Origin of the sequence: Yunchengibacter salinarum (assembly GCF_037658235.1) — a bacterium.
Lineage (GTDB): Bacteria > Pseudomonadota > Alphaproteobacteria > Sphingomonadales > Kordiimonadaceae > Yunchengibacter > Yunchengibacter salinarum.
Genome location: NZ_JBBJLN010000003.1, coordinates 1 through 57,671, shown reverse-complemented (window position 1 = coordinate 57,671; position 57,671 = coordinate 1). Strand labels below are relative to the sequence as shown.

The window sequence follows — 57,671 nt, the reverse complement described above, 5'->3', positions numbered from 1 at the left end:
GCCGATCTGCTTCTTGATGGATTGCGGCGTGATGCCGTGTTCGGCATTGTATTCAAGCTGCTTGTTGCGGCGGCGCTCGGTTTCGTCCAGGGCCGCTTTCAGCGCACCGGTCACCTGATCCGCATACAGGATCACCCGCCCGTCCACATTGCGGGCGGCGCGGCCAATGGTCTGGATCAGGGAGCGGGCGGAGCGCAGGAAGCCTTCCTTGTCCGCGTCCAGAATGGCCACAAGGCCGCATTCGGGAATATCCAGCCCTTCGCGCAGCAGGTTGATGCCCACCAGCACGTCAAAGGCGCCAAGGCGCAGGTCCCGGATGATTTCGGTGCGTTCCAGCGTGTCGATGTCCGAGTGCATGTAGCGCACCTTCACGCCGTTCTCGAACAGATATTCGCTCAGGTCCTCCGCCATGCGCTTGGTGAGCGTGGTCACCAGCACGCGCAGGCCCTGTTCCGCCATTTTCTTCGCCTCGTGCATCAGGTCGTCCACCTGATGTTCCACCGGGCGCACTTCCGTGATGGGGTCCACAAGGCCGGTGGGGCGGATCACCTGCTCGGTGAACACGCCGCCTGTGCGCTCCAGCTCCCAATCCCCCGGCGTGGCGGAAACAAAGACCGACTGGGGCCGCATGGCGTCCCATTCCTCGAACTTCAGGGGGCGGTTGTCCTTGCAGCTTGGCAGGCGGAAGCCATAATCCGCCAGTGTCTGCTTGCGCTTGGCGTCCCCCCGGCTCATGCCGCCCACCTGGGATACGCTCACATGGCTTTCATCCACGAACAGCAGGGCATTCTCCGGCAGATATTCAAAGACGGTGGGCGGCGGCTCCCCCGGATTGCGGCCCGTCAGATAGCGGCTGTAATTCTCGATCCCCGCACAGGTGCCGGTGGCCTCCATCATTTCCAGATCGAAGGTGGTGCGCTGTTCCAGCCGCTGGGCTTCCAGCAGCTTGTTTTCGGCTTCCAGTTCCTTCAGGCGCTGCTTCAGCTCCGTCTTGATCTGGGTGCGGGCCTGATCCAGCGTGGGGCGCGGGGTCACATAGTGGCTGTTGGCGTATATCTTCACCTGATCCAGCGTGCGCAAGGTTTCGCCGGTCAGCGGGTCGAACTCAACGATTTCCTCCACCTCGTCGCCGAACATCATCAGCCGCCAGGCCCGGTCCTCATAGTGGCTGGGGAAGATGTCCATGGTGTCGCCGCGCATCCGAAAGGTGCCGCGCTGAAAGGCGGCGTCGTTGCGCTTGTACTGCATGGCGGTCAGGCTGCGGGCCAGGTCGGTGGTGTCGATCTCGTCCCCCGCCGACAGGGTTTTGGTCATGGCGGTATAGGTTTCCACCGAGCCAATGCCGTAAATGCAGGAAACCGAGGCCACGATGATCACATCGTCCCGCTCAAGAATGGCGCGGGTGGCGGAATGGCGCATCCGGTCGATCTGCTCATTGATGGAGGCTTCCTTCTCCACATAGGTATCGGTGCGCGGCACATAGGCTTCCGGCTGGTAATAATCGTAATAGGATACGAAATATTCCACCGCGTTTTCGGGGAAAAACTGCTTGAACTCGGTGAAAAGCTGGGCCGCCAGCGTCTTGTTGGGCGCCAGAATCAGCGCCGGGCGCTGCGCCGCCTCGATCACCTTGGCCATGGTGTATGTTTTGCCGGAGCCGGTGACACCCAGCAACACCTGATCCTGCTCCCCGTCCCGCACGCCGGCCACAAGCTCCTTGATGGCGGCGGGCTGATCGCCGGCGGGCTCATAGTCGCTCACCACCTTGAAGCGCCTGCCGCCCTCGGACTTTTCCGGGCGATCCGGGCGATGGGGGGTGAAGCTGGCGGGGCTGTCGTCCGGCATCGGGGTACCTTTCAGCTTATGGCGCGCGCCTGCATGAGTGTGGCCGACCTTTGCATGAGTGTGGCCGACAGGGCGCGCTTTTCAAGGGGCCTGATATGCGCGGGCCGTCGGGCGGCTCAGAACAGCCGTTGCAACAGGGCGATCAACCAGATCACCACCAGCGTCAACCCGCCCAGCGCCAGGCCCCACATCAGGGCCAGACCCAGCGAGGAATAGCGGCTGCGCTTTTCCTGAAACAAGCTGTCACATTGCAGGCAGTGGAACCACAGGTCCTGCGGGCGGGCCTGCGCCTTGACAAAGGGAATGCCCGTGGGCACCGCCCCGCGCCACGCCCGCACCCGGCTGGAGCCGCAATGGGCGCAGGCGCGCTCCTCCCCGTCCGTGTCAAACAGCCGGTCTTCCGGGCGATGCGGCAGGGCCACCACCTTGGACAGCACCTCATCGGCGTAGGCACGGTCGCTGGCGCGGATCATCAGGTCGATCGCCACACCATAGCCCATGGTGCCCATATTCTCATTGGCCAGGAACACCTGAATGCCATTGCCTTCAAGGATGGACCGCAGCGATTGCGCATCCCCCGCGTTCAGGCCCCGGCGCAGCGGCACAAGCCGGTCCTGCTCTGAAAAGCGCGTGTCAGTCATTCAGCCCCGTATCCAGACCGTCTATGCTCAGGCGGTTCTTCTTCTGTTGATAGGTCTCGATCCCGTCCGCCCCCTTTTTCTCGGCAAAGCGGGCCAGCGTGTCCCGCGCCTGCATGTCCGCCATTTCCGGCACGCCATACCCGCAGCTTGTCTGCACGCTTTCCACATCCATCAGAACAAGCTGACGGGCGCCGGGCATGTCCGGGAACTGGTCGTGGAAACGGTCATGCTCCGCCTGGCCGGGGCGCAGCGTCCACCCCCGGCCATACAGCCGCAGAATCAGAGGATTGCGGGTGAAGCTGTTGAACATGATGGTGATGCGCCCGTCCGCCTTCAGGTGGGCGGCGGTCTCGTTGCCGCTGCCGGTCAGGTCCAGATAGCCCACCAGATTGGGGTTCAGCACGCGGAAGGTGTCCAGCCCCTTGGGGCTCAGATTGATGCGCCCGTCCGGCGGGGCGGTGGCCGTGAAAAACATGGGCTGGGCCTTGATGAAGGCCATGTGCTTGTCCGTCAGATGGTCAAAGAAATCGGCCATGGGGCATCTCCGTCACGCGGGGGCTCGCCCCCTTTCTAGCCCACGGCGGATCGCGGTGCCAGCATGGATCAAACAGCCGGTGCGGATGCCATCACCGGGCCGCGCGGGCCGCCGCTTCCCCGGCGGGTGCGTCCGGCGCGGCCACATCCACGCCCAGCGCCTCGAACAGGGCGGCGATGCGGGTGGCGTAATTGGTGCGCTCGCGGGCCAGCGACTGATCGGCACTGGCCAGTACGCGCTGGGCGTCCACCACGTCCAGAAAGCTGATCAGGCCCTGCTGATACAGGGTCTCCGCCTGATAGAAACTGCGGCGGCTGGCCCTGACGCTCTTTTCCAGCGACCGCTGCCGCGCGCGGGACGCCTTGAGCGCGGTGAGCACCGCCTCCACATCCTCCACGGCCAGCCTGAGCGTCTGCTCGAAATCCGCCAGCGCCTCGTCGGCGCGGGCTTCCGCCGCGGCCAGGTCGGCATCCCGCGCGCCGCCATTGGTGATCACCTGATCGATCAGCCCGCCAAGGGACGCCACCAGCATTCCCGCCCCCGGCGCCACCACGCCATCCGTGGCGCTTACGCCCACTTCGCCATTGAGCCGGAACCCCGGATAATACGCGGCCTCCGCCACACCGATGGCGGCGATGCGGGCCGCCAGATCGGCTTCCGCCCCGCGCACATCGGGCCGGGCCATCAGGGCATCCAGCGGCAGCCGGGCGGGGATGGCGCGATCATAAGCGGGAATGTCCGCCTGCGCGGACAGCAGGTCTTCATAGGCACCGGCATAGCGCCCGGTCAGCGTGGCCAGCCGATTGCGCGCTTCTTGCAGGCTCTGTTCCAGCGGCGGTATGTTGGCGCGCAGATTTTCCACCGAGGTAATGGCCCGCTGCATATCCAGTTCCGGCGACAGCCCGCTTTCAAAGCGGGAGCGCACGATGGACAGCGTTTTTTCCTGAAGAACGACGGATTCCCGCAGCAGTTCAAGCTGCCGCTGATCGCCGCGCAGGCGCAGATAGGTGCGGGCGATTTCCGCGCTGGTGGCCAGCACCTGCTGGCTAAGCGCGGCGCGCGCGGCTTCCCGCTGCGCCAGCGCCCGCTGCACGCCGCGGCGGATGCCGCCGAACACATCCAGCGGCAGCCCGCCCGCCAGTGTCAGGGCACCGCGACCGCTTTCCCCGCTGGCGCTGTCGCTGTCCAGGCCGTCCTGAGCCGTCACCTGGCCGTCCAGCGTGGCGGTGATCACCCGTTCGTCCCCCGCCCGCGCCCGCCTGAGCGTGGCATTCGCGGCGCGCAATCGGGCCGCGCTGGCGCGAATGTCGAAATTGGCGGCGAGCCCGTCACGCACCAGCCGGTCCAGCACCGGATCGTCAAAGCCGGTCCACCAGCGGGCGGCGGCATCGGCCTGTTCGCGGCCTTCATTCAGCGCATCCAGCACGTCCTGCGCCACGAAGCGCGCGGGCGGGGTCACGTCGGGGCGCTGATAGTCCGGCCCCACCGTGCAGGCGGACAGCAGAACGGCGGCGCACGAAACGGCGGCCAGGGTGACGGCGGCGCGCATCAGCTTTCCTCCTTCAACCGGGCATGGGCCAACTGGCGAGCCAGCAGGTGATCGCCGTGGCTGCGGGGTTTCACCATGGGGGCGATCAGGCTGTAGCCGATGGGCGCCAGGTACAGCGTGAACAGGGTGGACAGCCCCAGGCCGCCGAACACCACCCAGCCGATGGCGTTGCGCGCCTCCGCCCCCGGCCCGGTGGACAGCACCAGCGGCAGCGAGCCCAGCACGGTGGACAGCACAGTCATGATTACCGGGCGCAACCGCAGGCGCACGCCGCCGCGTATGGCATCCGCCACGGATTGCCCCTCGTCCCGAAGCTGGTCCATGAACTCCACCAGCAGAATGGCGTTCTTGGTCATCAGGCCGATCAGCATGACAAGGCCGATCTGGGAATACAGATTCAGGGTCTGGCCAGTGATCAGCAGGGCAAACACCGCGGCGGCCAGCCCGAATGGCACAGTCACCATGACAATGGCCGCGCTGCCGAAGCTCTCGAACTGGGCGGCGAGCACCAGAAACACCACCGCCAGCGCCACGATGAAGGTAAGCCCTGTCTCATAGCGGGTTTCCTCCAGCCGCGATGCCTCCCCGGAAAACAGCACATTGGTGCCGCTGGGCAGCACGTCGTCCGCCACGGCCCGAACGCGGTTCACCACGTCCCCCAGGGCCGCGCCCGGCTTCACCCCCACGTCCAGATCGATCGCCCGGCGCTGGGCCTTGCGATCCAGTTCGGCGGCCACGCCCCGCTCGGTCACGGTGACCAGCGCCGACAATGGCACCATGGCGCCATCCCGGCCCGGCACAAAGATGTTCAGCAGATCCCCCGGCTCGGTGATGGTGCCGCCCATCGGCCCCACCATCACCGGCACCGCCTGATCGTCCACATTCAGATCCAGCAGGTCGAGCCGGTCCACCATCACCCTTAGCGTGCGGGATACCGTATCAATGGGCACACCCAGGTCGGCGGCGCGATCCCTGTCGATATTGAAGGCCAGTTCCGGCTGGCTGGTGTCGAACTGCACGCGCACACCTTCCACCGCCGGGATACGCTCCCGCAGGACACGGGCGAGCATATTGGCCTGGGCATAAATGGTTTCATAGTCATTGCCGGTAATGGCCACATCCAGCCCGGCGCCGCCGCCGCGCACATTCAGGCTGCTGCCCTGAATGATCCGCACGTCCGCGCCCGGCAGGTCGGACAGCTTTTCATTGATCTCGACGGCCAGGGCCTGCTGGCTCACATTGCGGTCATCCCAATGCTTCAGCGTGGCGATGGTATAGCTGCGATTCTTGTCCCAGCGGCCCACAATCGTATAGATATCCGTCACCACGCCCTGCTCGCGGTACGGGCGCAGCGCCGCTTCCACCTTTTGCGCCTGCCGGTCGGAATAGGCCAGGCTCGCCCCGTCCGGCCCGGTCAGAAAGACACGAATGGCGCCGCGATCCTCCTGCGGCAGCAATTCCTGATTCAACAGCCTGAAGCCGCCCAGACCGCCCGCCACCAGCGCCAGCGCCAGCAGCACGCCCAGCCAGCGCCGGGCCAGCAGGCCATCCAGCGTGGCGAAATAGAAATTCGCCAGCCTTTGCCCGAAACCGTCCAGCCCGGCCCGGATGCGGGCCAGCACCGGGTTGGTCTGGCTCAGATTCGGCAGCCGGGATGCCATCATGGGGCACAGGGTGATCGCCACGAAGGAACTGATCACCACCGCGATGGACAGCACCATGCCGAATTCCCGGAACAGGCGCCCCGTATCGCCGGGCAGAAAGGCAATGGGCAGGAACACCGACACCAGCGTGATGGTGGTGGCGACCACGGCGAAGAACACCTGCCGGGTTCCCAGAACGGCAGCGGCCAGCTTTTCCAGCCCCTGCGCGCGTCGGCGCTGAATGTTTTCCAGCACCACAATGGCATCATCCACGATCAGGCCGGTGGCCAGCACCAGCGCCAGAAGGGTCAGCAGATTGATCGAGAACCCCATCAGCCAGATCACCGCCAGCGTGCCCACCAGGGCCACCGGCATGGTCACGGCGGGGATGAAAATGGCGCGCCACTGGCCGAGAAACAGCGCGATGATGGCCAGCACCACGGCGGCGGCGATCACGATTGTCCAGCCCACATCGCTGAGCGCGCCGCGAATATAAACACTGTCATCGGATGTTTTCTGAAGCGAGAAATCCCGCGCGCGGCTGTTGATGCGGGCCACGCGCCGGTCCACCGCATCGGCGATGGCAATGGTATTGGCCCCCGCCTGTCGCACCACGCCAAGCCCCACCACAAGGCGCCCGTTCAGCAGGGAATAGGAACTGGCCTCCTGCGGGGCGAAGAACACCTCGGCCACGTCTTCTATGCGCACGCCGTCGATGATTTCCAGCCGCTCCACCCGTTCCGGCGACGTCACGCTGGCCTCCGCGCGCACCAGCAATTCCTGATCCTCGCTTTCATAGGACCCGGCTGGCACATCCAGATTCACGCTGGCCAGCGTATCCAGCACATTGCCGGGGGCAAGCCCGAACCGGGCCAGCCGGGCGGGATCAAGCTGCACCCGCATGACCCGCGGGCGATTGCCGTCCAGCCGCACATCCGCCACCCCGTCAATGGACAGCAGTTCCGGCGCCACATCCTTTTCGATGCGCTCCGCCAGTTCAAAGGCATTCAGGCTGTTGCTGAAGGCGGACAGTTCGATGATGGCACGGGCGTCATCATCCGCCTTGACCACCACCACCTCGTCAATGTCGTCGGGCAGTTCCCGGCGCACCCGGCTTACCGCTTCGCGCACATCGCTGGCGGCGGTGTTCAGGTCGGCGCCCGCGTCAAACTCCACCCGCATCCGCATATTGTTCTCTTCCGATGCGGATTCGATTGTCTTGACGCCGGAAACACGGGCCACCGCCCCCTCGATCAGGCTGGTCACCTCCGCATCCATGGTCTTGGGTGAGGCGCCGTCGAAAACGGCGCGCACGCTCACCACCGGACGGTCCACATTGGGAAGTTCGCGCACATCCTGCCCCGGAATGGACGCCAGCCCGGCCAGAATGATCAGCAGGTTCATCACGATCACCAGCACCGGGCGCTTCACGCCCAGCGCGGTGATGCCACCGGTCTCCAGCGGGCCGGGCGGCCCAGCCGGATCGCCACCAGAACCACCACCGGGTTCACTGGCGGAAGGCTGTTTTCCGTCCACTTCGTCGCTCATGCCCCGCCCCCGCCGGCCGCGCTGGTCGGGCCATCATCGCCAACGGGGCGTACCGCACGGCCATCCCGCAGGCGTTGCAGCCCCTCCACCACCACCGGGGCGCCTTCGGGGATGTCCCCGTCCAGCAATACGCGACCGGCACGGCGGGCCACCACCCGCGCGCCGACCTTTTTCACCCGGCCTTCGGACACCAGCCACACAAAGGCACCGTCGCGGCCCCATTGCAGGGCGATTTCCGGAACGGTGGGGCGCAGTTCACCCGGTACGGGCAACCGCACGTCAAAGGACATGCCGGGGCGCAGAAGATCCCGGCTGTTATCCACCTTCGCCCGCACGGCCAGCGTGCGGCGCATGGGGTCGATCCGGCTTTCGCGCGCCGAGATGCGGCCCGTCAGTTCCGTCCCCGGCAGGGCGGGCGTGGTCAGGCGCACATCGCGCGCCGCGCCTGAGAGCACCGGCCCGGCAAGGCTTTCCGGCACGACGAAATCCACCAGCAGGCTGTCGCGGGCATCCAGCCCGGTAATCAGCGTGCTGGTGGTCACCCGGTCCCCCGCGTCCACATCCGTCAGGCCCACATAGCCATCGAACGGCGCGATCAGAGTGCGATCCTCCAGCGCCAGCCGGGCCTGATCCACCGCCACGCGGGCAGCCGTGAAATCGGCACGGGCGCTGTCCACCTCGCTTTCCGGCACGGCGCCTTCCTTGACCGCTTCCTCGAACCGGTTCAGAAGGGAGCGGGCGTCCGCCAGCCGCACTTTCGCCAATTCCAGCGCCAGCGCCTGATCCCGGTCATCCAGTTGCAGCAGCACATCGCCCTTCGCCACCTTTTCACCGGGCGCGAAGGATACCGCCGTCACCTCCCCCGCCGCCTGGGGGAACAGGTCCACGGACAGTCTCGCCCGGCCCGTGCCCACGGCGCGAAAGGTAACGCCATCGGATGAAAGACTGACCGGCCTGGTCATCACCGCCACGGGCGCGCCATCGCCGGACTGCCCGCTCGCCGGGGCGGCCAGGCCCACCCACAGGGCAACCACCCAGATCGCCACAAAGGCTCGGGACATAAAAGTTTTCAAAAAAAGCTCCCTTTGGTGCGCGCTGTGAAACCCGTCGCACTCCCCTGTTCTTAAAGATCACACGGGCGGCCCGCAAGCATAGCCGGACATGGCCACGCCGCCCCCGCCACCCGGATCGCCCCATTGCCCACGCCTTGCTGATACGCCCGGCACCCGCCACTGGATGACCTGCCCGCCCCGGCGCGCGCTTGATCCCAGCGGCCCGCTGTGGCACATCCCAAAGACCCAGTTCATGCGGGAGACGGCCCATCTCATCCCCTTCCACCATAACGCTCGCCCCTTATCAGCCGGACCACTGGCCCCATGTGCGCCGCATCATGGTGGCCGGAATCGAGACCGGCATGGCCACCTTCGACACCGAGCCGAAAAGCCGGGCAGCCTTTGAACAGGGTGCCATGGCCGGGTGCACGCTGGTGGCCCGGCGCGATGGCAATGTGGTGGGCTGGGTGGCGCTGTGGCCCGTTTCGCCCCGCGCCTGCTATCGCGGTGTGGGGGAAGTGAGCGTTTATGTGGACCCGTCCGCCGCCCGCACCGGCGTGGGCGCCGCCCTTCTTGGCGGTGTGCAGCAGGCGGCGGAAGCCAATGGCATCTGGACGATCGAGGCCAAGATATTCCCGGATAATGCCGCCTCATTGGAACTGCACGACCGCTGTGGCTTTCGCCGCGTGGGCGTGCGGGAGAAAATGGGCGAAAGCGGGGGCCGGTTCCGCGACGTGGTGATCCTGGAATGGCGCAGCCACCGGGTCGGCTGGCCGGTGGACGCATCGCCGCAAGCCGGGGAACGGCCATGACAGCACTGGCAGAACGGCTGGATCACATCACCGCTTCCGCCACCATGGCGATCACCGCCCGCGCCGCCGCCATGCGCGCCAGTGGCGTGGACGTGATCCCGCTCAGCGCCGGTGAACCCGACCTGCCCGTACCGGACCCGATCAAGAAAGCGGCGGTGGATGCCATCATGGCCGACCGCACCGGCTATACGGCGGTGGACGGCCTGCCCGCGCTGAAACAGGCGGTGGCGGACAAGTTCAGCCGGGACAACGCCCTGTACGCGGGGCCGGACCAGGTATCCGTCAACAGCGGCGGCAAACACACGCTTTTCACCGTGTTCATGGCAAGCCTCAGGCCGGGGGATCGGGTGATCGTGCCCGCGCCCTATTGGGTCAGCACCCCCGCCATGGTGCGCCTGGCCGATGGCATACCGGACGTGGTGCCCACCAGCGCCGAGACCGGCTTCAAGCTGACCCCGGACGCGCTGGAGGCCGCCATCACCCATCGCACCCGCTGGCTGGTGCTGAACAGCCCCGGCAATCCCACCGGCGCAGTCTATACGGCGGCGGAACTGGCCGCCCTGGGCGCCGTTCTGGCCCGGCACCCGCACATATGGGTGCTGAGCGACGACATATATGAGCATCTGACCTTCACGGCGGATGGCCACAGCACGCTTGCCGCCATATGCCCGGATCTGGCATCGCGCACGGTGACCATGAACGGTGTGTCCAAAGCCTATGGCATGACCGGCTGGCGGATCGGCTATTGCACCGGGCCGAAAGCGCTGATCGATGCCATGGCCACGGTGCAGTCACACAGCACGGGCAATCCCTGCACCATTTCGCAGATCGCCAGCCTGGCCGCGCTCACCGGCGATCAGACCTGCCTGGCAGAGCGCCGCGCCGTCTATCAGGCCCGGCGGGACATGGTGATGGATGCCCTGCCCCGCCTGCCGGGCCTGTCCGCGCTCCGCCCCGACGGGGCTTTTTACATATTTCTGGATGCCCGCGCCCTGATCGGTGCCAGCGCCGCCGACGGCACCCGCATCGAAGACGACACCGCGCTCACCCGCTATCTGCTGGAACACGCCCATGTGGCTCTGGTGCCGGGCACGGCCTTTGGTCTTGGCGGCCATGTGCGGCTCAGCGTGACCGCCGCCGAATCCCGGCTGGCCACGGCGCTGGACAGGCTGGCCACCGCCTGTAACGGGCTGCGCTGACCGGCTTCACCTTCGGCTCTGGCGATCGTTTCAGGCGACATCATTATCAAAATCGATCATTGTGAACGGAACCATCGGTTGGATCGGGGAAATAAATCCCTATATGAAGGGTACAGGGAACGGCGCCGAAGGCGGCGCCAACACAACCAAAAGGAGAAGGAGGACTTATGAACAAGCAAGCACTGGCAAACGACCTGAAAGGGGTTCTGGCCGAAAGCGTGCAGCTTTATGTCCTCACATGGAACGTCCACTGGAATGTGACGGGGCCGCTGTTCAATTCCGTGCACACCCTGACGGAAGAACAATATACCGAACTGGCCACCGCCGTGGACGACATCGCGGAACGCATCCGGGCGCTGGGCGAAAAGGCACCGGCGGGCCTGAAGGTGTTTCAGGACATGGGCGATATCGCCGACGGCGATGAGCGTGCCAGCGCCGAAGACATGGTGCGCGCCCTGGCCGCCGCGCAGGAAAAGATCGGCAACCGTATCCGGCCCCTGATCTCCAAATCCTCGGAGGACGGGGACGAAGTGACTGCCGGGCTGCTGACCGACCGGCTGACCGTGCACGAAAAATCGGCCTGGATGCTGCGCAGCATCGTTGGGGAAAATTGATATCCCCGTAACATTTTCGCTGATCCGGCGCCCCACGGCGCCCGTAAGCTAGAGGAGAACCGCACGCTCCGGGCACCCGACCTGCCCCAACTCAACGGGACCCCAACCCCCGGAGCACCCCGAGACAGGCGGTTCTTCTCCGCCCCGGATGGCCCCAAACCATCCGGGGCTTTTCATGTGCGTTCCGGCTGTGCCCGGCGTGCCACGCCGCGGCGGGAATCATACCCCGGCGGCCTTGCCTGCGGCGCCCGCCCATGCTAAGAGCAGGCTTGCAAACAATTCTTAACTGCGGCACACACCCGCCATTGACGGAAAGGCGATCCATGGGCGCGATTTCCAACACGCCGACGCATCAGGGCGATCTTCTGGCGCTGGGTCGGCAGAAGCGCGGCTTCCGGGCCACCATCATCGCTTTCGACGAAAGCGCGCTGGACAGCGACGGCATCCCCACGGTCAACCGCCTGCGGGAGCTTGGCTTCTGCGAGGGGAGCCATGTGGAAATCGCCCATGAAAGCCCGTTTGGCCGCGATCCCATCGTGGTGCGGGTCGACGGCATGACCGTGGCCCTGCGCCGCGCGGAGGCGGAACGGGTTCTGGTGGAAATCGCCTGATCGTGCCCGTTACCACGACCGCATAACCCCGCATTCCCGCCCATCCGGTCTGAGAGGCCCTGTTCCATGAGCACCCCCGCCCGTATCGCACTTGTCGGCAATCCCAATTGCGGCAAGTCGGCCCTGTTCAACGCGCTGACCGGCCTGCGCCAGAAAGTGGCCAATTTCCCCGGCGCCACGGTGGAGCGCCGCACCGGTCCCATGCTGGGCGAAGACGATCTGGAACTGATCGACCTGCCCGGCACCTATTCGCTGAATGCCCACAGCCCGGACGAAAAAGTGGCGCGGGACATTCTGATGGGCCGGATGGAGCAGGAAAAGCGCCCAGATGTGCTGATCGCGGTGGTGGATGCCACCAACCTGACGCAACATCTGCGCTTCGTGCTGGAACTGCTGGAACTGGGCCTGCCCATGGTACTGGCGCTCAACATGTCGGACCTGGCAGCGCGGGAACAGATCCGCATCGACGCGGGCGCCCTGTCGGACGCGCTGGGCATTCCGGTGGTGGAAACCGTGGCGGTGCGCCGTCGCGGGCTGGAGGAACTGGCCCGAACCGTGGCGCGCCTCAACCGCGACCGGGTGGTGCCCATGCCCATTGACGGCATCACCGCCAGCACCCTGAAAGAACGCCAGGCCGTCGCCCGGCGCATTTCCAAACAGGCCCATCTGAGCATCGGCATCGGCCATCGCACCAGCAAGATACTGGACCGGATCGTGCTCAACCCGATCATCGGGCCGGTCATTCTGTTCGCGCTGCTGTTCATTATGTTCCAGGCCGTCTATGCTTGGGCGGAAACCCCCATGGGCTGGATCGAGGCGGGCATCGCCCAGCTTCAGACCTGGACCCACGAGCTTCTGCCGCAAGGGTTTGTGCGCAGCTTCATTTCATCCGGCCTGCTGCACGGCGTGGGATCGGTGATCGTCTTCCTGCCCCAGATCATCATATTGTTCACCTTCATCCTGCTGCTGGAAAGCACCGGCTACATGGCACGCGCCGCCTTTCTGATGGATCGGCTGATGGCCTCGGTGGGGCTGAACGGGCGGTCCTTCATTCCGCTGCTGTCCAGCTTCGCCTGCGCGGTGCCGGGGATCATGGCCGCGCGCACCATTTCCAGCCCGCGGGACCGGCTGACCACGATCCTGATTTCGCCCCTGATGACCTGCTCGGCCCGGCTGCCGGTCTATACGCTGATCATTTCCGCCTTCATCCCCAACCGCGCCGTGGCGGGCGGCTGGTTCAACCTGCAAGGCGTGGTGATGTTCGGCCTGTACGGCGCGGGCATCATCTCGGCGCTGATCATCGCCTTCATCTTCAAGCGCACCATCGCCAAGGGGGCCAGCCAGCCCTTCATGCTGGAACTGCCCAAATATCAGGCACCCGATCTGCGCCAGGTGGCCATCGGCCTGATGGAACGCATCCGCATCTTCATGCGCCGGGCCGGTACCATCATTCTGGCGTCCATCGTGGTGCTGTGGGTGCTGGCATCCTTCCCCGGCCCGCCCGAAGGCGCCACGGAGCCGGACATTACCTACAGCCTTGTGGGCATGATCGGCCACGCGCTGGCGGTGGTCTTTGAGCCCATCGGCTTCAACTGGGAAATCTCGGTGGCACTGGTGCCGGGCATGGCGGCGCGGGAAGTGGCCGTGGCCGCGCTGGGGACGGTCTATTCCATGTCCGGCACGGAAGAGCAACTTGCCCAGGGGCTGGTGTCCACGCTCAACGGCGCCTGGTCCCTGCCCACCGCGCTCAGCTTTCTGGCCTGGTTCATCTATGCGCCCCAATGCCTGTCCACCATCGCCATTACCCGGCGGGAAACCAATAGCTGGCGCTGGCCCATCTTCATGCTGGTCTATCTTTTCGCGCTGGCCTATCTGGTGTCTTTCCTGACCTATCAGATTTCCAGCGCCCTGATCGGCTAGGCTCGCGGGCAGTCCGCTCTTGTTCTGCCCGGTTGAAAGGGATAGCAAGGGGCTGTGCTTTTGCCATCCAGGGGGAGAAAGACCATGCATCCGTCATCCGTTCATATCTGGCGCCGCCCGCTTGCCGCGCTTTCGCTGCTGGCGCTGGCCGCCTGCGGCAACGGGGCCGACAATGACACCGCCGACCAGGCCAATATGGCCGAAACCGCCAGAAAACTGGCGCTTGAGACGATCATCGTGGACGGCCATATCGACGTGCCCTATCGGCTGAACCGCAACTGGGTGGATGTATCAACAGCCGCGCCGGACGGGGACTTCGACCATCCCCGCGCCGAAAAGGGCGGGCTGAACGCGCCCTTCATGTCCATCTACACCCCGGCGGAATATGGCGACAGCCAGAAAGCCACCGACCACGCCAATGCCATGATCGACATTGTGGAACGCATCGTGTCGGAAGCGCCGGACAAGTTCGCCATCGCCAAAAGCGTGGCGGAGGTGCAGGCCATCACCGATGCGGGCAAGATCGCCCTGCCGCTGGGCATGGAAAACGGCTCCCCGATCAATGGCAGCCTGGACCTGCTGAAGCATTTTCATGACCGGGGAATCCGCTACATCACGCTGGCCCATTCCAAGTCCAACCACCTGTCCGACAGCAGCTATGACCCCGAACGTCAATGGGATGGCCTGTCCGATTTTGGCCGCACGGTGGTGCAGGAAATGAACGATCTGGGCATCATGGTGGATGTGAGCCATCTGAGCGACAAGGCGATCGAAGACGTGCTGGAAACCAGCCGCGCCCCGGTGATCGCCAGCCATTCCTCCGTCCGCGCCTTCACGCCGGGCTTTGAGCGCAATCTGTCCGATCCGCTGATCAAGGCCATCGCCAACAAGGGCGGCGTGGTGATGATCAATTACGGGTCCGCCTTTGTCACCGCGCGCGCCAATGGCTACCGCCCCGCCCGGACGGAAGCCTATATGACCTATCTGGACCGGGAGGGTCTGGACGACACCCAGAAGGTGCGCGAAGCCTTTGAAAAGCGCTACCGGGAAGACAATCCATACCCTTACGCAGACATCAGCGACGTGGTGGACCATATCGACCATGTGGTGGACCTGGTGGGCATCGAGCATGTGGGGCTCGGCTCCGACTATGACGGCGTGGGGGACAGCCTGCCCACGGGCCTGAAGGACGTATCCAGCTATCCCGACCTGGTGGAACGCCTGCTTGGGCGCGGCTATTCCGAGGAGGACATCAAGCTGATCCTGTCCGGCAACGCGCTCCGGGTCTGGCAGCAGGTGGAAACCATCGCCGCCGAGGCGCAGGCGGACGCCGCCTGAGACGAACGCAGCCACAGCCACCGGCGCCCCTTCCATGGCCAATGGCCAACAGGGGCGCCGGTTCATGGCCCCCGCCTTTACCGCCGAAACGCCCTCAGCCCAGCAATGCGGGCAGCCGATCCATGGCGGCGTCCATCATGGCCGCATCCGGGCGCACGCCGTCGCTGCCCCGCCCGATCATGGATGCCGACAGATTGACCGCCGCGGGCGCGCTGTCATGCCCGGCCAGGGTCCGCGCCAGTGCCGGGCCGCCACCCCGCGCCGCATCCCGCAGCGCCAGCGGCGACAGCATCCCCACACCGTCCCACACATCGAATCCCACCATGTTATGGAGCGCCGACAGGAATTTCGGGCCGATGAACTGCGGCACCAGCGGCGGCTCGGCGCGGGCCAGCATGTGGCCCGCGGCCTCCCGGTAAAAGGCCAGCGTGGCGCCGCCGGGCCGCACCAGCAGCGCCGCATTATGCACCTTCCGATAGGCTTTTGGCCGCCCGCGCCGGTCTGCCTGCACCCACACTTCCCGCCCCGGCAGGAAAGCGCCATCGGGCAGGAAAAGCCGATGCGGGGCCGCCACGAACACATCACTGTCCAGCCAGACCGCCGCCTCATACCCTTCAGCCAGAGCCTGTTCCAGCGCCATCAGGCGGGCCAGGTCGGTCAGCACCACGGGCTGGCCCGCATGGCGTGCGCGAAGCGCGCCGGGCACCGGATCGAACAGGGCATCATCCAGAAAACGATAGGCCGCATTGATGCCGGCGGCCCAGGCGCGCACGCTTTCCATCGCCCGCAGGCGCCAGCCCGCCCTTGGCCACTCATGGCAGGATTGCAGCACCAGCGCCGTCATTGACCCGGCTTCATCAATGGGGAAAGGTGATCACATCCGCTCGCCATTCGGGGGATGCGATCGGCAAAAGGGAGCAGTGCACGTGTCATTTTTCGGGAAGCCCGCATCGGGCATGAGCGACGGGGTGAAAGTCTATGCCTTGCTCGTGCTGACACTGGTTTACGCCTTCAATTTCATCGACCGCTACATATTGGTGGTGATGCAGGAACTGATCAAGGCGGACCTGGGCCTGTCCGACACACAGCTTGGCGTGTTGAGCGGTTTCACCTTCGCGCTGTTCTATGTCACCGCTGGCCTGCCCGTGGCCCGGCTGGCGGATCGCAGCAACCGGCGCAATATCGTGGCCGGGGCGCTGACCATCTGGTCGGCCATGACGGCGCTCAGCGGGCTTGTGCAGAGCTATGGCCAACTGGTGGCGGCGCGTATCGGCGTCGGAATCGGCGAAGCCGGGTGCAGCCCGCCCGCCCACAGCATGATATCGGGCATGTTCAGCGAAAAACGCCGCGCGACGGCTTTGGCCATCTATTCCAGCGGCCTGTTCTTTGGCGTGCTGCTGGGCTATCTGGTGGGCGGCCAACTGGCGGAAATCTTCGGCTGGCGCACCACCTTCCTGATGGTGGGGCTGCCCGGCATCGCGCTGGCCATGCTGTTGATGACCACCGTGCCCGAACCGGCCCGCCACGCCGATGACAGCCTGCCCACAGGCACCGGCGCCGACCAGCCGAAAGCCAGCCTGGCCGATACGCTGGGCCTGACCGCCATGGTGGTCATGCTGAAAGACCGGACCTTCCGAACCGTGGCGCTGGCCAGCGCCATTGCCGCTTTTTTCGGCTATGGCATCGGTAATTTCATGCCCAGCTTTCTTGCCCGCTATCACGGGCTGGACGCAGGCGATGTGGGGCTGACCCTGGCGCTGGCCGGGGGCTTTGGCGGCATGGTCGGCAGCTTTGGCGGCGGCTATCTGGCGGATCGGATCGCCGCCCGCGGGGATATGCGCTGGTATTTGTGGACACCGGGGCTGGCATCCGTCATCGGGCTTGGCTTCTATGTGCTGACCTTCCTCAGCGGTCGGCTGGATGTGGTGATTCTCAGCATCTTTCTGGGCCAGATTTTCTCCACCATGTATCTGGCCCCCGCCATCGCCACCAGCCATCGACTGGTCAGCGCCCGGCAACGCGCCATGGCCAGTGCCGTTCTGTATTTCGTCATCAATCTGATCGGGCTGGGGCTGGGGCCGGTCACGGTGGGCGCGCTGAGCGACCTGTTGCGCGCGCTGAGCGGTGTGGAACAATTGCGCGAAGCCCTGCTGATCACCCTGGCCTTCGGCGTCATCAAGGCATGGCTGTTCTGGCGCGCCGGAACGCTGCTGCCCGGCGCGATCGCGCGCCGTGACGCGGAAAAACAGGCGGCAGCGGGCAAAGGCGGCCCATAGTATGGCACGCCCCGCTTTCGCCATTCCCCGTGGTGGGGCGGGCATGACCCGGCCAGACCGCGACCGGCTGACCGGGCTGTGGCTGGCATTGCTGATGATATTTGCGCTCACCGGTGATGCGGGTGGCCCGGCGGACGGCCCGCACCCCGTGTTGTGGGGCCCGCTGACCCTGCACGGTCTGAGCCTGTGGGCGCTGGCATGGCTGCTGGTCCGGCTGGCGGGCCGCCTGCATCGCTGGCTGGCGGCGATCGTGCTGGCCCTGATCAGCCTGTTCCTGGCGCTGGAAGCACTGGCCGCGCACCTGATCGGCCTGCATCTGAACAGCCTCACCATCGGGCTTTTGACCACTCCGGGCGGCGGCGGCCATACGCCGGTCACCGTGGCCGTGCCGCTGTTGCTGCTGGCTGGCGTGGCCGCCGCCGCCATCTGGCTTACCGCCCGCCAAGGCTGCCGACGGGTGCGCTGGCTCATCGCGCTTGCGGTGGCCAGCGGCATGACGGTACAGGGGCTCCACGCGGTCTGGTTTCATCAGGGCGACCCGCGAGCCGTCACCCTGCGCCGGGCCGCGCCCGTCCTGATCACGCCGCATCCCTGGCACCTGAAAATCCTGACGGGCCCGATTCTGGGGCCGTGGGGGGACAACCCCTTCGCGCTTGGCCGGATTGATCCGCCCGGCCCGGCAATGCCGCCGGAAAGCCTGCCTGCCCTTTCGGGGGATCGGAACCTGCTTCTGGTGGTGGTGGATTCTCTGCGCGGGGACAGTCTGGCCCCCGACAGCGGGCACATGCCGGGACTGATGGAACTGGCGCGCGCGGGCAGCCTGAATACCCGGCACTGGAGCGCGGCGAACTGCACCCATTTCAGCCTGTTCACCCTGCTCACCGGGCGTCTGCCCACGGCCTTTTCCCGCGCCCGCGCCCATCCGGCGCCGGGGCGCCTGGCGCGGGCATTGTCGGCCAGCGGCTATCGCATCAGCACGGCGGAAGCCTTTTCGCTGGACTGGTATGACACCATCGATGTGACCCTGGGTCAGCCGGATCAGCGCCATGTGGCCACGAAGGACAGCCGCGCCGCGCGGGAGAAAAGCGTGACAGCCGCCACCCGCCGGGCGATCGAGTCCGCCGCGGCCACTGGCACCCCGTTTTTCCATCTGGCTTATTATATGGGGCCGCATTTCCCCTATCTGGGGGATGCGCCGGCAGCACTGAAAGACCCGGTGGGCCGCTATCAGGCGGCGCTTCGGGAAACGGATCGGGAGATCAGCGGCCTGATCAAGGGCCTTCAGGCGGATGGCCTGCTGGACGACACGGTGGTGGTGATCACCGGCGATCACGGCGAGGCGCTGATGGAATCCGGCGTGATCGGCCATGCCAGCCAGCTTACCGCCGCACAGCTACAGGTGCCCCTGCTGGTGCTGGGTGCGGATGTTCCGGGCCATGTGAAAAGCCACCGGGATCTGGCCCCGTGGATGCTTGCCGCGCTTCAGGACGCGCCGCCCGACAAGGTCGCGGACCCGCCGCACTGGCCGGTGATCCTGTCCGGCTGTGCCTATGATTATCCGGCCAGTTTCGCCGTGCTGACCGCGCGGGACAGGGCCGATTTCGATCAGTGGCAGGGCACCCTGCTGCCCCGCCCGCGCCCGGACGGCACCCTGGCCCCGTCCGCCTTTCAGCGCCGGGCCGCCCGGCAATTGCTGGATGCGATCAGGCGGGCGGAGAAAGATTGAGCGCCGACAAGATCAGACGTTCCACTTCGCGCCGGGCGCGGGTGAAGGCCGCATCGTCCAGCGGGCCTTCATTGATCGCGGTGATCTGGGCCTCGAAATCCGCATAATGCTGGGTGGTGGCCCAGATCATGTAGAACAGCGTATGGGGGCACACCGGGTCCAGCGCACCGGTCTCGATCCAGTGTTCCACCACCGCCGCGCGCCCTTCCACCCAGGGCTTGACCACATTTTCCAGATAAGGGCGGATGATCGGCGCGCCGCGTGCCATTTCAATGGCCCAGATGCGCGATGCATCGGGCCGCTTCCGGGCCAGATCCATCTTGGCGCGCACATAGCCCAGAATGGCCACCGCCGGGTCTTCCGTGGTGTCAAAGCATTCCGCCGCGCGCAGCCAGTCCCCGCAGATTCCCTCGATCACCTTGCGGTACAGGTCTTCCTTGGACGAGAAATAATAATACACATTGGGCTTGGGCACCCCGGCGGCTTCGGCAATCATGCCAATGCTCGCGCCCCGGAATCCCTGGCGGGAAAAGACCGCTTCCGCAGCCTGCAATATCCTGCTTTCATTCTGTCGGCGGATCGCCCCCTTGTGGCGCCGCTCCACAGGCTTTTCAGGCGGTTTGTTCATACGCTTCCCTCATGAGATCGGGTTTAAGCATATTGCCGCCCGCCCGTCCATCCCCGGTTGAACCACAGCCGCCTGGCTGGCGCCCTTTTCGCCGCCAGTGTGCCCCGCACAGCACGGAAGATACAAAAAAAACCCGGAGCCCGCGAAGGCTCCGGGTCTGGACGCTCGGGAAGGAACGTCACAGTCTTGGCAGACGGTCGGTATCAGAATTCGTAACGAATACCGAATTGAACCCGCCATACGGTGTTTACGAAGTCATCCTGAATGACCGGCGCATCCACACTGTTCACCAGGAACTGGCCCTGATCGTTGGTGCCGGACACATCCATCAGCGGAACACCCTCGAAAACGTCGCCACGGTCGAACTGCTTGCGGCGGTTGCCTCCGCTGTCAACGAAGTTCAGGAAGTTTTCGATGTCCGCGAAGAAGATCAGCTTGTGCCCTTCAAAGAAGGTGGGCAGATCCTGACGGAACCGAATGTCCAGGTCCGTGGTCCACGGGTCGTTGAAGACGTTGCGCGGCGCGATCTGGCCGCCGAATTCATCCGCACCAATGGATTCCAGCCCCGCGAAGAAGGCGTTCAACTCATCCTGTGCAACGTTGGAGAAGTCGAACCGGGGGTCGTTCGGGCCGGTCGGGATGAACAGAAGCTGACGCGCCTCGTCATCCGTGTCCCCGAAGAAGTCTTCCGTCGCATCATCCGAGAAGGTCAGGCTGAAAGGCCGCCCCTTGCTGGCACGGAAGAAGAAGCCCAGATTGGATGTCAGCCCCTCGAAGAAGTCCTGCTGGAAGCTGGCACCGATCGTGATGTTGTGCGGAATGTTGAACTGCGAAGGCGCCAGTGTCGGGTTGTTCACCACGGAAAGCGCCACTTCTTCCAGGTTCGACCCGGCGGTGGAGCTGGTGGTGGGGTTGACGATCTCCGAGTCCGTATAGGCGTAGCCGGCATTGAAGTTGAACGTGCCCGGCGTGTTGAACAGCTCATAATCGAACGACTTGAAGAGCCGGATGGCGAGGTTCCGTTCAAAGCCCTCATTTTCCCTGTCGGAGTTGGTCAGCAGGATGTCCTGACCGCCGCTGGGATCGTCACAGCTACCTTCCGGGCCCACGGACGAAACGACACGGGTTTCACCGGTAACCGGGTCCACAATGGTTTCATTGACGGACTGGAAGCCCCGGCGCGGACCCAGGAAGCTGGTCTGACAACCGGCATTGAGCGGATCAACCCGATTGAAGATCGGGCGGCCATCCGGCGCGAAGCCGATGGGTGTCAGGGTCAGGTCCACGAAGTCGGCCGCATTGCGCCGCTTGGAGACCATGAAGTCCACATCCAGAGACCAGTCATCGAAGAAGCCACCGGCGGCACCGTCAAAGTCGGTATAGTGGCTGAAACCGAAGCTCCACCGCAGCACGGACGGCAGGGTGAAATCGGGATCAACCAGATCGATATTGCCGTTATTGGCCAGGGCGGCTTCCTGCGCGTTCTGGAACAGGCAGTTCGGAACGCCCGTGAAATTGCCGCTGCCATCCACCACGTTCAGCGCGCTGTCGTCACAATTGCCGCTGCCGCCACCGAACAGGCCGGCAAAGGCATTGGCCGAGCCGAAGTTGGAGAAGGCATTGGAGAACCACACGGTCGGATCACCGCCCCCGAAGATGCCGAGACCGCCGCGGAAGGTGGTGTCACCGTAAAACTCCCACGGGGCTTCATAGGTCACGCCCACACGCGGCATCCACAGGTCGAGCCCGTCAAAGCCCTGCGTGTTGGGAATGCCGTAACGCTCTTCCGCCAGGGGGTTTTCCGGCGGATTGTCGCCGCTTTCGTAAAAGTCATACCGCAGACCGGCAACGACGGTCAGGTTTTCGTTCGGCTTCCATTCGTCCTGAACATAGAGCGAGTGGATGCTGCGATTGAAATTGGCGGCGGCATCATTGATGTCCCCGGAGAAGCTGTCCGTCACCGTGGCCACGCTGGCCTGGCCCGCCTGAAGATCGGCGATGGAATCGAATTCAAGCGTCCCGGTTGAGTTCGGCACGAACAGGTTGAACACACTCAGCCGGTTCAGCTCATAGCCAAAGGTCAGGGTGTGCTTCTTGGTGCTGTAGTTGGCGAGCAGCTTCACCTGGTCCAGATCGGTGCTCAGTTCGTTCGCGGTACGGAAAAAGCCGGGGCCGCTGATGACGGAACCGCTGGGCGTGTCCACGATCAGGCGCGGCACGGGGTTTTCATCCACCCGTTCACCACCGCCGAACGGGTCCTGTTGGTCCCGGTTTTCACTGCGGCTATAGCGGATTTCGGTGGAGAAATTGTCCGTCCAGTCAGAGAACAGGCGGGCGGAGAAGATATCGACCTTGGAACCACGAATGGCGAAGTTGTTCTGGAAGGCGAAATCCTCAAAGCCGAAATCATCACCGGCCACCGCGTTTTCACGGATACGCTGATAGCTGCCCGCGAAACGGTGCTGATCGTTGATGTTCCAGTCAAGGCGGCCAAACCAGCGCTCGGTGGTTTCCGGCAGGGAGCGGGCAATGCCCAGCGTGTCCTGACCGAACTGGTTTTCAAGGATGGACTGCACGGTTTCCACGTCGGACAGCTCCACTTCTTCCGCCGCGAAGCCCGCGCCGATCGGGCCGGCGTTCTGCACGCCGCCGTCGTCGGTCTCTTCATAGGCCACATAGAAGAACAGCTTGTCCTCGATGATCGGGCCGCCCAGTTCCGCGCCCCAGTTCAGGTCCTCGAAGGATTCGCTGGAAACCGTCCGGCCATCGATCTTGGAGCCGGTCAGGCCGTCATCATTATAGAAGAAGAAAGCCGACCCATGAAATTCATTGCTGCCGGACTTGGTCAGCAGGTTGATGGCGCACCCGCTGAACTGGCCGTATTCCACGCTGTAGGGTGCGAATTCCACGGACAGTTCCCGCGTGGCATCCAGCGGCAGCGGCGTGGCATCGCGGGACGGGAAACCGGAAGCGTTCAGCCCGAACGGGTCGTTCTGTTGAATACCGTCAATGGTCAGGCTGTTGAAACGGTTGTTCACACCGGCACAGCTTACCGCATTGCTGTTGCCCTCATTGATGGAAACGCGCGGATCAATCCGCAGCGTGTCCCGGAAGTCCCGACCGATGGAAGGCAGGGATTCAATGGTGGTCTCATTAAAAACCTGGCCCGGCCCGATGGCGAGCTGGGAAAGCATACCGATGTCACTGGCGGTAACGAGAATTTCTTCAACACTGTCGCCACTGGCCAGTTCCAGATTCAGGGACGCGGTGGCAGAGGACGAAACCATCACCCCTTCAACAACACGGTTCTGGTAGTCGGCACTTTCGATCATGACCGTGTACGGACCACCCACTTCCAGGTTCGTTACCCGGAAAGAGCCGTTCTGGTTCGTGGTGACGGCGCGTTGCCGCCCCGTGCGTGTATCGATGATGGTCACCGTGGCCCCGGCCACATCGCCATCAGCCGAATCGATATGACCGGCAATCGTGGCGGTGATGGACTGGGCCATCACCGGCATGGACGCGGATGCCAACAGTGCAGCCAGCGCCCCCCGTGTCATCCAGTTCGTGGATTTCATTGCGTTTCCCCTTGAGATCGTCTTTTTCTGCTCGCCAACCCGCGCCGCAATCATAACCAATCCCGACCCGGCTGCCGGATGTGACCCTCTGGTCAATTACGGCACCTACCGCGCCGTTAGTGTCGGTAGAACGTCATTCATATTACAGTTTTGTTTCAGAGTCAGGGATTTGGCTGTGCGGTGCACAATTACAGAAAACTTTTCGGGATGCTGTTGCCAAAATGCATCGTTTCCCCACAGGTGCCATGATCGCCGGTTTTGGGCGGATTGGCCGGTGTCATATTGTTCCAATATTTCAAATGCGAGGTAATCTATATATTTTTCAACAGGTTATGCTATTTCTCATGCTGCGTGGAATATCAGCGCCATTGGTCACATTTCTTCCGGCAAGGCCGGCCGGCTGCCATCAGCGCCCGCAAGGCCCGGCAAAGGACGCCAGAAACACCGGCGCGCCAAAGTCAGCGCACGGAAATCACACGGAAAAAAAGATGACAGCGCGGATCAGCGCTGACCGGGCGACAGGATCACATCCCCGATCACCGGCCCCGGCACGGCGCCTGAATCCAGGGTCATGGCCGCCTTGATCCGCGACACGGCCTGATCCGCACTGGCTGCATCCCGCGCATACACATGGGCCACCGGGTCATCCGGCCCCACCTGCTGGCCCAGCGCGGCGATGTCCGTTACGCCCACGCCGTGATCCACCGGGCTTTTCGGGTCTGTCCGCCCGCCGCCCAGGGCCACCACGGCCATGCCGATGGCGAAGGTGTCCATGGCCGTCAGCGTGCCCGACCGGCCCAGCGTGACCGCGCGGGTCTCCGCCGCGAGGGGTAGATGATGCGCGGGCCGGTCCATCAGGTCCGCCGGGCCGCCCTGCGCCACAACCATTTGGGCGAACAGCTCTGCCGCGCGGCCTGAATCCAATGCCTCCGCCGCCTTGGCGCGGGCGGTTTCCACCCCCGCGGGCACGGCGCCGGACAGCGCCAGCATGTGTGCGGCCAGGGTCAGAGTCACATCCATCAGGCGCGGGTCCGCGCCTGCGGGGTTTTTCAGAAAGTCGATGGTCTCAAGCACTTCCACCGCATTGCCGGCGGTGCGCCCCAGCACCTCGTTCATATCGGTCAGAACGGCGGTGGTGGGGGTGCCCGCCAAATCGGCCACGCGAACGATATTTTCGGCAAGCGTGCGGGCCGCTTCCGGCGTTTTCATGAATGCGCCGGAGCCCATCTTCACATCCATCACAAGCGCCCCCAGCCCGGCGGCCAGCTTCTTCGACAGGATGGAAGCGGTGATCAGCGGCACACTTTCCACCGTGCCGGTCACATCGCGGATGGCATAAAAGCGTTTGTCGGCGGGGGCGAGATCGCCGGTCTGCCCGATGATGGAGCAGCCCACATCCCGCACGATCGCCGCGAACCGGGCATTGTCGGGATAGGCGTCATAGCCGGGGATGCTTTCCAGCTTGTCCAGCGTGCCGCCGGTGTGCCCCAGGCCGCGCCCCGAAATCATCGGCACATAGCCGCCACAGGCCGCCACCACGGGGGCCAGCATCAGACTCACCTTGTCGCCCACGCCGCCCGTGGAATGCTTATCCACCACCGGCGCGCCCGCATCCAGGCCAAGGGCCTGCCAATCCAGCACCGTGCCGCTGTCCCGCATGGCAAGGGCCAGCGCGCTGCCCTCATCCGGGGTCATGCCATTGAGAAAAACCGCCATGGCGAACGCCGCCACCTGCCCCTCGCTAACGCTGCCGTCCTTTATCCCGGCAACGAAACGGGCAATCTCGGCCTTGTCCAGCACACCCCCATCCCGTTTGCGGATAATGGTCTCCTGCGGCAAGTACTGGCTGGTCACGCTCATTCTCGGTCCTTGTATTGATGAATCGGGTTGAAAACAGCCCCGGTCAGCCGGGCAGATTGTCCGGGCCGAAGGAATGGGGCAGCAGGGCGGCGCTGTCCGTCTCCAGCAAAGTGGCGCCCGCATCGTCCACCATGGTCACCCCGGCGCCGGAGGGCGCGAATTCCCGGATTTTCTGGCGGCAGCCGCCGCATGGCGTGCACACATGCGCGCCCGGCCCGGCCACCACCACATGCACCACGCGCCTGCCACCCGCCAGCACCATGGCGCTTATGGCCGCCGCCTCGGCGCAGGTGCCCAGCGGAAAAGCGGCATTTTCCACATTGCAGCCCGCATGAATGGCGCCCTGCTCGTCCAGCACGGCGGCGCCCACCGGATGCCTGCTATAGGGGGCATAGGCACGGCCGCGCGCGGTGCAGGCGGCCTTGACCATGGCGGCGCGGGTCTCGGCATCCGGGGTCTGGACATCCGGGGTCTGGGCATCGGGGGCAGACACATCGGTCATGATCAATGATCCTTGCGATAAGGGGTGCCACTGGCCTTGGGCGGTGTCATCCGGCCCACGAAGCCCGCCAGAATCACCACCGTGAGCACATAGGGCAGCATCATGGTGAACTGCACGGGAATTTCCCCGATCAGGGGCAGCTCCTCCCCTTGCAGGCGGCCTTGCAGGGCATCCACGAAGCCGAACAACAGGCAGGCGCCCAGCGTGGGAAGCGGCTTCCAGTGGCCGAAGATCATCGCCGCCAGCGCCAGATAGCCCTTGCCCGCGGACATGTCACGAATAAAGCCCGCCCCCTGCGCCGTGGACAGCACCGTGCCCGCAATGCCGCACAGAACACCGGCCAGCATCACGGCGCGGTAACGAAGCCAGGTGACGGAAATCCCCGCCGTATCCACTGCTTCCGGGTTTTCACCCACGGCCCGCAGGCGCAGCCCGAAACGGGTGCGATACAGGCCGAACGCCACCAGTGGCACCAGGGCAAAAGCCAGATAGGTCAAAATGGTGTGGCCCGACAGCAGCTCGCTGTAGATCGGGCCGATCACCGGCACATCCGCCAGACTGTCCGCCAGCGGCAGGGTGATATGCCCGAACCGGCTTTCGTTCAGCAGCAGCGGTGTCTGGCCGCCCTTGTGGAACCAGCTTGTGGCCAATGTGGGCGCCAGCCCGGCGACGAAGATATTGATGGCCATGCCCGAAACGATCTGGTTGCCGTTCTGGCTGATGGCGATGAAGCCGTGCAGCACGGCCAGCACCACGGACATGGTGATGCCCGCCATCAGGCCCATCCAGGGATTGTCAAACACCGCGGCCGCCGCCCCGGCGGCAAAGGCGGCACCCAGAATCTTGCCTTCCAGTCCGATGTCGATGATGCCCGACCGTTCGGAAACAAGCCCTGCCAGCGCCGCCAGGATCAGGGGGGTGGAAATGCGAACGGTACCGCCCGCCAATTGAACCAGTTCCCCCAGAAAGCCGGTCAGAAATTCGATCATGCCGTTGCCTCCGCCCTGCGCGCCGCCGGATCGAACCGGGCAAAAAGCCGGGTGACCGGGCGGCGGAACAGATGCTCCATGGCGCCGGAGAAGATGATCACCAGCCCCTGAATCACCACCACCAGGTCGCGGGTCACATTTTCCATTTCAAAGGCGATTTCCGTACCCCCCTGATACAGCGCGCCGAACAGCAGCGCCGCCAGCACGATACCCACCGGGTGGTTGCGCCCCATGAACGCCACGGCAATGCCGACAAAACCATACCCCATGGTGAAATTGGCGATCAGCCGGTGCTGTTCGCCCAGCAATTCGTTCAGCCCCATCATGCCCGCCATAGCACCGGACAGCGCCATGGCCATGATCGTCACACGGGTAACGGAAATACCGGCAAAGCGCGCCGCGTCATGACTGCGCCCCACCACCCGGATCTCATAGCCGAACCGGGTCCGCCACAGCAGAAACCAGACCCCGAAGGCCACCAGCAGCGCCAGCGGCAGGGACAGGTTCATCGGGCTGGATTCAAACGGAATCCCCAGCAGGCCCAGCACATCGTGCATATGGGCCAGATTGGCGCCTTCGGGGAAATCACGGGTTTCCGGCATCTGGCCGCCGGGCCGTTGCAGCGGCCCCACCAGCAGATAGGACAACAGCGCCGACGCGATGAAATTGAACATAATGGTGGTGATCACCACATGGCTGCCGCGCCGGGCCTGAAGATAGGCGGGTACGGCGGCCCAGGCGGCACCAAAGGCGGCGGCCCCCAGAATGGCCAGCGGCACCGCCAGCCAGCCCAGCGCGTCCCCGGCCCAGAGCACGGCCAGCGTCAGCCCCAGCCCGCCCATCATGGCCTGCCCTTCCCCGCCGATATTGAACAGGCCCGCATGGAAAGCAAGCGACACGGCAAGCCCGGTAAAGATGAAATTGGTGGCATAATAAAAGGTGTAGCCGGTATATTCCTGATAGCCGAACGCCCCCTTCACCAGCAGGCCCAGCGCCGTGAACGGGTTTTCCCCAAGCCCCCAGATCACCAGCCCGGACACCACGAACGCGGCCAGCAGATTGACCAGCGGCAGCACGCCCAGATCGGCCCAGAGGGGCAGCTTGTAGGCGGCCCGCGCCTTCTGATCCACAGCCATCAGCCTCTCCCCCCGTGCGGCGCTTGCGGCCCTTGCGCGTTCCCGGCGTTATCATCGGCGCCCTCATCACCCGCACCCGCCATCATCAGGCCGAGCGTGCGGGCGTCGGCCTCTTCCACCGGCATGGCACCGGTAATGCGCCCTTCCGCCATCACCACAATGCGATCGGCAATGGCAAGCAGTTCGTCCAGATCGGCGGACACCACCAGCAGCGCCTTGCCCGCATTGCGCAGGTCGGTGATCTGGTCATGAATGCGGGTCACCGCCCCGATATCCACGCCGCGAGTGGGCTGGCCGATCACCAGCAGTTTCGGGTCGCGCGCCACTTCCCGCTGAAACACCAGTTTCTGCTGATTGCCGCCGGAAAAGCTGCCCATGGGCAGGCCCGGATTGCGTGGCCGCACATCCTGGCGATCAAAATAGGTGCGCGCTGTCTCGGCAATGGCATCCAGCCTGAGCCGCCATCCGCCCCTGGCGAAATCCGGTTCGCGCTGATAGCCGAGAATGGCGTTGTCCCGCGCGGTCATGGTATCCACCATGCCGGATTTCAGCCGGTCTTCCGCCACATGGCCCAGCCCCATGCGGCGCAGCGCCGTGGGGGCGCGGTGGCCGGTGGGGTCGGCCACGCACTGATCGGCCAGATGGACGGTGCCCGCGCTGATGCCGCGCAGGCCCGTGACCACTTCCAGCAATTCGGTCTGACCATTGCCGGCCACCCCGGCCACGCCCAGCACCTCGCCGTCATGCACGTCCAGGCTCACATCCCTGAGCGGCGTGCCGCCGGGCACGGGCGCGGTGCTCACACGGGACAGGAAAAGGCGCGGGCGGCGGGCGGCTTCCACGGCCTCCCGGCTCACATGGCGGCTGATCTTTTCCCCCACCATCAGCTCCGCCAACGCACTGGCGCTGGTGTCGCGGGTTTCCACCTCCCCCACCAGGCGACCGGCGCGGATCACGCTGACCCGGTCGGTCACAGCCATGATTTCGTCCAGCTTGTGGGTGACGAACAGGATGGTCTTGCCGTCCGCCTTCAGCGTTTCGATCAGGCGAAACAGCCCCTCGCTTTCCTGCGGCGTCAAGACGGCGGTGGGTTCGTCCAGAATCAGCACCTGGGCACCCCGATACAGGGCCTTCAGGATTTCCACCCGCTGGCGCACCCCCACCGACAGGTCGGCCACGGCCTCATCCAGCGGCAGATCAAAGCCGAAATCCGCCTCAAGCGCCAGAATGCGCGCGCGGGCGGCCTTCTTGTCCTGGGCCAGGTTCCAGCTTTCCTCGGCCCCCATCATCAGGTTTTCCAGCACGGTGAACGGCTCCACCAGCATGAAATGCTGATGCACCATGCCAATACCGTGGGCCATGGCTTCCGCCGGACTGGCGAATTGCACGGGCGCCCCGTTCACGAAAAGGCTGCCATCATCCGGCTGATAAAGACCGAACAGCATTTTCAGCAAGGTGGATTTGCCCGCGCCATTTTCCCCCACAAGACCGTGCACGCTGCCACGGCGCACGCCGAGCGAGATGGCGTCATTGGCCTGCACCGTGCCGAAACGCTTGCTCAGGCCCCTTGCCTCAACCGCCATGGACACGGCTTCCGCCGGTGCCTGTTCAGTGACTGCCATAATCGTCGCCTGCCCCAAAATATAATGCCGCTGCCCGGCGCGCCGCAACGCGCCCTGCCGGGTCCGCCCGTGACCGGTGGGCGGCCTGTCAGTGACCCGTATTGCCGCCTTCCACGTCCTTCACCACGATGTCGCCGGCAATGATCTTTTCGCGTGCCTCTTCCACCCTGGCTTCCATGGCATCTGTGATCAGGGCGCGGTTGTGCTCATCCACCACATAGCCAACGCCCTTTTCCGCCAGCCCCAGCACTTCATGACCCGGTTCCCAGCGCCCGTGGCGGGTGTCCTCCATAGCTTCGTAAACGGCCCGGTCCACCCGCTTGACCATGGAGGTCAGCACATGCCCCGGTGCGACAAAATTCTGATTGCTGTCCACGCCGATCGCCAGCTTCCCCTCGTCCTTGGCCGCCTGCAACACGCCAAGGCCGCTTGGCCCCGCGGCATGGAAGATCACGTCCACGCCCCGGCCATACTGCCCCTTGGCCAGCTCGGCGGCGCGGATCGGGTCCGACCAGGCGCTGGGCGTGGTGCCCACATAGCCTTCCACATAATCCACATTGTCCTTGGTCCAGTCCACGCCCTGCCGATAGCCACCGGCGAAGCGCTGGATCAGCGGAATGTCCATGCCGCCGATAAAGCCCACCTTGTTGGTCTCGGTGGCCATCGCCGCCAGCACGCCCACCAGGAAAGACCCTTCATGTTCCTTGAACGTGACGGAACGCACATTGGGCAGGTCCACCACCGCATCGATCACGGTGAACTGGCTTTCGGGATAGTCCCGCGCCACATTGCGCGCCGCCACCGCATAGCCCACGCCCACGGCCACGATCACATCGAACTTGCGGCGGGCAAAGCGCTTCAGCGCCTGTTCGTACTGTGTTTCGCTGGTGGGCTCGAAATCGCGGAAGCGGATTCCGGTCTCTTCCTGAAAGCGCATGGCGCCGTTATAGGCCGCCTCGTTGAAGGATTTGTCGAACTTGCCGCCCAGATCATACAGCACCACCGCCCTGAGATCGGATCGCGGCGCATCCTGTGCCGCGGCAGCCATCAAGCCCGCCGAGACCGCCGCCAGCCCCACGGCCAGCAACCGACCGAGACGGCGAAACAGCGCCGCCTGCCTTGAACACCTCCCCTGTTCGCCCAGCACCCGTGTCATGCGCCCGTCTCCCTTTTTTGCCATGCCTGTTCGGGCCGGAACAGGTCGGTCAGCCGCGGACCACCCCCTGCCCGTGTCACCCGTACAGTCATAGAGGATGCCAGAGCCAAGCAAAAGGGGAATGACGGGTCAATAAAAAACTGAACGATCAGTCAGGATTTGTCTTGCCGGATACTGGACAAGATGCCGGTGCCCGCGTATTGACGGGGTATCACGGGCCCGCGCCCCCGGTCGGGGTTGCAAAGCGGGCAGGCTTTGATAGACGGGATGGGCGCATGAGCGGCGCCTGGCCGCCGCAAGACGGGAACTCGCAGATGTCCAAATCCGTCAAGATTGTCGATCACCCCCTGGTCCAGCACAAGCTGACCCTGCTGCGCCGCAAGGACGCCAGCACGGCGGAATTTCGCAAACTGCTGCGCGAAATCGGGCTTTTCCTGGGCTATGAAGCCCTGTCGGACCTGCCGCTTGGCCGGATCAGCATAGAAACGCCGGTCTGCCCGATGGAAGCACCGGTGCTGGCGGGCAAGAAACTGGTGCTGATTTCCGTGCTGCGCGCGGGTGACGGCCTGCTCGGCCCCATGCTGGACCTTGTCCCCTCGGCGCGGGTGGGCCAGATCGGCCTGCAACGCAACGAGGAGACGCTCAGGCCGGAAAAGTATTTTTTCAAGGCCCCCAGGAATCTGAACCAGCGCCTTACCGTGGTGCTGGACCCCATGCTCGCCACCGGCCATTCCGCCGTGGCCGCGGTGGAGGAATTGAAAAAGGAAGGGGCGCAAGACCTTAGATTCGTCTGCCTCGTGGCCGCCCCGGAAGGGGTGGAGACCTTCACATCCGCGCACCCGGATGTGCCGGTGGTCACCGCCGCGGTGGACGAAAGACTCAACGAACATGGCTATATCGTACCGGGGCTCGGTGATGCGGGCGACCGGCTTTTCGGGACCAAGGGGAGCTAGGCAACATGGCCGAAGTGGTAAAAACCTATGTCACGGCGGAAGAGCTGTTGAGCGATTCCTTCAAGCTGGGGCTGAAGATACTGGAAAGCGGCTTTCAGCCGGAATTTATCGTCGGCGTCTGGCGCGGCGGCACGCCCACCGGCATCGCGGTGCAGGAAATTCTGGAATATTACGGCGTCAAGTCGGACCATATCGCGATTCGCACATCCAGCTATATCGGGATGCAGCAGCAAAAAGAAGTCAAAGTCCACGGGCTGGAATATATCGTCAACAATATCAACGCCGAAGACAGCCTGTTGATCGTGGATGACGTATTCGACTCTGGCCGCTCCATTCGCGCCATCATAGACCGGCTCAGGAAAAAGTGTCGCCGCAACACGCCGGACATCATCAAGATCGCCACGGTCTATTATAAACCACAGCGCAATGTGACCGACCTGACACCGGATTTCTATTGCCACGAAACCGATGACTGGCTGGTCTTCCCCCATGAGCTGGCGGACCTGAGCCGCGATGAAATCCGCGAACACAAGGGGCTGGACCTGCCCGACATCAAGTCCTGAGCGGATACCGCCATAAGGGCCAGAGCGAGCGAAACACCGAACGGGGAACGATCATGAGCTTTGAAGATTATCAGGCCTGCGCCGACATCATCCGCCAGAAAGTCAGCGGCCCGGTGCCGGGGCTTGCCATGGTGCTGGGGTCCGGCCTCAATGCCCTGGCGGACGCGCTGGAAGACACCACCATCATCCGGTATGACGAGCTGCCCGGCTTCCCCCAACCCACCGTGCACGGCCATTCGGGCCGCATGGTGATCGGCACGCTGGACGGATCGCCGGTGATCTTCATGCAGGGCCGGGCTCATGCCTATGAAGGCCACAGCGAAGACAAGCTGGTTTTCGGCGTGCGCGTACTATGGGCGCTGGGCGTGAAAACACTGGTGCTCACCAACGCATCCGGCAGTCTGGATGAAGCTGCCGGGCCCGGCAGCCTGATGGCCATTTCCGATCATATCAATTTCTCCGGCGTCAACCCGCTGGTGGGCCCTAATGACGACCGCATCGGCCCGCGCTTCGCCGACATGACCAATGCCTGGGACCCGGACCTGCTCGCCACCATGAAAGCCTGCGCCGAGGCGGAGGGCATCACGCTGCATGAAGGGGTCTATCTGCAAGCCAAGGGGCCGAATTTCGAAACCCCGGCGGAAATCCGCGCCTTCCGCACGCTGGGCGCCAACGCGGTAGGCATGTCCACCGTGCCCGAATGCCTGGCCGCGCGCCATGCGGGCATGAAGGTGGCGGGGGTGGCCTCCATCACCAATTATGCCGCGGGCATGACCGGCAACGAGCTGACCCATGACGAAACCATGGAATATGGCGCCAAGGCCGCCGTTCATCTTGAAAAGCTGCTGAAAGCGTTTGTGAAAAAAGTGGGTTGATTTCACACCCCGCACGCTTTGCGTGCGGGGTGTTTGCCGCTCACGCCTTGGCCGCTTGCGCGGCCCGGCTCCGCGAGGGCGCCGCACTGGCGGCGGGCCACGGTCGTGGCCTCCGCTCATCCCGCGCAGTGGCGGGATGGCGGTAGAGGCAACGTCGGTGCGGGTATTTGCCGCTCACGCCTTGGCCGCTTGCGCGGCCCGGCTCCGCGAGGGCGCCGCACTTGCGGCGGGCCACGGTCGTGGCCTCCGCTCATCCCGCGCAGTGGCGGGATGGCGGTAGGGGCAACGTTGGTGCAAACGGGGCGCGGGGGTGGCGCCGGGCTTGCGGATAGCCTTTTAGTTCTGGTCGCCGTAGGGCACCCAGATATTCTTCACCTCGATGGCATGGTCCAGCACGGCGCGGCCTGCGGTCTGGCGAGGGTCCATCCAGTCATGGGCCTTTCCCAGTGCCAGCCAGGTACGCTTCATATTGTCGGCGGAGGCCGCCTCGATCGCCGCGCCGGTCTCCTTGCCGCCAAAGTGCCACAGGCCATCCACCGCCAGGTGTTTCGCCAAATCCAGCGCCAGCGCGTCCACGTCCCCGGTCACGATGTTCACCACCCCGCCCGGCAGATCGCTGGTTTCCAGAATCTGGTAAAAGTCCGTCGCCAGCAGCGGATAGCGGTTGCTGGGCAGGATCACCGTGCGATTGCCCGCGGCGATGGCATGAGCCATCAGGCTGACAAAGGCCAGAAGCGGCTTTTCATCGGGACAGGCAATGCCGATCACGCCCACCGGCTCGTTCATGGCAAGCGCCACGCCGCGCATGGGGGGTGAATGCACCGCGCCGTCCAGCTTGTCCGCCCAGGCGGCGGCAGTGAACAGCCGATCCATGGATGCCTCCACCTCGGCCTCGGCGGCCTTGGCCGTGGTGCCCGCCACCTTGCCGAGCCGCGCGGCAAACTCCGCCGCCCGCACGCCCAGATTCTCCGCCATGTAGTACAGTATCTGCGCCCGGTTATGGGCGGTGGTGGCGGCCCAGCCGCTGGCGCCCTCGGCGGCCTCAACGGCGTTGCGGATGTCCTTGCGGTTGCCGTCCCCCACAAGGCCCACTTCCGCGCCCTTGGGGTCGGCGATGACAATGGCATTGCCGCCATCGGGCCGCGCCTGCTTGCCGCCGATATACAGCTTGGCGGTGCGGTCGATACCCGGCAGGCCCGCGCCGCCCTTTGCCGGGCTGATGGATGCGGGATGCGGGATCGCCTTCAGGGCCTTGCAGGTTCTGTCCGCCTTCGGTTTCAGATAGGCGGCCATGCCTTCCTTGCCGCCTTCGCGGCCAAAGCCGGATTCCCGGTAGCCGCCAAAGCCCACGGCGCCGTCGAAAAAGTTGGTGCCATTGACCCAGACAACCCCTGCCTTCAGGGCCGGTGCCACTTCCAGCGCCCGCGACAGGCTTTCCGACCATACACTGGCGGCCAGACCGTACCGGCTGTTATTGGCCAGCTTCACGCCCTCGGCCTGGGTGCGGAAGGTCTGCGCCGTCAGGACCGGGCCGAAAACCTCTTCCCGGTTCAGCACATTGTCCCCCGCCGCGCCGGTGACCAGCGTGGGCGGATAAAACACGCCCTTGTCGGGCATGGGGCATGGGGCGTGCCAGATTTCGGCGCCTTCCTTTTTGCCCTGCGCCACCAGGCTTTCGATGCGCTCTTTCTGCACCGGGTCCACAATGGCGCCCACATCCACGCACTTGTCCAGGCTGTCGCCCACCCGCAGGCTTTCCATGCGCCGCTTCAGGCGGGTGATGAAGCTGTCCGCGATGCCTTCCTGCACCAGCAGGCGGGAGCCCGCGCAGCACACCTGCCCCTGGTTGAACCAGATGGCATCCACCAGCCCTTCCACGGCGCCGTCAATGTCCGCATCCTCAAACACCACATAAGGGGACTTGCCGCCCAGCTCCAGCGTCAGCGCCTTGCCGCTGCCCGCGATCTGGCGGCGGATGATGCGGCCCACTTCGGTGGAACCGGTGAAGGCCACCTTGTCCACTTCCGCCTTTACCAGCGCGGCGCCCGTATCCCCGGCGCCGGTGATGATGTTGACCACGCCGTCGGGCAACCCCGCTTCCTGGCACAATTCAGCGAATTTCAGCGCCGTCAGCGAGGTGAATTCGGCAGGCTTCAGCACCACCGTATTGCCCGCCGCCAGCGCCGGGGCGATCTTCCAGGCCAGCATCAGCAGCGGAAAATTCCACGGGATCACCTGCCCCGCCACGCCCACGGGCTCATGATCCGGGAAGGTTTCATCCAGCAGTTGGGCCCAGCCCGCATGGTGGTAAAAGTGCCGTGCCACCAGCGGTATATCCAGATCCCGGCTTTCGCGGATCGGCTTGCCATTATCAAGGCTTTCCAGCACCGCCAGCAGGCGGCTGTGTTTCTGCACCAGCCGGGCCAGCGCATACAGAAAGCGCGCCCGGCCATGGCCGCCGAGCGCAAGCCACTTGCCCTGCGCCGCGCGGGCGGCGGCCACCGCATCGGCCACGTCCGCCTTGCCGGCAATGGTGATATCCGCCAGCTTTTCCCCGCTTGCCGGGGCATAGGACGGCATGGTCCCCGCCTTTTCCGGCATCGCAAAGGCGCCGCCGATAAACAGGCCGAAGCGCCTGTTGTGCCCGTCCAGCCATTCATCCGCCCGTGCGCGGCTTTCCCCGGCGGGCGCGTAATCCATGCTTTTCAATTTGTCTGCCACCGTCATGCTTTCGATCCCCTTAAAGCCAAGCGCACATCAGGCCATTGCGTGGCGGTGCGCCGCCGAATAGCCGCCAAAGGCATGGTATTCCAGTTGCCGTTCCAGGTCGCCCAGCAGGCCGGATGCCCCGAAGCGGAACAGCTCCGGCTCCTGCCAGGGGCGCCCCAGTTCTTCCCGCATCAGGGTCAGATAGGTGACCGCATCCTTGGCCTTGCGAATGCCCCCGGCGGGCTTGAAGCCTACCTTGATGCCGGTGGCATCCTCAAAGGCGCGAATCTGACGCACCATGACCAGCGACACCGGCAGGGTGGCATTGACCCCCTCCATGCCGGTGGAAGTCTTGATGAAATCGGAGCCCGCCATCATGGCGGTCATGGAAGCCTTGGCCACCTGTGCCAGATTGCCATGTTCCCCGGTGGCGAGGATGGTCTTCATATGGGCGGCGCCGCACGCCTCCTTGAAGGCTTTCACCTCGTCATACAGCGCCTGCCAGTTGCCGTTCAGCACATGGGCGCGGGTGACCACAATATCGATTTCCCGCGCACCCGCGGCGACGGATCGGCGGATTTCCTCCATCCGGGTTTCCACCGGCGCCAGCCCGGCCGGAAAGCCGGTGGACACGGCGGCCACGGGAATATCGGTTCCTTCCAGCGCCCTGACCGCCACGGGGACCATTTCATGATAAACGCAGACCGCCCCGGTGGTGAGCGCCATATCCCCCAGATCGAACGCGGCCAGAATATCCGGGCGCACGGGCTGGCGGGCCTTGGCGCACAGGCGCTGCACCCGGCCCGGCGTGTCATCGCCGGACAGGGTGGTCAGGTCCATGCACTGGATCGCCTTGATCATATAGGCGATCTGGCTGTCCTTCTTCACGGATCGCCGCCCCGGCAGAGACCCGGTGCGCCGCTCCACCGCGCTTTTGTTGACCCGGATCGCTTCCACCCAATCGGCGTGAAAGGCCGTGCCCTGATTGACGAAACCCTCAGATGCCATATGCCCGTCTTTCCATCATTGCCGTCCGATCCGCCCGTGGCCCCGCATGGGGGGCGACTCCGGCGGATGCCATACAAAGACAAATCTTGACTGATTGGTCAAGAAATCTCTGAATCCTTTTCGCCGTCGGGCTGGTAGACGGTCAACCCCTGCACGCGGCGCATACCGGCAAACGCCAGCAGCATCAGCCCGGCAATGGCATAGCCCGCCGCCAGACGGTGCGCCAGAACCGGGTCGCTGGCCGCATCCGGGATGGCCCAGGGCATGTACATGCCGCTGGAGGGTAACACGGAATGGATCACGCCAAACAGGGTAAAGGCGCTGGCGGCAAAGGCGGCCAAAGCCGCCGCGCGCAGGCGCCCGTCTATGATCCAGACAAGCATGGACCCCCAGATCAGACTGGTCAGCACATAGCCCTTGGACAGGGCGGAAAACAGGAAATAGCTGTCCCGCCACTGATCGGACAGGCCCTGCGCCACGCTGGTGGACAGTTTGCTGTACAGTTCATCCACCTTCAGCGCGGTATAGTTGAGAATGGCGGGCACCAGGGTAAACAGCACGGCAGGGGCATGGCGCGCATCGGCGCTGGCAAAGGCCAGCCGGATGATATCACTGGCCACCACCACCAGAATGGGTTTGAGCGCCGCATCCGGGATCATCTTGGAGGCGAAGGCGATCAGCCCCAGAAAGCCGCCAACGCCCACAAGGGCCACCACGCCCAGCGCATAGGCACTGCGTGCGCCCATCCGCTTGTAGGTGGCGTGGCCGAAATAGGGCGTGGTCTGCACCACGCCGCCGAACAGGCCCGATGCGATGGTGGCCACGGCATCGATCTGCACCACGCGCCCGGCATTATAGGTATCCCCCGACAGACGCGCGCCGGACACGATGTTCACGCTGCTGGCGGCGATCAGCAGGGCAAAGGGCAGTATCAGCCCCAGATGATTGAGCACCGGCCCACCCATGGCCATCACCCCGGCCAGGGTGGGCAGCGGCACGGCGGGCACGATATCGGGCGCGGCATTGATCACATAGCCATCCCCCGCCCCGGCAAGGGCCAGCACATAATACAGCACCGTCCCCGCCACGATGGCGATGATGGCCCCCGGCATGTTGCCCGGCAGCCGATGGCCCGCGATCAGGGCATAGGCCATGATCATCAGGGAAAACACGCCCACTTCCGGCAGATCGAAAATGCCGAAAATGGCCTCCGCCCCCAGATAGACGGTGGCGATCCCGGCCATGGCACCGATCAGCGCCGCCTGTGGCAGCCCTTTTTGAACCAGCGTTCCGACAAAGGACAACCCCACCTTGATCACGCCCATCCAGAGCGCCGCGGCCATACCCAGTTGCCAGGCCAGCGTGGCCGCCCCGGTCTCGCCCATCTCGCCGATGTTGGACACATAGGCCGGGCCGATGACAAAGGCGGACATGGCGAACACGGACGGCAGATCAATGCCCAGCGGGATGCTGGTATGGTTATGATTGCCGGTCTGGCGCACCACGCGGCGGGTATAGGCCGCGTATAGCACGTTCCCCACCACGATCCCCATGATGGAGCCGGGAATCACCTTGCCGAACAGCACCTCGTCGGGGAAATCGAATCCGCCCCCCAGCACACCCGCCAGCACGAACAGATTGACCACGCAATCGAGGAAGAACGCGAAACCCGCATTCAGTTCCGCCGCCATCTGGCTGGGAGCCGGAGCAGTGCCGCCAAGCGGGTCGCCGGTCTTGTCAGTCATGGGTGAGATCGTCCCCTGAAAAAAGGAAAAGGCCCCGAAAAGCCCTGAAAAAGCCGTGGCCGGGACCGCGCCCGGCCACCCTGTCAGCGGAAGGACTGTTCAAAGGAGTTCAGGCGGGAGTCAAGCCTTTCCATCAGGGCCGCCCGGTCGGCGGGGTCCAGAAAACTGTGCCGGATGGCATTGCGCGACAGCCGCTTCAGGGCCTGATAATCAAGATCGAAGGTCTCCACCGCGCGCTGATATTCATGGGTCAGGTCGATCCGGCTCACGCCCTCGTCGTCCGTGGAAAGCGTCAGGGGCACGCCGTGGCGGCGATACAGCCCGAACGGATGATCCCGCCCGGTCACGCCCAGAATCACATCATTGCTGGTCAGATTGATTTCCACCGCGATGCCGTCCCGCACCATGCGGGCCAGCAGGTCGCCGCTGTCCCGCTCATGGGCGATGTCGATGCCGTGACCGATGCGGCGGGCATGGCCAATCTCGATCGCCTGACGGATATGGAAACGCAGGTTCCGCGGGCGCACCAGACCAAGGGTCAGCTCCCCGGCATGAAGGGCGATGTTCTGCTGGCCGCGCGTGGCATACAGATGGTCGATCATGCGCATGTGCCGGGTATAGTCCCGAAGCGCGATATAGCCATCTTCCGGCGCCACCAGATTGAGCCCCACAAAGCGCGCGTCCCGCTCCATCACATGCCAGCCCAGAATAATTTGCGCATAGACCATGGCCGGGGAAAATTCCCGGATCACCTGATGTTGCAGGCGGATGGTCACGTCGCAGCCGGGCAGCGGGTCATTGCCACCGCACTGAAGCTGCTCCGCCCGGCGGGCGAACGCCCCGTCCAGCCGCCGGGAAATGTCCGCCGCCAGATCGTCCACCCGCGCGCCGAAAGGGCTGTCCATCAACAGGCGATAATCCCGCGCCGGGTCGCCGGTCAGCTCCACGCCGCCCACCAGCGGAAACAGCTCCCCCAGGATCAGGGTGTGCATGAGCTCCAGATAGGGAATGTTCTGCCAGGCGGCGCGGCGGCTCACATTGGTGAGCATGTCCCCGAACCGGTCATTGCGGGCCAGCATCCGGGAAAAGGTGACAAAAAACTGGTCATGGCCGGACCAGCCGTTTTCCGGCTTAAAGGAACGCAGGGACAGGCCGTTGATCAGGCGGCGGCGCAGGTCTTCGTCCAGCCGCGCCTCGCGGGCATCCACCCAGCCGCGATCGGCGCAGCTTTCCTCCGCCGCATCCACGATGGCCGGGCCGTCCGGGTTCACGCACAGGCCATCTTCCGCCGCCCAGTCCAACCAGCTTTCCGCATAGACCGCGCCGGTCAGGTGATTGTGCAGGTCGCCGCCCTTGGGGAAGGCTTCCAGAAAGCGGCGCAGCGCCGGGCCGTTTGTCCTGGCCTGCTCGAACGCCCGCGCCACCGGGCTTTGCGCCGCGTCGCCGCCCCTTTCATCGCCGCTGGCCTGCTGCACCACCCCGGCCTGCGGCGGAGCGTGGCGTTCGCCGCCGCCAGCGCGCGGCCCGGTGTCGCCAATGTCCACAATGCAGCCCGCCAGCACCAGCCCGGCGCCAATCACGACCCCGAAGTGTTTGATCCTGTTCATGATATCCGTCATCAAAGCCCCCTTCACCCGCCGGTTCGCCCATCCGTCATGATCACGCCTTGCCTGTCCCGGCCAGAGGCAATAGTCTTTCCCGCCAAACGCCCGGCCCGGTCGAACGGCGGTGCGCACCCCAGCTTCAGGCAACCCGGATGGAGCCCCATGGCCAAGCTTTATTTCTATTATTCCGCCATGAATGCGGGCAAGACAACCACCCTGTTGCAATCCAGTTTCAACTATCAGGAACGGGGCATGAACACAATGTTGTTCACCGCCGCCATAGACGACCGCACCGGCCATGCCACCATTTCCAGCCGCATCGGGCTGACATCCCGCGCCGACACCTTTGCGGCGGGAACCAACCTGTTCACCACGGTCAGCACGGAGCTGACCCGCCGTCCCCTGCACTGCGTGCTGGTGGATGAAGCCCAGTTCCTGGACCGGGATCAGGTGTTCCAGCTTGCTGCCGTGGCGGATCGGCTGAAAGTGCCGGTGCTGTGCTATGGCCTGCGCACGGACTTTCAGGCCAATCTGTTCGAAGGCAGCCAATGGCTGCTGGCGCTGGCGGACGAAATGCAGGAACTGAAAACCATCTGCACCTGCGGCGCCAAGGCCACCATGAATCTGCGCATCGATGAAAACGGCCATGCGGTGCGCGAAGGCGATTCCGTGGAGATCGGCGGCAATGACCGCTATATCGCGCTGTGCCGCAAGCACTATATGGAAAAGATGTTCGGGCCCACCCTTGCATGAAACCGCCTTCGGGCGCAGGCTCGGCCATATGCAACCGGGATGACGGATGCGGTTCCCCGCACCCGTAAGAAGCGGAACATGCGCTGCCCCTGGCCGTCTTTCGGCATCACCCGATCAGCATGGAGGAATCCGTTATGTCCGCGATCATGGCCCGCATTCAGGACTTTATCCGGCTTGAGGTGGCCGCCGGGCTGATCCTGATTTTCGCCGCGCTGGCCGCGCTGATCGCCAGCAATTCGCCGCTGGCGGGCTGGTATGACAGGCTTCTGGAAACGCCGATGATCATCCAGGTCGGCACCTTCGCGCTCGCCAAGCCGCTGCTGTTGTGGATCAATGACGGCCTGATGGCGGTGTTCTTCTTTCTGGTGGGGCTGGAAGTCAAGCGTGAGGTTCTGCAAGGGGAACTGTCCAGCGTGGAAAGCTCCGCCCTGCCTGCGCTCGCCGCCCTTGGCGGTATGGCCGGGCCGGCCCTGATCTATGCCGCGCTGAACTGGCAGGGGGGCGCCACGCTGGATGGCTGGGCCATTCCCGCCGCCACGGACATCGCCTTTGCGCTGGGCATTCTGGCCCTGCTGGGGCCACGGGTTCCCGCCACACTGAAGATCCTGCTGCTGGCCATCGCCATCATTGACGACCTGGGCGCCATTGTCATCATCGCCCTGTTCTATACGGATAATCTGTCGCTGGGAATGCTGATCGGGGCGGGTATCGGAATCGCCGTCCTGATCGGCCTGAACCGGCTGAACGTGCTGAAACTGGCGCCCTATGTGCTGACCGGCGTGGTGATCTGGGCCCTGGTGGTCAAATCGGGCGTGCACGCCACGCTGGCGGGCGTGCTGGTGGCTTTCACCATACCCCTTGGCCCGCGGGAAGATGCCGCCGGCTCCCCCCTGCACAGGGCGGAGCACGCCCTGCATCCCTGGGTCGCCTTCATGGTGGTGCCCATATTCGGCTTCGCCAATGCGGGCGTGTCCTTTGACGGCGTGGCCCTGGCGGACCTGGCCAAGCCGGTGCCCCTTGGCATTGCGCTGGGCCTGTTCGCGGGCAAGCAGATCGGCGTGATGGCGATGGTGGCGCTGGTGCGCCTGACCGGGCTCGGCGCCCTGCCCGCCGGAACCCGCTGGCCCCATCTTTACGGGCTGGCCTGCCTGACCGGGATCGGCTTCACCATGAGCCTGTTCATCGGCACACTGGCCTTCGACACACCCGAAATGCTCAATCAGGTGCGGTTGGGCGTGCTGGTGGGGTCCGTGGCCTCGGCGCTGCTGGGTTTCCTTGTGCTGAAATTCACCCTGCCCGACCGCGCGGAAGGGTGATGCAAAACAGCCACGTCACGGCGAAAAGCGACGGGCCGGAAAAGAATGTTCCTTTTCCGGCCCTTGTTTATAGTTAATAATTTCCTTCTCAATCCGGCGCCAATCAAGAAAAACCTGTTTGGCCGGGTGGGTTATATCGGGAGGGATACCATGAACACTCTTAGGACCAAACGCCACAGGGCTCTGCTCGCGTCGGCTTCGCTGGCGGCATTGTCCATTTCCGCGCCCGCCGCCGTGCTGGGCCAGAGCGCCGACAGCGACGCGGCGCCCGCAACGTCCGACTTCACACTGGAGGAAATCACCGTCACCGCCACCAAGCGCGAAAGTTCCCTGAAGGATGTGCCCTTTTCGGTGAACGCCCAGACCCAGGCGGATATTCAGCGTTCCGGCGCGCGCAATCTGGAAGACGTGGCCCGCAATGTGGCCGGGCTGACCATTCAGAACCTCGGCCCCGGCCAGAGCCAGGTGGCCATTCGCGGCGTATCCGCCGGGCAGATCGTCCGCGACCAGCCGGGCGTGAAGGAACAGGTGGGGGTCTATCTGGATGAAAGCGTGATCTCGCTGTCCCTGTTCACGCCGGATCTGGACCTGTTTGACCTGAACCGGGTGGAAACCCTGCGCGGGCCGCAGGGCACGCTGTTCGGCTCCGGCTCCATTGGCGGCACGGTGCGCTATATCACCAACCAGCCCAAGCTCAACGAAATGGAAGGCTCGGTTCAAGGCAGCCTGAACACGGTTGACGGCGGCAGCGAGGGCGGGTCGCTCAAGGGCATGGTCAATGTGCCGGTGGCCGACGATATGGCCGCCCTGCGCGTGGTGGCCTATCACACCGAATATGCCGGTTTCATCGATGCCATCCGCGAGGACCGTTCCATCGACAAGGATGTGAACGATGGCAGCCGCACCGGCGGGCGCGCCGCCCTGCTTTTGCAGCCCAATGAGAACCTGTCCATCACGCCGCGCATCATCTATCAGGAAATCGACATGAACGGCTTCAACCGGCAGGAGGAGTTCAACCTCTTCGCCAACCCGTTCACCACGGAAGTGCCGCCGATCACCTTTGACGAGCGCCAGCAGTTCCTGTTGCTGCGGGAAGCCTTCAAGGACGAGACCTTGATCGCCGATCTGACCGTGGAAGCCACCTTCGGCGCCGTGGACCTGACCAGCGTGACCAGCTATACGGATCGGGACATTCTGGCCAGCCGGGATGCCAGCGCGCTGACCGGTAGCGTGTCGGTGGATCTGGGCTTCCCGGACGAGGCGGTCAGCATCCCGTCCAACCTGCGGGACACCACCGAAGTGGAGCAGTTCACCCAGGAAGTGCGGCTGGCCAGCAATGGCACCGGCCCGCTGGACTGGATCGTCGGCGCCTTTTATGCGGACACGGAACGCTTCTACCAGCAGGAGCTGCCCACGCCCGGCTATGACGCCGTCACCGATCAGGTGCTGGGCGAAGGCACGGCGGAGGCGACCCGCATGGGCGTGGCCCCGCCGGACAGCCCCTTCTGGTCACAGCTTCCCTATGATCTGGAACAGATCGCCTTTTTCGGCGAGGCCACCTATGACGTGACCGAACGGCTGCACCTGACCGTGGGCGGGCGCTATTATGATTTCGAGGAAGAGCGCTCCGTGACCCAGGTGGGCCTGTTCGGCAACGGCGTGGTGGACCAGGTGGACACCACCCAGTCCGACGGCTTCACACCGCGCTTCATCGCCTCTTATGATGTGTCGGACACGGTGACGGTGAACGCGCAGGCATCCAAGGGCTTCCGGCTCGGCGGCGTGAACGACCCGCTGAACACGGCGCTGTGCAACGCACAGGACCTGGAAATCTTCGGCGATTTTCAGGATTACGAGGATGAGACCCTGTGGAACTATGAAGCGGGCGTGAAGGTGCAGGGCAAGAAGCTGAGCTTCAACGCCGCCGCCTTCTATACCGACATTTCCAACCTTCAGGTGACGCTGGACGCGGGCTCCTGCTCCTCGCGGATTTCCTTCAACGTGCCCGAAGCTCACACGGCGGGGCTTGAGGCCGAATTGAAATCCCGGCCCATTGACGGCCTGCAACTGGCCCTGTCCGGCAGCGTGCTGGAAAGCGAGTTCGACAGTACCGTTCGGGACAGCACGGGCGCCGTGCTGGGCGGGGTGGAAGACGGCAACCGACTTGCCTCCGTGCCGGAGTTCCAGTTCTCCGCCAGCGGCTCCTATGACTTTCCGCTGGACGAGAAAACCGGCCTGAACGCCTTCATCTCCGCCAGCGTCCAGCATGTGGGCTCCCGCTTCACCCAGCCGAGCGACCAGGTGGACGGCGCGGGCACCTTCGTACACGGCCTTCCCTTTCTGGGTGCCCCGGCGGATGCCACCACCACGCTGGACCTGGAACTGGACAGCTATCAGATCGTCAACTTCAATGCCGGTGTCTATCAGGGACAATGGGAGGTCATGGCCTTCGTCAACAATCTGTTCGACGAAAACGCCAACCTGTCCTTTGACCGGGAGCGCGGTGGCCGGGCCCGTCTGGGCTTCCGCACCAACGAACCCCGCACCATCGGCATCCGGGTAAGGACGGACTTCTAGGGCCCCGTCCACGATCCCGCAACAGACCAGCCGAACCGGGGAGGGGTGCCATGTGGTGCCCCTCCCCCCTGTTTATCGGGAGAAGGCCATGCATCGCCGTCATTTTCTGAAAACCGTCGGCGCCTTCAGCGCCCTGGCGGGGCTGCCGCTGACCCCGCTCGCCGCCGCGCCGCGCGCCGACACGGTGGTGGTGGGCGCCGGGGTATTCGGGCTCTGGACCGCCGTGAAGCTCCGGGAACGGGGGCACCGCGTGACCGTGGTGGATGCCTTCGGCCCCGCCAACAGCGCCGCATCCAGCGGTGGTGAAACCCGCGTGACCCGCTGTGGCTATGGCGACATCGACCTGTACACCCGATGGGCCTGCCGCGCCCGGCGAGACTGGGCGGCCTTAAGCGCAAAGGCCCGGCTGCCCCTGTTCCACCCCATGGGCGTGCTGTGGCTGCACCGCGCCGATGACAGCTTCGCCGCCACCACGCGGGAAACCCTGTCCCGTCACGGCATCGCCCATGAGCAACTGGGCGCAAAAGCGCTGGCCCGTCGCTATCCGGTCATGCGGGTGGCCGCCGATGAAGCCGCCTTGCTGGAGCCGGAAGCAGGCGGCCTGATGGCGCGCCGCGCCGTGCAGACACTGGCCCGGCTGTTCATCGCCGATGGTGGCCATCTGGTGCAGGCCCGCGTGGCCCCGCTGCCGCAGGCGGACAGGCGCGGTCGCCGTCTTGCCGCGCTCGTCACCACTGAAGGCGAGCGGCTGGAGGCGGATCATATGGTCATGGCCTGCGGCCCCTGGCTGCACAAGGTCTGCCCGGACGCACTGGGCGGGCGGCTGTTCGTCACCCGGCAGGAAGTGTTTACCTTCGCCGCCAGCCGCACCGACACGGGCGACCTGCCGGTCTGGGCGGACCTGCCCTTTTACGGCCTGCCCAGCGTGGAGGGGCGCGGCTTCAAGGTGGCCAACGATACCCACGGCGCGCCGATGGACCCGGACACCGCCGACCGGCGCCCCGGCGAGGAAGGCGAGCGGGACGCCCGCGCCTTTCTGGCCCGGCGCTTCCCGATGCTGAAAGACCGGCCCCTTTGGGAAAGCCGCGTCTGTCAATATGCCAACAGCGCCAATGGGGACTTCATCCTGGACCAACATCCCGGCCTGGACAATGTATGGCTCGCCGGTGGCGGCAGCGGCCATGGCTTCAAGCACGGCCCGGCAGTGGGCCGCCATATGGCGGACCTTGTGAACGGCGATGCCCGGCCCATGGATCGCTTCTCGCTGGCCAGCAAGCCGGAACGGCAGCAGCGGCAGGTGCAATAAGCCTCAGTCCATGGCGCCGCTGGCAAAGGCGTGAACCGCGCCCAGCAACACATTGGTGCCTTTTTCGATGTCGTCCCAGTCGGTCCACTCGGCGGGGCTGTGGCTGATGCCGCGCACGCTGGGCACGAACACCAGCCCCGCTTCGGTCAGGCGGGTCATGGTCTGGGCGTCATGGCCAGCGCCGCACGGCATGCTGCGATAGGCAAGCCCGTGCGCGCGGGCGCTGTCACAAAGGGCCGCGATCACCGACGGGCTGCACGCGGCGGGTTCAAGGCGGCTTTTCTCCGTGATCGTGGGGGTGAGCCCGCGCCCCCCGGCCACCCGTTCCACCAGACCGCGCAGGCCCGTTTCCAGGCTGTCCATGGCCTTTGCGGTCATGTCCCGGCCAATGACGGTGAAATCCGCGCGCCCCGCCACGGTGTGGGGGAAATTGGGGGACAGATCCAGTTGGCCCACCGTAACCCGGCTTTGATCCGTGCCATGCCCGGCAATCAACGCGTCGATCCCGGCGATCACCTCCGCCGCGCCAACGGCGGCATCCCGGCGCATTTCCATGGGGGTGGTGCCGCTGTGGTCGGCCTCCCCCTCAAGGCGCAGATGCCAGTTGAAGCAGCCTGAAATGCCTTCCACCACGCCAACGGGCAGGCCCTCGGCCTCCAGCACCGGGCCCTGCTCGACGTGAATTTCCAGAAAGGCGCGCAATTCTTCGGGCGCGCGGGCCGCCTCAGCCAGCTTTTCCGGCTGAACCCCGGCTTCCCGCATGGCATCCTGAAGGCGGATGCCGGCGCTGTCCGTGGCGGTATCATACCAGGTGGGGTCCACCGTGCCGGTGATCGCCTCCGCCCCCAGCATACCACCAAAACGGCCTTCTTCCTCCGCCGTGCCCACCACTTCCACGGCATAGGGCAGATCGCCCCCCGCTTCCTTGAGCGTGCGCAGCACCTCCACCCCGGCCAGCGCGCCCAGCGCACCGTCAAACATGCCACCGGCGGGCACGCTGTCCAGGTGGCTGCCCATCATCACGGTGGGCGCGTCGTCCGGCCCGAAGCGGCCAATCACATTGCCCACGCTGTCCATGCGGGCGCTAAAGCCCTCGTCCTGCAGCAGCGCCAGAAAGGCGCGGCGGGCTTCCATGTCCGCGGCGGAATAGCCGGTGCGCTGCAACCCGCCGGTCTCCGGGTCATGGCCGATGCGGCCAAAGGCTTCCATGTCCCGCTTCAGGCGGGCCATATTGATGGTCAGGGGCGTTACCACAGGCGGCCTCCCTTGCTATCCCGCCAGACCAGCCAGATCAGGATGACCGGCGCCGCGGCGGCCAGGCCGATGGCCGGGATCACCAGCGCCTTCAATGCAAAGGCGGAGATCATCATGTCATTTCCCCTTCTTCCGTTTCCCCGCCATGGGCGAGGCTGGCAAAATCGAACCGGGCCGGGCTGAACAGGGCGGATATCATCACCGTCGCCGACACCGCCGCCGACACCAGCGCGGCCACATAGAACCCGACCACATGATACCCCACCAGGCCGAGCCCCGTGCCCAGCACCATGGCAAGCGTGGCATGGCGACCGGTGCCCCGACGGAACAGCAGCCCCACCGTGATGGGGAAGATGGTGCTGGCCACAAAGGCGCCGGTGAAATGCAGCAGCGCGCCCAGCGTGCCAAGGCGCGGCAGGCTGACCGCCCAGGTGGCCAGCCCCAGGCCAAGGATGATCCACACCGCCGCCTTGCGCATATTGGCATGGCTGGCGGCGGGATTGATATGGCGCTTGTAGATGTCCTCGACGATCAGGTCGCTGGTGGCGGCGAGGATGGAATCAAGGCTGGAAGCCAGGGCGGCGAAAATCACGATGAACACCACTACCGCGCCCGCCATGCCGAACAGCTCGCTGGCGATCAGCGGCCCCACCATGTCGGCGCTCGGCACATTCACGCCCAGCACCGGCGCGGCCAGCGCCACGAAACCGGCCACCACCGGAATGGGCAGCCACAGCAGCCCGGCAAGCGCATAGGCTTTCACGCCCACACCCTCGGCAAAGGCAAAGGCGCGTGACCACCACACATTGGAATGAAATATTTCCCCAACGCCAAAAAGCAGATTGTTGAACAGAAACATGATCGCCGCCGGGAACATCACGTTCAGCAGTTCGGGCCGCTCGGCCTCAAGCGCGGCGTGCATGGGCTCGAAGCCCACCCGGTCCACCACCAGAACGGCCAGCAACACCAGCCCCACAAGGATGATGACGGTCTGCACGAAATCAGTGCCAATCACCGCCTTCAGCCCGCCGAAAACCGTATATATGGTGCAGATGGTGACAATCACCGTCATGCCCATCACATAGGGAATGCCGGACAGCGCCTCGATCAGGATGCCGCCCGCCATGCCCAGCGAAATCATCCAGCCCACCGCGTAAAACAGCGAAATGGCCAGAAACACGCGCCAGGCCGTGTTGCCATATCGCAGGCGGATGAAATCCCCACTGGTATAGCCATGGGGCATCAGGCGGCGGATGCGCCCGGCCAGCGGCGCGAACAGCACCAGCCCCAGGGCGCCGAGCGAATAGCCCGCCATGCCCCATAGCCCCAGTTGGAAGGCAAGCTGGGGGGCCGCCATGGTGGTGTTGCTGGTCACCCATGTGGCCATGGCGGTCGCCACGGCGAAGCCCATGCCCACCTTGCGCCCGGCGAGCATGTAATCATCCAGGCTGTCATTCTTGCGGCCCAGCCACCAGCCAACGAAAATCCAGACGGCGGAAAACAGGGCGATGATGCCCCAGGCCACCCCGGCGGGCAGAACACTGTCATTCATGAAGGCGCTCCCTGATTCCGGTCTCCGTGATTCCGGTCACGCCTGAGGCCGAGAACCATCAGGACGATCAGCGCGGCAAAGACAGCCGCCCCCACACCGAAAAAGGTAAAGGCCCGGCCCGGACTGTGATGCGACACGGTAAAGGATCGCGGCGCGGACCATTCGCCGTTCGCAGGAGTCATCAACCGCACGCGATAAGTGCCGTCCGGCAGGCCGCTGAAGGTGCGGGCATCGTCGGGGCCTTCATACACGGTGCTGAAACCGCTGCCCCGATCCAATTGCAGCCGCACCGGGCCATCCGCCCGCCAGCTCACCTTGGCATAGCCGGCGGTCAGGCCGCTGGTCTCGATCTCGAATGGATCATCCGCCGCATCCAGGGCCAGCAGCGCGCCCTGCCCCCCCAAAGGGGCAAGGGCCACGGGTGCCAGCCATAGCAAGAGCCCCGCCTTCCGAAGAAGGCGGAGCCCACGGCCCCAAAGGGCCGGTTTGCCACGGCAAACCTGCATCAGAACGTCAGGCTGGTGCCGATGCTGAAGAAGCGGCCCACTTGATCGAACTGCGTGCTGTCACCCGTAAAGCTGCGGATTTCCGGGATACGGGCGATCCGCGGCGGGTTGTTGTCGAACAGGTTGTCCACGCCGAACCACACATGGGATTGTTCACCCAGATTGTAGCGCACATGGATATCCGTGTACCACTGGTCGCCCGCCGAGTTCGGGTCCCGTGCCTCAAGGCTTTCGCCCAGGTCGAACCGCTGGCTGGCCATGTAGCGTTCCTCAACGCTGAAGGTCCACTTTTCCAGGCTGTAGGTTGCCCGCAGATTGGCCTGGAAGTCCGGGTCGCCAAGCTCACCGGCTTCACGATCCGGTGCGCCTTCCTCCTGGCTGAAGAAGGCCAGCTTGTCCACCCAGTTGCCCACCAGGCTGATATCCAGCTCGCCGGGCACGCTGCCGTCCGTGGCGCTTTCCATGTCCACGAAGTAGCTGGCATCGAAGTCGATACCCGCGGCTTCAAAGGCGGCCACATTGATCAGGCGGCTTTCGATCACGTCGAAATTGCCGTTGGACTGGCGGGTGATCTGATCACAGAACGGGTTGTTGATGGTATCCGCGTCCACGCAGTTACGCACCAGCGCCTGCGCCGGGAAGCTGTTGATCGCGTCCGTGATCTCGATATCCCAATAGTCCACGGACAGGGTCAGGCCCGGCAGGAAGCTGGGCGTCAACACCGCGCCGATGGTGATGGTGTCGGCCTCTTCCTCGCTCAGGTCCGGGTTGCCGCCGGTAACCACCGTGTTGGTCCGGTTGAGGGACTGGCTCTGGAAGTCCGCCGGCAGGCCAAGGGCTGCGCAGTTGTCCCGGCGATTGCCGCTGCCGGAATCCAGATTGTCCGTATCACACGGATCTTCCAGGAACAGGTTTTCCACGTCCGTCGGGCCGAACAGTTCCCCGATATTGGGCGCCCGCACGGCAACGGAGAAGGCACCGCGGAAACGGATGCTGGAATTAAGGGCCCAGTCGCCGCTTACCTTCCACGCGGTGGTGGAGCCGATGGTGGAATAGTCACCGAAACGGATCGCGCCTTCCAGATTGATCTCTTCGGCGAAGGCGGCATCGCGCACGATCGGCACGCTCACCTCGGCAAAGGCTTCCCAAACGTCAAAGGAACCGTTCACATCGCCAATGGGGGGCGAGGAGAATACATTCCCGGTATTGCGCAGGAAGCCTTCTTCCGTCTCGGCGCTTTCATCGCGGTATTCGAAACCGGCGGCAAAGCCCACCGGGCCCGCCAGCGGCTCGAAAGAGCCCGATGTGTCGCCGGAAACCGTCCCGTTCACCACATGCTGCTCAACCTCACCAAAGGTCAGGAAGTCGGCATGGGTGAAGGCGATCGCCTCAGGCGTGGCGGCATTGCGGCCCAGCACGTTCAGCGGCACACAGCCCCCGGACGGATCGGCACAGACGATCTCGCCCGTATCCGGGTCTTCCACGGCATTCAGCGCCTGCTGGAAACGGCTCGGCACCTGGGCGTTGATGAACTCGGTGCTGTTGTCCGACCGGCCATATTGATAGTGCACGGCGAAGTCCAGATTGGAACTGATGTCCCCTTCAAAGCCGGTATAGATCTGCACCGTGTCACGATCCGACCTGGACCGGGCAGCGCCCTGGTCCACATTGGTCCGGCCCACGAAGAAGGCGTCTTCCCCATTGGCGGCGAGCACGTCCCGGAGTTCCTGCGGCACAAAGGGGTTGTCCGCCTGAATCAGCATGGGCTCGACGCTCGGCAGGCTGAAGGTGGGCTGACCGAAGGTGGAGCTTTGCGTGTTGGCGAACTTGGCGCGGGCGAAGAAGTCCACGCTGTCGCTCACCTGATAGGTCACACCGCCGGAAACGATCAGGCGCTCCACCGGCACCTGCAGCAGGTCGAACTGCGCAAGGTCCGCCGTATCCCCACCGGAGGACAGGAAGGATGCCGGCAGCTCGCCCAGATTCTGGGAAATCAGATTGCCCTGGCCGTCAAAGGTGAACGGGCCACCCGCGCCTTCGAAAAGCTGCCCACCCTGGCCGATCACGCGGCCACCGGGCGGGGTGGAGATAAAGCCCGTATCGCCGAACAGGATCTGACCGGGAATACCGTCATTGGGGCCTGTGTCAGCCGGGTTGGGCGCAAAGCGCAGCTTCTGCATCCGCCAGCCGCGATCGGAGCCCACAATGTCTTCCGTGCGGTCATAGGTGGCGTTGAAAAACACGTTGCCGCGCTTGTCGTCAAAGTTCATGCCGCCGGTCAGCGAGAGCTGGTAGGATTCGCCGTCGCCCTCGTCCGTAATGCCGGTCTGGGCATCCACCTTCAGGCCCTCGAAATCATCCTTCATGATGATGTTGACCACGCCGGATACGGCATCCGCACCGTAAACGGCGGAGGCGCCACCGGTGATCACCTCAACCCGCTCCACCAGCGCGTTGGGGATGGTGTTGGTATCCACCGCGGCGGAACCGGGGCGGCTGCCCACATGGCGCCGACCGTCCACCAGCACCAGCGTGCGGTCAATGCCGAGACGACGCAGATCGAGGAAGTTGGTGCCCGCTTCCTGCGGATTGAAGTTGGTGTTGGCATCGGTCTGGGTGGCGCCCAGTGCCGGGAGCTGGTTCAGCGTGTCCGCCAGCCGGGTATCCCCGTTCAGCGACAGGGTTTCCGCGTCCAGCATGGTCACGGGGGTGGGGGTGGTGGCGCCGGTGCGCTGAATGCGCGACCCGGTAACCACGATCGCCTCCATCGTGAATGCGTCTTCCTCATCAGCGCCCGATGCCGCGCCAGCCGCCTGCACGCCGGCCTGGGCCGCAGCCACGGGGCTCGCCGCCATGGGGTCCGCGGAGGCAAACTGAGGCCGCTGGCTCAGGCCGCTTTCCTCCAGCTTGGAATCCTTGCGCATGATGGCGATGGTGCGGCCATCGATCTGACGGAAGGCAAGCCCGGTACCGTCCAGCAGGGAGCGCATGGCTTCCGCCGGGGTATAGCTGCCTTCCAGCCCCCTGGCGGTCAGGCCGCTGGCGCTGTCAGCCAGAAAAGCCATCTGAAAGCCGCTCTGCTCGGCGAACTGTTGCAGGGCTTCATTGACGGGTTGGGGCGCGATTTCGAAAGCGATGGCGGTGGTATCCTCCGCCTTCAGTGGCGTGCTGGCCAGCGCGGTGCTGATCGCCAGCGCGGAAACGGTACGGTTGAAACGCATGGGCGTCCTCCCAATCGGGTTTCTGTTGGCACGGCCGGATTGACATTTTCTGTCGCAATCGGCCGCATTTTTATTGCTTTACAAAAATACAGACGAACGGATCGATTGATCGGGTACCATGCACCGCAAAAAAAACGATCACATTCCCGTGTTCGCCCTGCTGCCCGTCAGCATTTCGGGGCCGGGCCTGAGTACGATATGCCCGCCGGGGCCGCGGCTGACCGACAGCCCGGCAGCGGTGGCGATGGTGCGTGCGAAGGTGCGCGGGTCTCGCGGGTCAAAGGTGCCACTGACCTTCAGATCGCCGATGCGATCATCGGGCAGCAGCAGACGCGTGCGGTTATAACGGTTGAAATCCGCCACCACGCGGGCCAGCCGGTCCTTGGAGAAAATCAGCATGTTCTGGCGCCAGGCGGTTTCCTGATGAGCCTGAACCCGTGTGGGCCTGGCCCGCGGGATCGGCGCGTTGCGTGCCACCACCAGCCGCTCATTGGCCTTCAGGCTGGTGGACCATCCCACCACATTCACCGGATCGATCACCTGCCTGCCCGCCCCGGTTGCCGGACTGTCGGCTTCCACCGGGCGGACTGGCCGATCATCGCCGCCCTTATCCGTCTCCGCTTCGGCGCCGGGGTCACTGACCAGCACTTCCCCTTCCACCACGGTGACGGTCATGTCCGCATCAAAGGCTTTCACGTCAAAGGCGGTGCCCACGGCGCGCACCTGACGGTCATCCACCTGCACCACAAAGGGGCGCTCGGCATCCTTGGCCACCTTGAAATAAGCCTGACCGTGATCCAGCCGCACGCTCCGCTGCTCCGGCTCGAAGGCCACGCGCACCCGACTGGCCGTGTTCAGATGCAGCACCGATCCGTCCGCCAGGCTGATCACACGGGTTTCACCCCGCACGGTGTCATAGGTGCCATTGGTTTCGGTAAGCGGCGTGGGGGTGTTCAGAAGCAGGCTACCAACCAGTAGCAGCACCAGCGCCGCGGCGCCCGCAAGGCCCGCCGCCGGGCGACGCGACCCGGCCCGCAGAACGCCTTTCACCATGCCCCGAAACGCAGCGGCCCGGCGTACACCGGGGGTCGCCAGGGCACGGCCCGGAAACAGTGGTACAACGCGGTTCTCCGGGTCAAGCGCCTCCCCCTGGCGGGCGGTTTCCTCCCACAGGGATTCCGTGGCGGCATATTCCCGCAAATGCGCGGGCGACCGGGTGATCCATTCCGCGAAACGCGCCTTGGTCAGCCGGGTCACGGCAGGGTCCGCCATGGTCACGCACCAATAGGCGGCCTCCTCGCGCAGGCGACGCTGCTGTTTCACTGCACCGTTTCGGCCAGTCATCCCTGGTCGGCCAGTCATCTCTGGTTCACTCCCTCAACCGCGCGCAAGGGCGCCCCGCAAATGGGCCAGCGCGCGGGTCAGATGTTTCTTGACCATATTGGCCGACACGCCAAGGCGTGCCCCGATCTCGGCATAGGTCAGGCCGTCCCGACGACTGAGCAGAAAGGCATCCCGGCAATCCCTGGGCAGATCGTCCAGCGCGGCGCGCATCGCGGCCAGGCGCTGCCGCTGATCCGCCACCCGTTCCGGCGTGGCCGCACTGCTTGGCAGATTGGCAAGATGGGCTTCCCCATCGGCGCCGGAAATCACAGGCTTCTGGCGTGTGCGCTCCCTCAGGCGATCGACCGCCAGATTGTGCGCGCTGCGCCGGAGATAATGCACCGGATCATTGATATGGTCCGCATCGCCAAGTTCGGACAGCTTGATGAACAGATCCTGCAACACATCCAGCACATCATCCTGATTGCCGAGCCGCCGCATCAACTGGGCGCGCAGGCTGGATTGCTGGTCCAGAAAAACCCGCACCATCGTCGTACCGCCGCGCGCGACCCAAGGGTCGCCGTTCAAGCCCCGTTCCGCCATCATCCCGGCCCCGGATTTGCCCGCCAGCCTGCCCCGATTGAAAACCGGGCCCGACGGGCCGTTACCACATCAGACGAATCCTGCCACCCCATCGGGTACCTGGCAAAACACGCTTTTTTGATGGCCTGCCCGTTCGGCCCGCGAACAAGCCGCCCCCGCACAGGGCGCGGACACGAAAAAGGGCGCCCCCGACAAGGGGACGCCCAGACCAGAACCCGGCACTTTATACGCTTGGGAAGTCAGGAGGAAACCGGGCCGGAATGATCAGCTAAGCGTCCAGACCAGCGGCAGGGTGAAGCTGATCTGTTCATTGCCACCGGGCAGGTCCGGCAGCGGGGACAGACGCTCCATCAGCCGTTCCACTTCCCGGTCCAGAATGGCGGAGCCGGTGGGCTCCGTCAGTTCGAAGCCGGCAATGGTGCCATCCTTGGTCACGCTAAGGCGAACCTTGGCGCGGCCCTCCACTTCCCGCATCAGCGCGGAGCGAGGATAACGCTGTTCCTTGGCCACTTTCTTCATGACCATCTGGGCCCAGTCTTTCATATTCGCCTGGGCCGTGGGTGCCGCCAGCACAGAAGCTGCCGTGATCGCCACCAGGGCAACCATTTTTGCAATCGATTTCATTTTTTGATCGTCCTTGTCTGGAGTCTGTCGCGTCTATTTTTGAGAAGCGCCAAGGGCGCATCCGGGAAAGGCGGCCTCAGCCTGTGCGATTCCCGGTCAAGCCGCCCACCTGGGGCGGCGAACACAAAACTGTCCGCTTCAACCTCACGGCTTGATCGTCAAGCGGGGAATTAGCGGAATTTGGTGAAGATATAGTTAATAAAGGGGCGCGTGGCGAGACAAATTTTGTGCGCCGCACAACCAGCCTGTCAGCCCGGTTTTTTCAAGCCGGACCCGCCCACGGGACATATTATGTCAAACCCGCACAATGCAAAAAGCTTCCGCCCTGATCCGCATTATTTTCGCCCGGATCAGGCGGAATCTTTGCAATAAAAAAACGCCGCCGGGCGCGCCGCCCCGCCCTTTTCGCCGGGGTCAGATATCACCATAAACAGCGGTCTCGCCGTTCGCGCCCGGATGGGTCAGCGCGCCCGTCACCGCAGGGCCGACCGTTGCCGCATATCGCCACAGCGCGCCGGACCCCGCCGCGGGCGGCGGCGCCGTCCATGCCGCGCGGCGCCGTTCCAGTTCCGCCGCGTCCAGATCCACGGCCAGCGTCCCGGCCTCGGCATCGATGATGATGGTATCGCCGTCCCGGATCAGGCCGATCGGCCCGCCCACCGCGGATTCCGGCCCCACATGGCCGATACAGAAACCGCGCGTGGCGCCGGAAAAACGGCCATCGGTGATCAGGGCCACCTTGTCCCCCATGCCCTGACCGTAAATGGCGGCGGTGGTGGCCAGCATTTCCCGCATACCGGGGCCGCCCTTCGGCCCCTCACCGCGAATCACCAGCACATCGCCAGCCTGATAGCGGCCTTCATTGACGGCACGAAAGGCGTCTTCCTCGCTCTCGAAACAACGGGCCGGGCCGGTAAAGCGCAGTTCCTTCATGCCCGCCACCTTCACAATGGCCCCATCCGGCGCCAGATTGCCCCTGAGCCCGACCACACCGCCCCAGGGGGACAGCGGGTCAGACACCGGGCGCACCACATCCTGATCGGTGGGGAAGGTCACATTTTCCAGATTTTCCGCCATAGTCCGCCCGGTGACGGTCAGACAGTCCCCATGCAAAAGCCCCGCATCCAGCAGCGCCTTGAGGACGATCCGCACGCCGCCCACTTCGAACAGGTCCTTGGCCACATAGCGCCCGCCGGGCTTCAGGTCCGCGATATAGGGGGTTTCGCGGAAAATACGGGTGACATCGTTCAAATCGAAATCGATACCCGCCTCGCTCGCCATGGCGGGCAGGTGCAGGCCCGCATTGGTGGACCCGCCGGTGGCCGCCACCACCCGCGCCGCATTTTCCAGCGCCTTGCGGGTCACGATCTGGCGGGGCCGGATGCCCTGCTCGATACAGCGCATCACCGCCCGGCCCGATTCCGCGCACAAGGCATCCCGGCTTTCATAGGGCGCGGGCGCGCCGCTGGACCCCGGCAGGGCCAGGCCGATCGCCTCCGACACGCAGCCCATGGTGTTGGCCGTGAACTGACCACCGCAGGACCCGGCGGACGGGCAGGCGGCACATTCAATGGCGCGCAGTTCGTCATCATCGATCTTGCCGCTGGAATGCTGGCCCACCGCCTCGAACACGTCCTGAACGGTCAGGTCCCTGTCCTTGTAGCGCCCCGGCAGGATGGAGCCGCCATAGATGAAGACGGACGGCACATCCAGCCGGATCATGGCCATCATCATGCCGGGCAGGGACTTATCACACCCGGCCACACCCACCAGCGCATCATAGCAGTGGCCGCGCATGGTCAGTTCCACGGAATCCGCGATCACATCCCGGCTGGGGAGCGAGGCATACATGCCCGCATGACCCATGGCGATGCCGTCCGTGACGGTGATGGTGGTGAACTCCCGCGGGGTGCCGCTGGCCTCGGCCACGCCTTCCTTCACCGCCTTGGCCTGCCGGGAAAGGGAGATATTGCACGGCGCCGCCTCGTTCCAACAGGTGGCCACGCCCACGAAAGGCTGGTTGATCTCATCCTCCGTCATGCCCATGGCATAATAGAATGCCCGGTGCGGCGCGCTTTTGGCGCCCACGCTCACATGGCGGCTGGGCATGGCGGATTTGTCCCACCGCTTGCCGGCGAAGCTGTCATCCGAGTCGGTCATGGGCGTACTCTCCTGCACCGGGCCGCGCCCCATCGCGCGGCCACATCGCCGGGATGGTAACGGCCTGTCATCAGACCGCAAGCCGGATCGAACCGGATTTTCCCCAGCGCCGGATCTATGGGTCGTCGAAGCCGCCGACGGTGTCTTCCATGTCTTCCAGTGGGACGGCCTTTGTTTCCGGCACGATGAAGTGCACGAACAGCACCTGGCCCACCATCATCAGGGCGAAGAAGCCGAAG

At 64.7% G+C, this 57,671-nt stretch carries 43 protein-coding genes (1 of these 43 running past the window's edge); 15 read left to right on the top strand and 28 right to left on the bottom strand.

The annotated features are described in order from the left end of the window. The 6 genes from uvrB to WGH93_RS03830 form a co-directional block, all read right to left on the bottom strand. A protein-coding gene (gene uvrB / locus WGH93_RS03855; RefSeq protein ID WP_374763541.1) for an excinuclease ABC subunit UvrB crosses the window boundary here: on the bottom strand, positions 1 to 1,845 show its 5' portion. It extends 303 nt beyond the left edge of the window; only the first 1,845 of its 2,148 coding nucleotides appear in the window; the start codon lies at positions 1,843 to 1,845; its stop codon lies beyond the left edge, outside the window. Positions 1,846 to 1,961: 116 nt separating this feature from the next. Next, positions 1,962 to 2,486 (bottom strand): putative signal transducing protein, encoded by a 525-nt coding sequence (locus tag WGH93_RS03850; protein ID WP_374763540.1) that lies wholly within the window; start codon positions 2,484 to 2,486, stop codon positions 1,962 to 1,964. Further along, positions 2,479 to 3,021 carry a pyridoxamine 5'-phosphate oxidase family protein gene (locus WGH93_RS03845; RefSeq protein WP_374763539.1) on the bottom strand — a complete coding sequence of 181 codons (543 nt, stop codon included), beginning with the start codon at positions 3,019 to 3,021 and terminating at the stop codon, positions 2,479 to 2,481. Before WGH93_RS03845 ends, WGH93_RS03850 begins: the two co-directional genes overlap by 8 nt. A 91-nt stretch (positions 3,022 to 3,112) precedes the next feature. Next, entirely contained in the window at positions 3,113 to 4,570 is a 1,458-nt protein-coding gene (locus WGH93_RS03840; protein ID WP_374763538.1) for an efflux transporter outer membrane subunit, read from the bottom strand. After that, positions 4,570 to 7,761, bottom strand: coding sequence for an efflux RND transporter permease subunit (locus tag WGH93_RS03835; protein ID WP_374763537.1), 3,192 nt, complete (start codon positions 7,759 to 7,761; stop codon positions 4,570 to 4,572). The genes WGH93_RS03840 and WGH93_RS03835 overlap by 1 nt, the downstream gene beginning before the upstream one ends. Beyond that, positions 7,758 to 8,822, bottom strand: coding sequence for an efflux RND transporter periplasmic adaptor subunit (locus WGH93_RS03830; protein WP_374763536.1), 1,065 nt, complete (start codon positions 8,820 to 8,822; stop codon positions 7,758 to 7,760). Before WGH93_RS03830 ends, WGH93_RS03835 begins: the two co-directional genes overlap by 4 nt. A 329-nt stretch (positions 8,823 to 9,151) precedes the next feature. Between WGH93_RS03830 and WGH93_RS03825 the strand changes: the two genes are divergently transcribed. From WGH93_RS03825 to WGH93_RS03800, 6 genes are all read left to right on the top strand, one after another. Continuing rightward, positions 9,152 to 9,625 (top strand): GNAT family N-acetyltransferase, encoded by a 474-nt coding sequence (locus WGH93_RS03825; protein WP_374763535.1) that lies wholly within the window; start codon positions 9,152 to 9,154, stop codon positions 9,623 to 9,625. Further along, complete coding sequence (locus WGH93_RS03820) at positions 9,622 to 10,824, top strand: pyridoxal phosphate-dependent aminotransferase (RefSeq protein WP_374763534.1); 1,203 nt, start codon at positions 9,622 to 9,624, stop codon at positions 10,822 to 10,824. Before WGH93_RS03825 ends, WGH93_RS03820 begins: the two co-directional genes overlap by 4 nt. Before the next feature lie 167 nt (positions 10,825 to 10,991). Then, positions 10,992 to 11,438 carry a Dps family protein gene (locus tag WGH93_RS03815; protein WP_374763533.1) on the top strand — a complete coding sequence of 149 codons (447 nt, stop codon included), beginning with the start codon at positions 10,992 to 10,994 and terminating at the stop codon, positions 11,436 to 11,438. Positions 11,439 to 11,761: 323 nt separating this feature from the next. Then, a complete protein-coding gene (locus tag WGH93_RS03810) occupies positions 11,762 to 12,049 on the top strand; it encodes a FeoA family protein (RefSeq protein ID WP_374763532.1) in 288 nt (95 codons plus the stop codon). Between the two features lie 66 nt (positions 12,050 to 12,115). Beyond that, positions 12,116 to 13,969 (top strand): ferrous iron transporter B, encoded by a 1,854-nt coding sequence (gene feoB, locus WGH93_RS03805; RefSeq protein WP_374763531.1) that lies wholly within the window; start codon positions 12,116 to 12,118, stop codon positions 13,967 to 13,969. Positions 13,970 to 14,053: 84 nt separating this feature from the next. Beyond that, a complete protein-coding gene (locus tag WGH93_RS03800; RefSeq protein ID WP_374763530.1) occupies positions 14,054 to 15,307 on the top strand; it encodes a dipeptidase in 1,254 nt (417 codons plus the stop codon). Between the two features lie 94 nt (positions 15,308 to 15,401). Here the strand turns inward: WGH93_RS03800 and WGH93_RS03795 are convergent, their stop codons facing one another. Then, entirely contained in the window at positions 15,402 to 16,151 is a 750-nt protein-coding gene (locus WGH93_RS03795; protein WP_374763529.1) for a hypothetical protein, read from the bottom strand. A gap of 82 nt (positions 16,152 to 16,233) precedes the next feature. Here WGH93_RS03795 and WGH93_RS03790 point away from each other — a divergent pair, with 82 nt between their 5' ends. Continuing rightward, positions 16,234 to 17,583, top strand: coding sequence for a spinster family MFS transporter (locus WGH93_RS03790; RefSeq protein ID WP_374763528.1), 1,350 nt, complete (start codon positions 16,234 to 16,236; stop codon positions 17,581 to 17,583). A 1-nt stretch (position 17,584) separates the two neighbouring features. After that, positions 17,585 to 19,309, top strand: coding sequence for a sulfatase-like hydrolase/transferase (locus WGH93_RS03785; RefSeq protein WP_374763527.1), 1,725 nt, complete (start codon positions 17,585 to 17,587; stop codon positions 19,307 to 19,309). On the opposite strand, the gene WGH93_RS03780 is transcribed toward WGH93_RS03785, so the two are convergent. From WGH93_RS03780 to WGH93_RS03745, 8 genes are all read right to left on the bottom strand, one after another. Continuing rightward, positions 19,287 to 19,937 (bottom strand): TetR family transcriptional regulator C-terminal domain-containing protein, encoded by a 651-nt coding sequence (locus WGH93_RS03780; protein ID WP_374763526.1) that lies wholly within the window; start codon positions 19,935 to 19,937, stop codon positions 19,287 to 19,289. The two genes, WGH93_RS03785 and WGH93_RS03780, sit on opposite strands and share 23 nt — an antisense overlap. 203 nt (positions 19,938 to 20,140) lie before the next feature. Further along, positions 20,141 to 23,515, bottom strand: a complete 3,375-nt coding sequence (locus WGH93_RS03775) for a TonB-dependent receptor (protein WP_374763525.1) — start codon at positions 23,513 to 23,515, stop codon at positions 20,141 to 20,143. Positions 23,516 to 24,016: 501 nt separating this feature from the next. Continuing rightward, a complete protein-coding gene (deoA, locus tag WGH93_RS03770; RefSeq protein ID WP_374763524.1) occupies positions 24,017 to 25,375 on the bottom strand; it encodes a thymidine phosphorylase in 1,359 nt (452 codons plus the stop codon). Positions 25,376 to 25,418: 43 nt separating this feature from the next. Then, the gene (locus WGH93_RS03765; protein WP_374763523.1) at positions 25,419 to 25,877 is read right to left on the bottom strand and encodes a cytidine deaminase; all 459 of its coding nucleotides are present in this window, start codon (positions 25,875 to 25,877) and stop codon (positions 25,419 to 25,421) included. Between the two features lie 2 nt (positions 25,878 to 25,879). After that, a complete protein-coding gene (locus WGH93_RS03760; protein ID WP_374763522.1) occupies positions 25,880 to 26,866 on the bottom strand; it encodes an ABC transporter permease in 987 nt (328 codons plus the stop codon). After that, complete coding sequence (locus tag WGH93_RS03755) at positions 26,863 to 28,002, bottom strand: ABC transporter permease (protein ID WP_374763521.1); 1,140 nt, start codon at positions 28,000 to 28,002, stop codon at positions 26,863 to 26,865. Before WGH93_RS03755 ends, WGH93_RS03760 begins: the two co-directional genes overlap by 4 nt. Beyond that, on the bottom strand, positions 28,002 to 29,624 hold the full coding sequence (locus WGH93_RS03750) for an ABC transporter ATP-binding protein (protein ID WP_374763520.1): 1,623 nt from the start codon (positions 29,622 to 29,624) through the stop codon (positions 28,002 to 28,004). The genes WGH93_RS03755 and WGH93_RS03750 overlap by 1 nt, the downstream gene beginning before the upstream one ends. A gap of 88 nt (positions 29,625 to 29,712) precedes the next feature. Continuing rightward, a complete protein-coding gene (locus tag WGH93_RS03745; protein WP_445530151.1) occupies positions 29,713 to 30,672 on the bottom strand; it encodes a BMP family lipoprotein in 960 nt (319 codons plus the stop codon). 422 nt (positions 30,673 to 31,094) lie between these two features. Here WGH93_RS03745 and upp point away from each other — a divergent pair, with 422 nt between their 5' ends. The 3 genes from upp to WGH93_RS03730 are packed head-to-tail and all read left to right on the top strand — an operon-like array spanning position 31,095 to position 33,171. Beyond that, positions 31,095 to 31,733 (top strand): uracil phosphoribosyltransferase, encoded by a 639-nt coding sequence (gene upp / locus WGH93_RS03740; RefSeq protein ID WP_374763518.1) that lies wholly within the window; start codon positions 31,095 to 31,097, stop codon positions 31,731 to 31,733. Between the two features lie 5 nt (positions 31,734 to 31,738). Beyond that, entirely contained in the window at positions 31,739 to 32,296 is a 558-nt protein-coding gene (locus WGH93_RS03735; RefSeq protein WP_374763517.1) for a phosphoribosyltransferase, read from the top strand. A 53-nt stretch (positions 32,297 to 32,349) separates the two neighbouring features. After that, positions 32,350 to 33,171, top strand: a complete 822-nt coding sequence (locus WGH93_RS03730; RefSeq protein WP_374763516.1) for a purine-nucleoside phosphorylase — start codon at positions 32,350 to 32,352, stop codon at positions 33,169 to 33,171. Between the two features lie 336 nt (positions 33,172 to 33,507). Here WGH93_RS03730 and WGH93_RS03725 read toward each other — a convergent pair whose 3' ends face one another. The 4 genes from WGH93_RS03725 to WGH93_RS03710 form a co-directional block, all read right to left on the bottom strand. Beyond that, entirely contained in the window at positions 33,508 to 35,898 is a 2,391-nt protein-coding gene (locus tag WGH93_RS03725; RefSeq protein WP_374763515.1) for an aldehyde dehydrogenase family protein, read from the bottom strand. A gap of 30 nt (positions 35,899 to 35,928) precedes the next feature. After that, the gene (deoC, locus tag WGH93_RS03720; protein WP_374763514.1) at positions 35,929 to 36,888 is read right to left on the bottom strand and encodes a deoxyribose-phosphate aldolase; all 960 of its coding nucleotides are present in this window, start codon (positions 36,886 to 36,888) and stop codon (positions 35,929 to 35,931) included. Positions 36,889 to 36,986: 98 nt separating this feature from the next. Further along, the gene (locus WGH93_RS03715; protein ID WP_374763513.1) at positions 36,987 to 38,633 is read right to left on the bottom strand and encodes a SulP family inorganic anion transporter; all 1,647 of its coding nucleotides are present in this window, start codon (positions 38,631 to 38,633) and stop codon (positions 36,987 to 36,989) included. An 83-nt stretch (positions 38,634 to 38,716) separates the two neighbouring features. Beyond that, complete coding sequence (locus tag WGH93_RS03710; protein ID WP_374763512.1) at positions 38,717 to 40,252, bottom strand: adenosine deaminase family protein; 1,536 nt, start codon at positions 40,250 to 40,252, stop codon at positions 38,717 to 38,719. 147 nt (positions 40,253 to 40,399) lie between these two features. Between WGH93_RS03710 and WGH93_RS03705 the strand changes: the two genes are divergently transcribed. From WGH93_RS03705 to WGH93_RS03690, 4 genes are all read left to right on the top strand, one after another. Next, positions 40,400 to 40,990, top strand: coding sequence for a thymidine kinase (locus WGH93_RS03705; protein WP_374763511.1), 591 nt, complete (start codon positions 40,400 to 40,402; stop codon positions 40,988 to 40,990). Between the two features lie 134 nt (positions 40,991 to 41,124). Next, positions 41,125 to 42,306, top strand: coding sequence for a Na+/H+ antiporter NhaA (gene nhaA / locus WGH93_RS03700; RefSeq protein WP_374763510.1), 1,182 nt, complete (start codon positions 41,125 to 41,127; stop codon positions 42,304 to 42,306). Between the two features lie 150 nt (positions 42,307 to 42,456). After that, entirely contained in the window at positions 42,457 to 44,883 is a 2,427-nt protein-coding gene (locus tag WGH93_RS03695) for a TonB-dependent receptor (RefSeq protein ID WP_374763509.1), read from the top strand. An 88-nt stretch (positions 44,884 to 44,971) separates the two neighbouring features. Further along, positions 44,972 to 46,189 carry an FAD-dependent oxidoreductase gene (locus tag WGH93_RS03690; RefSeq protein ID WP_374763508.1) on the top strand — a complete coding sequence of 406 codons (1,218 nt, stop codon included), beginning with the start codon at positions 44,972 to 44,974 and terminating at the stop codon, positions 46,187 to 46,189. 3 nt (positions 46,190 to 46,192) lie between these two features. Here WGH93_RS03690 and WGH93_RS03685 read toward each other — a convergent pair whose 3' ends face one another. The 9 genes from WGH93_RS03685 to ilvD form a co-directional block, all read right to left on the bottom strand. Then, positions 46,193 to 47,443 (bottom strand): Zn-dependent hydrolase, encoded by a 1,251-nt coding sequence (locus WGH93_RS03685; protein WP_374763507.1) that lies wholly within the window; start codon positions 47,441 to 47,443, stop codon positions 46,193 to 46,195. Continuing rightward, positions 47,437 to 47,559, bottom strand: coding sequence for a hypothetical protein (locus WGH93_RS03680; RefSeq protein WP_374763506.1), 123 nt, complete (start codon positions 47,557 to 47,559; stop codon positions 47,437 to 47,439). The genes WGH93_RS03685 and WGH93_RS03680 overlap by 7 nt, the downstream gene beginning before the upstream one ends. Continuing rightward, complete coding sequence (locus tag WGH93_RS03675) at positions 47,556 to 48,995, bottom strand: sodium:solute symporter family protein (protein ID WP_374763505.1); 1,440 nt, start codon at positions 48,993 to 48,995, stop codon at positions 47,556 to 47,558. The genes WGH93_RS03680 and WGH93_RS03675 overlap by 4 nt, the downstream gene beginning before the upstream one ends. Then, a complete protein-coding gene (locus WGH93_RS03670) occupies positions 48,992 to 49,432 on the bottom strand; it encodes a hypothetical protein (protein ID WP_374763504.1) in 441 nt (146 codons plus the stop codon). The genes WGH93_RS03675 and WGH93_RS03670 overlap by 4 nt, the downstream gene beginning before the upstream one ends. A 68-nt stretch (positions 49,433 to 49,500) precedes the next feature. Further along, positions 49,501 to 52,722, bottom strand: a complete 3,222-nt coding sequence (locus WGH93_RS03665; protein ID WP_374763503.1) for a TonB-dependent receptor domain-containing protein — start codon at positions 52,720 to 52,722, stop codon at positions 49,501 to 49,503. A gap of 138 nt (positions 52,723 to 52,860) precedes the next feature. Further along, positions 52,861 to 54,045: a FecR family protein gene (locus WGH93_RS03660; RefSeq protein WP_374763502.1), complete on the bottom strand. Its 1,185-nt coding sequence runs from the start codon at positions 54,043 to 54,045 to the stop codon at positions 52,861 to 52,863. A 54-nt stretch (positions 54,046 to 54,099) separates the two neighbouring features. Then, positions 54,100 to 54,633: an RNA polymerase sigma factor gene (locus tag WGH93_RS03655; protein WP_374763501.1), complete on the bottom strand. Its 534-nt coding sequence runs from the start codon at positions 54,631 to 54,633 to the stop codon at positions 54,100 to 54,102. A gap of 279 nt (positions 54,634 to 54,912) precedes the next feature. Beyond that, a complete protein-coding gene (locus WGH93_RS03650) occupies positions 54,913 to 55,272 on the bottom strand; it encodes an energy transducer TonB (protein ID WP_374763500.1) in 360 nt (119 codons plus the stop codon). A gap of 414 nt (positions 55,273 to 55,686) precedes the next feature. Then, positions 55,687 to 57,432, bottom strand: a complete 1,746-nt coding sequence (gene ilvD / locus WGH93_RS03645; protein WP_374763499.1) for a dihydroxy-acid dehydratase — start codon at positions 57,430 to 57,432, stop codon at positions 55,687 to 55,689. Between the last annotated feature and the right edge of the window lie 239 nt (positions 57,433 to 57,671).

Bases quoted from the DNA above. Each gene is read 5' to 3' on its own strand.
- ilvD (WP_374763499.1), bottom strand. From the start codon at position 57,432: ATGACCGACTCGGATGACAGCTTCGCCGGCAAGCGGTGGGACAAATCC.
- WGH93_RS03725 (WP_374763515.1), bottom strand. From the start codon at position 35,898: ATGACGGTGGCAGACAAATTGAAAAGCATGGATTACGCGCCCGCCGGG.
- WGH93_RS03665 (WP_374763503.1), bottom strand. From the start codon at position 52,722: ATGCGTTTCAACCGTACCGTTTCCGCGCTGGCGATCAGCACCGCGCTG.
- WGH93_RS03800 (WP_374763530.1), top strand. From the start codon at position 14,054: ATGCATCCGTCATCCGTTCATATCTGGCGCCGCCCGCTTGCCGCGCTT.
- WGH93_RS03710 (WP_374763512.1), bottom strand. From the start codon at position 40,252: ATGACGGATATCATGAACAGGATCAAACACTTCGGGGTCGTGATTGGC.
- WGH93_RS03680 (WP_374763506.1), bottom strand. From the start codon at position 47,559: ATGATGATCTCCGCCTTTGCATTGAAGGCGCTGGTGATCCCGGCCATC.
- WGH93_RS03650 (WP_374763500.1), bottom strand. From the start codon at position 55,272: ATGAAATCGATTGCAAAAATGGTTGCCCTGGTGGCGATCACGGCAGCT.
- WGH93_RS03825 (WP_374763535.1), top strand. From the start codon at position 9,152: ATGGTGGCCGGAATCGAGACCGGCATGGCCACCTTCGACACCGAGCCG.
- WGH93_RS03840 (WP_374763538.1), bottom strand. From the start codon at position 4,570: ATGCGCGCCGCCGTCACCCTGGCCGCCGTTTCGTGCGCCGCCGTTCTG.
- WGH93_RS03820 (WP_374763534.1), top strand. From the start codon at position 9,622: ATGACAGCACTGGCAGAACGGCTGGATCACATCACCGCTTCCGCCACC.
- WGH93_RS03760 (WP_374763522.1), bottom strand. From the start codon at position 26,866: ATGATCGAATTTCTGACCGGCTTTCTGGGGGAACTGGTTCAATTGGCG.
- upp (WP_374763518.1), top strand. From the start codon at position 31,095: ATGTCCAAATCCGTCAAGATTGTCGATCACCCCCTGGTCCAGCACAAG.
- WGH93_RS03755 (WP_374763521.1), bottom strand. From the start codon at position 28,002: ATGGCTGTGGATCAGAAGGCGCGGGCCGCCTACAAGCTGCCCCTCTGG.
- WGH93_RS03795 (WP_374763529.1), bottom strand. From the start codon at position 16,151: ATGACGGCGCTGGTGCTGCAATCCTGCCATGAGTGGCCAAGGGCGGGC.
- WGH93_RS03815 (WP_374763533.1), top strand. From the start codon at position 10,992: ATGAACAAGCAAGCACTGGCAAACGACCTGAAAGGGGTTCTGGCCGAA.
- WGH93_RS03750 (WP_374763520.1), bottom strand. From the start codon at position 29,624: ATGGCAGTCACTGAACAGGCACCGGCGGAAGCCGTGTCCATGGCGGTT.
- WGH93_RS03715 (WP_374763513.1), bottom strand. From the start codon at position 38,633: ATGACTGACAAGACCGGCGACCCGCTTGGCGGCACTGCTCCGGCTCCC.
- WGH93_RS03690 (WP_374763508.1), top strand. From the start codon at position 44,972: ATGCATCGCCGTCATTTTCTGAAAACCGTCGGCGCCTTCAGCGCCCTG.
- deoA (WP_374763524.1), bottom strand. From the start codon at position 25,375: ATGAGCGTGACCAGCCAGTACTTGCCGCAGGAGACCATTATCCGCAAA.
- WGH93_RS03775 (WP_374763525.1), bottom strand. From the start codon at position 23,515: ATGAAATCCACGAACTGGATGACACGGGGGGCGCTGGCTGCACTGTTG.
- deoC (WP_374763514.1), bottom strand. From the start codon at position 36,888: ATGGCATCTGAGGGTTTCGTCAATCAGGGCACGGCCTTTCACGCCGAT.
- WGH93_RS03845 (WP_374763539.1), bottom strand. From the start codon at position 3,021: ATGGCCGATTTCTTTGACCATCTGACGGACAAGCACATGGCCTTCATC.
- feoB (WP_374763531.1), top strand. From the start codon at position 12,116: ATGAGCACCCCCGCCCGTATCGCACTTGTCGGCAATCCCAATTGCGGC.
- WGH93_RS03765 (WP_374763523.1), bottom strand. From the start codon at position 25,877: ATGACCGATGTGTCTGCCCCCGATGCCCAGACCCCGGATGTCCAGACC.
- WGH93_RS03695 (WP_374763509.1), top strand. From the start codon at position 42,457: ATGAACACTCTTAGGACCAAACGCCACAGGGCTCTGCTCGCGTCGGCT.
- WGH93_RS03830 (WP_374763536.1), bottom strand. From the start codon at position 8,822: ATGTCCCGAGCCTTTGTGGCGATCTGGGTGGTTGCCCTGTGGGTGGGC.
- WGH93_RS03730 (WP_374763516.1), top strand. From the start codon at position 32,350: ATGAGCTTTGAAGATTATCAGGCCTGCGCCGACATCATCCGCCAGAAA.
- WGH93_RS03745 (WP_445530151.1), bottom strand. From the start codon at position 30,672: ATGGCTGCCGCGGCACAGGATGCGCCGCGATCCGATCTCAGGGCGGTG.
- WGH93_RS03705 (WP_374763511.1), top strand. From the start codon at position 40,400: ATGGCCAAGCTTTATTTCTATTATTCCGCCATGAATGCGGGCAAGACA.
- WGH93_RS03850 (WP_374763540.1), bottom strand. From the start codon at position 2,486: ATGACTGACACGCGCTTTTCAGAGCAGGACCGGCTTGTGCCGCTGCGC.
- WGH93_RS03835 (WP_374763537.1), bottom strand. From the start codon at position 7,761: ATGAGCGACGAAGTGGACGGAAAACAGCCTTCCGCCAGTGAACCCGGT.
- WGH93_RS03735 (WP_374763517.1), top strand. From the start codon at position 31,739: ATGGCCGAAGTGGTAAAAACCTATGTCACGGCGGAAGAGCTGTTGAGC.
- nhaA (WP_374763510.1), top strand. From the start codon at position 41,125: ATGTCCGCGATCATGGCCCGCATTCAGGACTTTATCCGGCTTGAGGTG.
- WGH93_RS03780 (WP_374763526.1), bottom strand. From the start codon at position 19,937: ATGAACAAACCGCCTGAAAAGCCTGTGGAGCGGCGCCACAAGGGGGCG.
- WGH93_RS03785 (WP_374763527.1), top strand. From the start codon at position 17,585: ATGGCACGCCCCGCTTTCGCCATTCCCCGTGGTGGGGCGGGCATGACC.
- WGH93_RS03675 (WP_374763505.1), bottom strand. From the start codon at position 48,995: ATGAATGACAGTGTTCTGCCCGCCGGGGTGGCCTGGGGCATCATCGCC.
- WGH93_RS03810 (WP_374763532.1), top strand. From the start codon at position 11,762: ATGGGCGCGATTTCCAACACGCCGACGCATCAGGGCGATCTTCTGGCG.